This is a genomic window from Pandoraea pnomenusa (genome assembly GCF_040391475.1).
GTDB lineage: Bacteria > Pseudomonadota > Gammaproteobacteria > Burkholderiales > Burkholderiaceae > Pandoraea > Pandoraea pnomenusa_C.
On sequence record NZ_JBEBXS010000006.1, the window covers coordinates 115,344 to 173,014 of the forward strand.

A 57,671-nucleotide genomic window follows, 5' to 3' on the forward strand; every position below is an offset into this window, starting at 1 on the left:
CAGCGTCGGACGAATCGTTTGGACGGGCATGGCGGCCAGCATGCCGAAGTCGAACGCATACGCGGCGTCGAACTTCACCAACTGCTTGTGGAACAACTGGTCGAGCGCCGGATCGACGGGACCGCGATTGTGTCGTTCGACGGCGCCGCTGATCGTGACCAACGGTGTGGTGACGGGCGCACCCGCGGGGGGCACATTGCCGGGCTTGGCAAGCAGCGGAGCCGCGGCGCCAAGCGCGACGGCCCCCGTCAGGAATTCACGTTTTTTCATGGCAGCGACCGAACTAGGTGGCCCGAGCATACCACTGAAGCTACCCCGCTCGATCTCGTTCGCGAGGTCTCTCGTACGCTACGCCGGCCACCGTCAGCCGACCCGAAACCATGAACAAAATTAATGCTCATAGGAAATAAAATCATTTTTACTCATTGATTGAAGTCTCTATGATCGATGTCACTGTTCACCACACAGGCGGCAAGCGTCGTTAGCGATCATGGCAAAGACACACAATCTGGGATTCCCGCGCGTTGGCGCAAAGCGTGAGCTGAAGTTCGGTCTTGAAGCGTACTGGAAGGGGCAATCGTCGCTCGACGACCTCAAGGCGCTCGGCGCCTCGCTGCGTCGGCGTCACTGGCAAGACCAGGCGAGCCTCGATCTGGCGCCCGTCGGCGATTTCGCTTTCTACGATCAGGTGCTCGACATGAGCTTCACGCTGGGCAATCTGCCCGAGCGCGTGCAAGGCTTTCATGGCGACGCGCTGGACAATTACTTTCGCGTGGCACGCGGGCGCTCGGCGCAGAGCGCCGAAGACCACGCCGCTTGCTGTGGCGGTGTCGCCGCCGGGGAAATGACGAAGTGGTTCGACACGAACTATCACTACATCGTCCCGGAATTCTCGGCCGCAACGACGTTCTCGCTTGACGCCTCGCGTCTTGTCGAACAACTGACCGAAGCCCGTGCTGCAGGCGTGAAAGCGAAGCCGGTCATCATCGGCCCGGTCACCTATCTGTGGCTCGGCAAGGCCAAGGACGACAGCGACAAGCTCGCGCTGTTGCCGCGCCTGCTGCCTGTCTACGCGAAGCTGCTCGAAACGCTTGCCGCCCAAGGCGTGGCGTGGGTGCAGATCGACGAACCGATCCTCGTTACCGAACTGAGCGCCGAATGGCAGAAAGCCTTCGAGACGGCCTACGCCGCGCTCGCCGACGCCCCGCTCAAACGTTTGCTCGCCACGTACTTTGGTGAGCTCCAGGACAACCTGCCGCTCGCCTGCCGTCTGCCGGTGGACGGCCTGCATCTGGACGCCGTGAACGCGCAGAGCGAAGTCGACAAGGTCATCTCTGCCGTGCCCGCCGATAAAATCGTGTCGCTGGGCGTGGTCAACGGCCGCAACATCTGGAAGGCGGATCTCGCCGCCACGCTCGACTGGCTGGAGCCGGTCGCCAAGACGTTGGGCGAGCGTCTCTGGATCGCCCCGTCATGCTCGCTACTGCACGTACCGGTCGATCTGGCCAGCGAGCAGAAGCTCGACGCCGAGATCCGGTCATGGCTCGCCTTCGCGACGCAGAAGCTGGCCGAAGTGAACGTGCTGGCTCGCGCCATCAATGCAGGCCGCGATGCCGTTGCCACCGAGTTGTCGGCCAACGCGACGGCCATCGCGAGCCGTCGGGCGTCACCGCGCGTGCACAACCCGGCCGTGAAGGCTGCGGTCGCGAAGATCGAAGCGTCGCTGGGGCAACGCAAGACCCCGTATGCCGAGCGCGCACCGAAGCAGGCCGCCAGGCTCAACCTGCCGCGTTACCCGACCACGACCATCGGCTCGTTCCCGCAAACCTCCGAAATCCGTAGCGCTCGCAGTCAGTTCAAGGCCGGAGAACTGGATCAGGCCGGCTACGTCGCCGCGATGCAAGCCGAAATCGCACGCAGCGTGCGCGAACAGGAAGCGCTCGGGCTGGACGTGCTCGTGCACGGCGAAGCCGAGCGCAACGACATGGTCGAATACTTCGGCGAACAGCTCGAAGGTTACGCGTTCAGCCAGTTCGGCTGGGTGCAGTCCTACGGTTCGCGATGCGTGAAACCGCCCATCATGTTTGGCGACATCAGCCGCCCGAAGCCCATGACGGTCGAGTGGATCAAGTACGCACAGTCGCTGACCGACAAGCCGATGAAGGGCATGCTGACCGGCCCCGTCACGATCCTGAACTGGTCGTTCGTGCGTGACGATCAACCGCGTTCGGTGTCTTGTTTCCAACTGGCGCTGGCCATGCGCGAGGAAGTGCTGGATCTGGAACGCGCCGGCGTGCGCGTGATCCAGATCGACGAAGCCGCCTTGCGCGAAGGCCTGCCGCTGCGCCGCGCGCAATGGCAGACCTATCTGGACTGGGCGATCGAATCGTTCCGGATCACGGCCAATGGCGTGCAGGACGATACGCAGATCCACACGCACATGTGCTACTCGGAATTCAACGACATCATCGCGGCGATTGCCGACATGGATGCCGACGTGATCACCATCGAGACCTCGCGCTCGGACATGGAGCTGCTCGACGCGTTCGACTCGTTCAAGTACCCGAACGAGATCGGTCCGGGCGTGTACGACATCCATTCGCCGAACATCCCGACGCAGGCGCACATCGTCTCGCTCATGAGAAAGGCGGCGGAGCGCATTCCGGCCACACGACTGTGGGTCAACCCGGACTGCGGCCTGAAGACGCGTCAGTGGGCCGAAGTCATCCCGGCGCTGCAAAACATGGTGGCCGCCGCGAAGATATTGCGCGCGCAGTAAGACGTGACGACCTCGGAGGTTCGGAGTCCGTCATCAGAGCCAATGAAGTGACACTCACGGGCCGGCCATCGCCGGCCCGTCGTCTTTTGCATGAAATATCCTTGCTAAGTCGTTGTTTAAAAGTGCATTTGCATGGCATAGTCGCGCGGGCGTACGCTAGCGAAAGCTAAGTGTCTCCTAAGTTTCGCGCGCTATCTTGCGCCGGTGCCGTCCTGTGTGACGGCCAGGATTACGTGTGCGCCGTTTCGGCTGCACGGTACAGCGTTCGGAAAACCATGCGGATATTGCTCGTAGAAGACGACACCATGATCGGTGAGGCCATGATGCAGGCGCTCAAGGACGCCTCGTATGCGGCCGACTGGTGCCGCGACGGCGACGCCGCGCTGGCGGCACTCGCCGCGCATACCTACGACCTCATGCTGCTCGACCTCGGCCTGCCCGGTCGCGACGGCTGGGAAGTGCTGCGCGCGCACCGCGGCGAAGGCGGACGCACGCCGATCATCGTCGTGACGGCGCGCGACGGTGCCGAAGACATCATTCAGGGGCTCGACCTCGGGGCTGACGACTTCGTCGTGAAGCCCTTCGAAGTGGGTGAGCTGCTCGCACGCATGCGTGCGGTGATCCGACGCCAGGCGGGCGTCGCGGTGCCGGTATTGACCAATGGCGCCCTTGCGCTCGACCCCGCGACGCATCAGGCCACCTATGGCGAGAACAGCTGCGTGCTCTCCGCCAAGGAATACGCACTGCTGCACGCGTTGATGTTGCGTCCCGGCACGATCCTCTCGCGCGACGCGCTGGAGCATCGCCTCTACGGCTGGGGGGAAGAGATCGAGAGCAACATGATCGACTTCCTGATCCATTCGATTCGCAAGAAGCTCGGACCGGACGTGATCCGAAACATCCGCGGCGCGGGCTGGCTGGTGCCCAAGGCATGATGCGTTCGCTGCAGTCGCGCCTGGTGGTCACGCTCTCGGCCTGTGCGCTGGGACTGGCCATTGTCGCGGGTTTCGTCTCCTATGGCGCGGCCTTTCGCGAGGCCTATCGCTTTCAGGACGACCAGTTGCTGCAACTCGCCGCCCTCGTCGATACCCGCAACCTGACGGCGGCCGACAATGCCATGCATGGCCTGCCGATCCAGGACCACGACTACCGGCTCACCGTCCAGCGCCTTGGCGGCACCTTTCCCGTCACGCTGGCCGACGGCTTTCACACCGTAAACACCGGCGACCACACGTGGCGCGCCTTCGTGCGCACCATCGGGCCGGAAATGCGCATCGTCGTTGCCCAGCCAACAGAGGGCCGTAACGAGATCGCCCGCAACAGCGGGCTGCGTACCGCGCTGCCGTTTGTCGTGCTCGTGCCGCTGCTCATCTGCGCCATCGTGTGGACCGTGCGTCGCGCCTGGCGACCCGTGCAGCGGCTGGCCGACGAAGTGGACACCCGGCGCGATACCGATTTGCGCGCACTCGACACGCACGGCACCCCAACGGAGATCGAACCGTTCGTGGTGTCGATCAACCGCTTGCTGGCCCGACTCGCCAAGGCGCTCGACGAGCAACGCCGCTTCGTTGCCGACGCCGCCCACGAACTGCGCTCGCCGGTCACGGCGCTGGTGATCCAGTCGGAAAACCTCGACCGGGCGCTGGCGCCGACATCGCTCGACGCCGAGACGAAAAACCGTCTGACCAAGCTCAAGAGCGGTTTGCAGCGCACGCGCACGCTGCTGGAACAGTTGCTGACGCTGGCGCGCGCGCAAAGCGCACCGACCGCACCCGCCACCCCGCTGGCGCTGCTGCCCGCCGTGCACGAAGCCCTCGAAGATGTCTTCGTGCTGGCCGACCGCAAGCAGATCAGTCTTAATCTGGTCGGCGCTACGCTGGGGGTGCCCGGACGCGCCAACTTGCGCGTGATCGGCGCCAAGCGCGATATCGTCACGCTGCTCGGCAATCTGGTCGGCAACGCCGTACGATATACGCCCGCGGGCGGCACGGTTTCCGTGCGACTTTCGGCCACCGGCGCTGACGTGGTCATCGACGTGATCGACTCGGGCCCGGGTATCGACGCCGACAAACGCGAGCGCGTTTTTGATGCGTTCTACCGGGCGACCGAACAACGCGAGTCCGGCGAGCCCGGCGGCGAAGGTACCGGACTGGGCCTTGCCATCGTGCGCGCGATCGTGGATCGTCTCGGCGGACGGGTCATCCTGAAGGACGCCAGCCCGACGCCCCCTCGCGGACTTCACGTTCGCGTGACGCTGCCCAATCCGGACGTCCCGCAACCGCCGAAACGATGACGACCAGGCACGTACCGCAAGACACCCGTAACGTTTTTCACCCCATCGTCACCTACCTCCTCCTTTATCAAGACCGGAAGCCTCGCATTCATGTCAACACGCCCTCAACGTGACGCCGGGTTGGAACCCTGGCCGATCTCTCCCGCCGCGCTGCTGTGGCTCCTCGCGATGTTCGCGCTGGTCTGGTTCGGCGTACTGAATCTGCGCCACCTGATTCCCAGCGACGAAGGCCGCTACGCCGAAATGGCGCGCGAAATGCTGGCCACCGGCGACTGGGTCACCCCGCGCTACAACGGCTATCTGTACTTCGAAAAACCGCCCCTCCAGACCTGGATGAACGCGCTGACGTTCATGATCTTCGGTCTCGGCGACTGGCAGGCCCGGCTGTGGACGGCGCTGACCGGCTTCGGCGGCGTACTGCTCGTGGGGTACACCGGCCGGCGCGTCTTCAGCGCGCGTGCGGGCTTCTTTGCCGCGCTCACGCTGGCCAGCGCCCCGCTGTGGGCCCTGCTCGGCCACTTCAACGTGCTCGACATGGGCCTGTCGTTCATGATGACGCTGGTGCTGTGCGCACTGCTGCTCGCGCAACGCCCCGGACTGACCGACACGCAGGTCCGTTACTGGATGTGGCTGTGCTGGTTCGCCATGGGCCTGTCGATCCTGAGCAAGGGGTTGATCGGCGTGGTGCTGCCGGGCGCCGTGCTCGTGATCTATACGCTGATTTCGCGTGACTGGGCGCTGTGGAAACGTCTGCACATCGCGAGCGGCCTGATCGTGCTGCTTGCCGTGACGGTGCCGTGGTTCGCCGCCGTGATGGCGCGCAACCCGTCCTTCTTCGACTTCTTCTTCATCAACGAGCACTTCAACCGCTTCCTGAAGCCGGACCACCACCGTCCGGGTGCGCTCTGGTATTTCGTGCCGGTGCTGATCGTGGGCTTCCTGCCGTGGCTGTCGATGATCCCGCGCACGGTGTCGGCCTCGCGCGCCGTGCCGCGTCAGGCCAACGGCTTCCGGCCGGTGCTGATGATCACGGTCTGGACCGCCTTCATCTTCTGCTTCTTCTCGGCCTCGCATTCGAAACTCATTTCGTACGTGCTGCCGATTGCGCCGTCCATTGCCATGCTGTTCGGGCTGGGGCTGGCCGGTATCTCGCGCGAGTCGCTGCGCAAGCACCTGATCGTGTCCGCCGTGTTGTTCGTGGCGACGATCGTGACGTGTCTGGTGTTCCTGTCGCATCACTCGGACAGCCGCAATCCGGTCGAGGCATACCGCCTGTTCTCGTACTACCTGTACGCGGCGAGTTTCGTGGGCCTGATCGGTCTGGGCATTACCCGCTGGCTCAGCGCGCGCAGCGCGAAGCAGGCGCTGATTGCCTTTGCCGCGACATGGCTGGCCTTCACGATGATCGGCGGCTCGGGGCACGAGGCATTCGGCCGTGCCAGCTCGGGCATCGATCTGGTGCCCGCAGTGCGTGCGGAGATGGATCGACTGGGGCCGGACACGCCGTTCTATTCGGTAGGCACGCTCGACCACACGATGCCGTATTACCTGCGTCAGCCGATGATCATGGTGGCCGTGCAGGACGAACTCGAATTCGGCATCTCGCAGGCCCCGGACAGCTGGATTCCGACGCTCGACAAGTTCGCCGACGTCTGGATGGCAGCCCCTAAGGCACTTGCACTGGTCGACCCGGACAAGTTCACGGTGCTCGAGACGCTCGGCCTGCCGATGAAGGTCATCGCTCGCGATAGTCGCCGCGTGATCATCGAGAAGCCGATGACGGCCGACGCGCCGGCTCCGGCGTCTGCCCCTGCGGCCCAATGATCGCCGCGCGACACGCATGAAAAAACGGCTGAAAGCGGATATCGCTTTCAGCCGTTTTTCTTTTCTTGTCAGTCACTTGCACGACTGACTTCGACCATTACTTGGACTTCTTCTTTGCGCCCACCGGCTTGGTTGCGCCAATCGACACACCGGCTTCGGCCGTCAGCATCAGGAACGTAAACGTTTCTTCCAGATACAGGCGAACGGTCGTGGCCGTGTGGTCGAGGTAGCCGATCGACACGTCCTGGCCGATATGCATCTCGTAGTCGCCGCCGCGCGTCGAGACGATGCAGCCGCCGTCGATGGCCGGCGCCCAGATGATCTCGCCGCTCACGATGTGACCGATGTGCTCGAGCACCGGGTAGCCCTGATCGTTCGCTTCGGCCACGGCCGTGTACGCGTCGGCGCCCAGCAGCACGCTGTAGGGACCATCGACCCCTTCCAGACGCAGTTGCTCCAGCGCCTTGGCGATTACGGTCGGGTAGTCGACGATGCTGTCCGGCAGCGGCAGCACCGGATTCGAGGTGCCCTCACGCACGCCCGTGATGCGGGCAGCCTGATAGCCGTCGAAAATCGCGCGGTCTTCCGCGTAGGCCAGTTTGATGGCCGCGTCCTTCGCCGGTTGCCAGTCCGAATCGTTTGCGCCGCGCTCGACATCGTCGATGGCTTCACGCGAGAGTTCGAACGGCACGCGCAGTGCCACGAGCGGCATCACTTCGCGCTGACGCGCGCCCACGCCGTCGAGCGGCGCGTCGATGGGGTTCTGGTGACCGGTGCCAACGCCCGCGAGCGACAGACCGCCCGGGCCCTTGACGTCGACGACACGACGGCCGGCGACGGTCCGCTTGAACGTGCGTGCCACCTCTTCTTCGATCTGCGCCCATGCGGCGCTCGAAATGGGGGCCAGTTCGCGATGCAGGTTATTCATGCCTGAGAAACTCCTTTGAGCGATCCGATTTGCAGCGAGCCGTCCGCGGGCGCGGCGTTCGCTGAGGTAAGCGACGATGTCTTGGCGTCGACCACGGGAGTGGCCGTCGACGCCGCATCGATCAGGGTCTTGATGGCCTCCGAAGCCGCTTCGGTCGACGGCGCCTCACGCTCGGCGAGCGCTTCGAGCAACGGTGCCGACGGTACGAAGAACAGCCCGCCGGTCACGGCGGTGCTGAAGTCGAGAAGGCGGTCGTAATTGCCCGGCGGACGGCCGACGAACATGTTCTCCAGCATCTGTTCGATGGGTGCCGGCGAGCGGGCGTAGCCGATGAAGTACGTGCCGAACTCGCCCGATCCCGGGCGCCCGAACGGCATGTTGTCGCGCAGGATCTTGATTTCCTTGCCGTCTTCCTCGAGCACGGTCAGCGCACTGTGCGACCAGCTCGGCTTCTCGGCTTCGTCGAGTTCGACATCGTTGAGTTTCTTTCGGCCGATGATGCGCTCCTGCGCTTCGACCGGCAGCGCGTTCCAGCCCGTCATGTCGTGAAGATACTTCTGCACGAGCACGTAGCTGCCGCCTGCGAATTCGGGGTCTTCGTCGCCCATGACCGTGAAGTCGAGTGCTTCCTGACCTTCCGGATTCTCGGTGCCGTCGACAAAACCGATCATGGCGCGCATATCGAAGTAGCGGAAACCGTGCACCTCGTCGACCACCTTCACCGCATCGCCCAGCTTGTCGAGCATGAGCGTGGCGAGATCGAAGCACAGGTCCATCTGATCGGCCCGAATGTGCAGCAGCAGATCGCCCGGCGTGGCCGGCGCGTGACGCTTGCCGCCACCGAACTCGCGGAACGGATGCAGCTCGGCCGGACGCGGGTCACCGAACAGGCGGTCCCAGGCGTTATCGCTGAAACCGACCACGCATGACAGGTTGCCGCCGGGCACGCGCTTGCCCACGGAGCGGACATAGGCGCCAACGTCGGCACACCACCCGCGCACGTCGGCGTGAGCGGCTGGATCGTCGCGCACGGTGGCGACAAGAAAGATAGCGCTGCGGGTGACGGTGCCGGAAACCGGCTGCGGTTCCGGAGGGGAAGTCGGGCGTTCGGTCATTGCTTTCCTGCGTGGGGCTTGAGTTCTCTACGCCTGCAACCGCAGCTTCGGATCGAACGGCGACCTTTAGCTATCGGGCGGCGACTTTCAGTGTGTCAACTTTATCACGCAACACGCCGTAATATGCCACTCTCGTCGACATATCCTCGTGCGAAGCCTTACGCAACAAGGCTTTGCGGCAGCGCGCGGCAATTCTGTCAATTTCGCCATTTTCGCGCCATTTTGGCGTTGGGACCGCGACCATAACATGGCGGCGTTCCCTTCCGGTACCGGTGCGGCGCCTTGTCGCGCGCGCCGGACGGCCCTTGTCCGTACGCCTGTGACTGCGCTCGAGCGCGTCTGAACCATGTGGATTGTCAACGTTGCGCTCAAACGGCCATACACGTTCATCGTGATGGCCATTCTGATTTTGCTGGCCACACCGCTGGCGCTCATGCGCACGCCGGTCGACGTGCTGCCCGAAATCAATATCCCGGTCATCAGTATCATCTGGACCTACAACGGCCTGTCAGCACAGGACATCTCCGACCGGATGATCTCCGGCAACGAGCGCGGGCTGACGACCACCGTCAATAACATCGAGCACATCGAGTCGCAATCGCTGCCCGGGATCGGCATCATCAAGATCTTCCTGCAGCCGACGGCGAACATCCAGACTGCCATCGCACAGGTCGTCGCCGTCGAGCAGGCGCAGGTCAAGCAGATGCCGCCGGGCGCGACCCCGCCACTCGTCATCAGCTACTCGGCCTCGTCGATTCCGGTGATGCAACTGGGGCTGTCGAGCCCGAGCCTGTCGGAGCCGGCACTCAACGACACCGCGCTGAACTTCCTGCGACCGCAGCTGGTGACCATTCCCGGTGCGGCGGTGCCATACCCGTATGGCGGCAAGACACGCCTGATCTCGGTGGACATCGACACGCGGGCGCTGCTCGCCAAGGGCCTGACCGCGCAGGACGTCGTGGCCGCCGTCAACGCGCAGAACCTGATCCTGCCGACCGGCACGGCGAAGATCGGACCACGCGAGTACACCGTCGACATGAACGGCTCGCCGCCAACGGTCGAAGGGCTCAACAACATTCCGGTACGCACGGTCAACGGCGCCACCACCTATCTGCGCGAAGTCGCCCACGTGCGCACCGGCTTCTCGCCGCAGACGAACATCGTGCGCCAGAACGGCCAGCGTGGCGTTCTGATCTCGGTCATGAAGACCGGCGACGCTTCCACGCTCTCCGTCGTCGACTCGCTCAAGGCGCTGCTGCCCGAGGCCCGCGCTGCCCTGCCCGAGGATCTGCATATCTCGGCGCTGTTCGACCAGTCGGTCTTCGTGAAGGCCGCCGTGCAAGGCGTGATCCACGAGGCCCTGATCGCCGCAGCACTCACGGCGGCCATGATCCTGCTGTTCCTCGGCAACTGGCGCAGCACCTGCATCATCGCCGTCTCGATTCCGCTGTCGATCTTCGCGTCGGTGCTCGCCCTGCATGCGCTCGGGCAAACGATCAACATCATGACGCTGGGTGGGCTGGCGCTCGCGGTGGGTATTCTGGTCGACGATGCAACCGTGACCATCGAGAACATCGAGCGCCATCTGCACATGGGCACGCCGCTGCATGACGCGATTCTGGAGGGGGCCGGAGAAATCGCAGTGCCCGCGCTCGTCTCCACGCTGTGTATCTGTATCGTGTTCGTGCCGATGTTCTTCCTGACGGGCGTGGCGCGCTATCTGTTCGTGCCACTCGCCGAGGCGGTGGTGTTCGCGATGCTGGCGTCGTACATCCTGTCGCGCACGCTGGTGCCGACGCTGGCCATGCTGCTGATGGGCCATGCCCACAAGGCCGATCCGAACGCGAAGCCCGGCGCCTTCCGTCGCATCTACCTGCGCTTCGATGCCGCCTTCGAGCGCATGCGCGGCGCCTATATCGTGGTGCTCTCGACCCTGCTGGTGCGCCGCCGGGCGTTCGCCACCGGGTTCCTCGCGTTCTGCATCCTGTCGATGGGACTGGTCTTTGTACTTGGCTCGGACTTCTTCCCGTCGGTCGACGCGGGCAACATCCGCATGCACATGCGCGCGCCCACCGGTACCCGTATCGAAGAAACCGCGCGTCTGGCCGACGAGGTCGAGAAAGTGGTGCGCGAAGTCGTGCCGGCCAAGGAGCTCGAGACGATTCTGGACAACCTTGGGCTGCCGTACAGCGGTATCAACCTGTCGTACAGCAATGCCGGCACCATTGGCACGCTGGACGGCGAAATCCAGATCGCGCTGACGCCGGATCACCATCCGAGTGCGACCTACATCGACAAACTGCGCACGCTCCTGCCGGAACGCTTCCCGGGCGTGGAGTTCTTCTTCCAGCCGGCCGATATCGTCACGCAAATCCTCAACTTCGGTCTGCCCGCCGCGATCGACATCCAGATCAGCGGCAACCAGCAACTCGCCAACTTCGATGCCGCGACGAAGCTGCTCAAGCAGGTGCGTCTGGTGCCGGGTACGGTCGACACGCATATCCAGCAGCGGGTGAGCTCGCCCACGCTGCATCTGGACATGGACCGCACGCGCTTGCAGCAGTTGAACCTGAACGCGAACGCCGTCGCGCAGAACGTGCTGATTTCGCTCTCGGGCAGTTCGCAGACCTCGCCGGGCTTCTGGTTCAACAACCAGAACGGCGTCGAGTACAGCCTGTCGGTGCAGTCGCCGCAGTACCGCATCAGTTCCATCGACGACCTGCTGCGCCTGCCCGTGGCGGGCACGAGCAACAACGGCCAGCCGCAACTCCTCGCGAACTTCGTGAAGGTCGAACCCACGCAACGCTTTGCCGTGGTCAGCCACTACAACATCCGGCCGGTGATCGACATCTTCGTGAGCGTGGAAGGCCGGGATCTGGGCAGCGTCGCGCGCGACATCGACAAGCTCGTGAACGACGCCCGCAAGGACCTGCCGCGCGGCAGCCAGATCGTGGTGCGCGGCCAGGTCAGCACGATGCAGAGCTCGTACCTGGGGCTGGGCGTCGGTGTGGCGATGGCCATCGTGCTCGTCTACCTGCTGATCGTGGTGAATTTCCAGTCGTGGGTCGACCCGCTCATCATCGTGAGCGCCCTGCCCGCGGCCCTCGCAGGCATTGTCTGGATGCTCTTCCTCACCGGCACTCGCCTGTCGGTGCCCGCGCTCACCGGGGCCATCATGACGATGGGCGTGGCGACCGCGAACAGTATTCTCGTGGTCGCCTTCGCCCGGCAGCGCATGGAGACCGGCATGGCGCCGCTCAAGGCCGCACTGGAAGCCGGTGCGAGCCGGATTCGCCCGGTGCTGATGACCGCCCTGGCCATGATCATCGGCATGGTGCCGATGGCGCTCGGACTGGGCGAAGGGGCCGAACAGAACGCGCCGCTGGGCCGCGCGGTGATCGGCGGCCTGCTGTTCGCCACGGTCTCGACACTCTTTTTCGTTCCGCTGGTCTTTGCGGGCGTGCATACGCGACTGGCGCGCCGCAAGGCCCGCCGTGCGCAAGCCGACCATTCGTCGACGACGGTCGAGCCGAAGCGCAATGACCGCGATGGCAGTGTGAACAACGACAACGCAGGAGACGGCAGCGATGGCAAGGCCTGAACGGGGCCGCCACGACGCGCCGCATGCCCACCAGATATCGAAGCTTTGACGGGTTGAATGACATGACCGAGAAACATCACGCCGAACTGGCTATTCCAGAGCACGACCCTGCCGACGGCCGGCAGCTTCCCCCGCGTCACGGTGAGTTCCGTCGCGCGAAGATCGTGCTCATCATCGTGGCCTTGTTGCTCGTGGCCGGCGCCGCGCGCACGACCATCTCCAATGTGTTGCAACGCCGCGCCGTGGCCAGTGCCACGACCGAAAACGCCCGACAGTTCGTCAGCGTCGTGACCCCGCAGACGACGAGCGCGAGCGAGACACTGCTGCCCGCCACGCTTCGCGGCGCCGTCGAGTCGCCGATCTACGCGCGTGCGACGGGTTATCTGCTGCGCCGGTATGTCGACATTGGCGCCCGGGTGAAGCAAGGCCAGTTGCTCGCGGACCTGGACACGCCGGAAATCGATCAGGAACTCGCGCAGGCGATCGCCCAGCGCAACCAGATCAACGCCAGCCTCGGACTCGCCAGGTCGTCGCTCGACCGGTGGCAGCAGTTGCGCCAGCGCGATGCCGTCTCCCAGCAGGAACTCGACGAGCGTCAGAGCACGTACACGCAAGGCGTCGCCAATCTGGCTGCCGCCGATGCCAACGTAAAACGCCTGCAGCAACTCGAATCGTTCAAGCGGATCGTCGCGCCGTTCGACGGGGTGATTACCCAGCGCAATGTCGACGTCGGCGACCTCATCGACGCCGGCAGCGGCAACAGCCGCGCCCTGTTCTCGCTCGCGCAAACGGACCCGCTGCGTGTGTACGTGCAGGTGCCGCAGGCCTATGCGCAAGGTGTGGCGGTCGGCCAGCCGGTCGTCGTCACGCAGGCCGAACTGCCGGGGCAACACTTCCAGGGCAAGGTCACGCATGTCTCCGGCGCCATCGATGTGGCGACCCGTTCGCTGCAAATTGAAGCCGCCCTGCCGAACCCCGACGGCAAGCTGCGCCCTGGCGCGTACGTCCAGCTCGCGTTGCCGAATGCCACGCAGGCGCATCTGAGCGTGCCCGCCAACGCCTTGCTGTTCCGCGCCGAAGGCCCGCGCGTGGCGGTGGTGGACGATCAGGGTGTGGTCCATCTGCACAAGATCGTGATCGCGCAAGATCTCGGCCAGTCGCTGGAACTGGCCGACGGGGTCTCGGCGACCGATCGCGTCATCGTCAACCCGAGCGACTCCATCGACGACGGCGATCACGTGCAGGCCAAAGCGCTGGCAGTGAAAACGCCCGCCGGCGGCAAGGCGGGAAGCAAGCCGCAGGGAGACGAATCGTGAGCCTGCCTGTACACCGCTCGCGCTACCTGTCCGGCATTCGCCTCGGCACGACGGCGCTTGCCGTCGCCGCCTTGCTCGGCGCCTGCGCGGTCGGCCCCGATTACCATCGACCCGAGGTGTCGTCGCCGCCCGACTGGAAGACCGACGGCTACTGGCGCCTGGCCCAGCCGTCGCATGCGCCGATTGAGCCCGACTGGTGGAAGGCCTTCAACGAACCCTCGCTCGACGCACTCGAAACGCAGGCGCTCGCCCAGAACCAGACGCTCGCCGCCGCCGTGGCGCATTACGATCAGGCGCAGGCCACGCTGTCCGGTATTGCCGCGCAGCGGCTGCCGGAAGTCGACGCCTCGTTCGGACTCGCGCGCCAGCGCGTCTCGGCGAACCGGCCGGTCACGAGCTATTCGACGGCAAGCATGTCGACCGTGCAGAACAACGTGCAGCTCGGCCTCGGCGTGAACTACGACACCGATCTGTTCGGTCGTATCCGGCGTCAGGTGGAAGGCGCGCGCGCGTCCGCCGAACAAGCGGGCGACGATCTTGCGAACGCACGTCTGGTACTCACGACGCAGCTCGCCACCGCCTACTTCCAGCTGCGGGCAATCGACGCCGAGATTCACGTGCTCGACGAATCCGTCGCCCTCCAACAGCGCGCCCTCGACTACGTGAGTGCGCAGCACGACCTGGGCGCGGTATCGGGGCTGGATGTCCTCCAGCAGAAATCAGAACTCGACGCCACCCGGGTGCAGGCGCGCCTCATGCATCAACAGCGCGATCAGTACGAGCATGCGATTGCCGCGCTGGTCGGGGTGCCCGCCCCCGCGTTTTCGGTGCCCGTCGGGACACTGCCCGATTCGTTGCCGCCGATACCGCTCGGCGTGCCCAGCGACATCCTGCAACGACGCCCCGATGTGGCCTCGGCCGAACGCAGCATGGCCGCCGCCAACGCGCAGATCGGCGTGGCGAAGGCCGCGTTCTTCCCCAGCCTGATGCTGAATCCGGCCATCGGCTGGCAAAGCACGGAGTTCGCCAACCTGCTCTCGGCACCGAGCCTGCTATGGACATTGGGCACGATGGCCACGCAGGTGATCTTCGACGGCGGCCGTCGTCAGGCCAATGTCGACTACGCGAGCGCGGGTTACCGGTCCGTGGAGGCGAATTACCGCCAGACCGTGCTCACCGCCTTCCAGCAAGTGCAGGACGGCGTGAGCGGCCTGTCGGTGCTCGACGCCGCCTCGCACGAATCGGGGGCCGCCGTCGTCGACGCCCAGCGACTGCTCACGCTGGCGAACGACCGTTACTCGGGCGGCCTCACTGCCTATCTGAGCGTGATCACGGCGCAGCAGGGGCTCCTCGCGAGCGAACGCCAGCATGTGCAGATTCGCGGGCAGCAACTGGTCCTGTCAGTGGCGCTGGTCAAGGCGCTCGGCGGCGGATGGCAACCTTCGGACACATCCTCTGACTCGTATAATGCGCAAAGATGAGGTGGCGAGATGAAAGTACTGATCGTTGAAGACGAACACAAAGTGGTGGACTACCTGCGCTCGGGACTGACCGAGCAGGGTTGGGTCGTCGACGTGGCGCTGGACGGCGAGGAAGGTACGCATCTGGCGCTTGAGTTCGACTACGACGTGATCGTGCTCGACGTCATGCTGCCCAAGCGCGACGGCTTCGCCGTGCTCGGCTCGTTGCGCGAACGCAAGTCCACACCCGTCATCATGCTCACGGCCCGCGACCACGTGAACGATCGCGTGCGCGGTCTGCGCGAAGGGGCCGACGACTATCTCACCAAGCCATTCTCGTTCATCGAACTGGTCGAGCGTCTGCATGCCCTCGCCCGCCGCACGCGGGTGCAGGAGTCGACGCTGATCTCGGTGGGCGACCTGTACGTCGATCTGATCGGCCGCCGTGCCACGCGCGACGGCCAGCGGCTCGACCTCACGGCCAAGGAATTCCAGTTGCTCTCGGTGCTGGCGCGCCGTCAGGGCGATATTCTGTCGAAGACGGCCATCACCGAACTGGTGTGGGACGTCAACTTCGACAGCCACACGAATGTGGTCGAAACCGCCATCAAGCGGCTGCGCGCCAAGCTCGACGGGCCCTTCCAGACCAAGCTGCTGCACACGGTGCGCGGCATGGGCTATGTGCTGGAAGTGCGCGAGGCCTGAGTTGCCGCCGCCCTTCGCGAACGTCCCATGGTGAAAAACTCGATCTCCCGCCGCCTCGCCGCCATGTTCGCCGTGGTGGCGTTGTCGGTGTTCGCACTCGTGGGCGCCGCCCTGTATGTGATGCTGCGCGTGCAGCTGGAGCGGCACTTGCGCGAATCGCTCGACGATCGCGCCCAGATCGCGCACATCATCGTCTATCACGGGGGCACGCCGGAAAAGTGGCAACTGGTGCGAGAGAAGCTGAGCGACATGACGCCGCGCGACGGCACCACGACCTATGCGGTCAGCAGCGACGACCCCAGGTACACCTACGGCACGCCGGTCAATGGCATGTTCGTCAAGCGCCTGTCCAACGGTTACGTGCGCATCCGGCCGGACGGCGATGGCGACGACGTGCTGACGACACGCGAAATTCTGCCGCCCTATGGCACGCGACCGGCCGTCACGCTCCAGGTCGCGGCCAGTTACTCGCCGAACGAACGCACGCTGCGCGCCTTCGGGCTAGGCCTCGCGGCCCTGTCCGCGCTCGGCAGTCTGGGCGTGCTGATCCTGAGCTATTCGGTAACGCGGCTGGGCCTCGCGCCGCTGACCCGCCTCACGCGCGAGGCATCGGAAATCCGTCCGGACAACCGGTCGCAGCGACTCGACACGCGTTCGTTGCCGGTCGAACTCAACGACCTGGCGAATTCGTTCAACGGCGCGTTGGCGCGTCTCGAGAGCTCGTATGAGCGACTGGAGTCCTTCAATGCCGACGTCGCGCATGAGCTGCGCACCCCGGTCACGATCCTGATCGGGCAGACGGAAGTCGCGCTCACGCGGGACCGCCCGGTCGAAGATCTGCGCGTGCTGCTGCAGTCCAATCTGGAAGAACTCGGCCGCATGCGCACGATCATCAACGACATGTTGTTCCTGTCGCGCGCCGATCAGGGCGAACGGGCGACAGGTCTCACTGCGCTGTCGCTCGCCAGCGAAGCCGCGCACACACTGGAGTTTCTGGAGATCGCGCTGGAAGAGGCACAGGTCACTGCACGCCTGCACGGCAGCGCCTTTGCCCATGTGAACAAGGCATTGTTCGGACGCGCGCTGGCCAATCTGGTGATGAATGCCATGGAGCATTGCGTCGCCGGCGCCAACATCGACGTATATATCACCCCCGTGACGCCGATAACGCCTGCCACTGCCCACGAGGGGCGTCAGGTGCGCATCGAAGTGGTCAACCCCGGCGCACCGATTCCGCGCGATGTGCTGCGCCACCTGTTCGATCGCTTCTACCGGGCAGAGCCCTCACGCACGAACAGTCGTGAAAACCACGGTCTAGGATTGGCCATCGTCAAGGCGATCGCCGAAATGCACGGTGGTACGGTCTGGGCGCGCAGCGCAGACGGGCTCAACACCTTCGGCTTTTCGGTGTCTACCGGCCGCGAGGCCGGTGGGCCGCCGGTCGACGGCGCAACGTCGCAAGGCGTCGACGGCGCCAGAGCGCCGTCCGCCCTCGCCCGTCAGGCGTCCTGACGGCTCCGGCTGCCCGCGTGCAGGGCGTGCGGCGCAAATACCGTCAGCGTCTCGCCCAGCGCTTCGCGCGCGTAGGCAGCCGCCACCGTCATTTGCGCCAGTCGCGCGCGTAGCTCGAGATTTTCCCGCTCCAGATGCTGCACGCGCCGCATGGCATCGGCCACGTCGGTGACGGCATCGTTCGCGCGCGTGTGGCTTTCCGGCATGGCATCGAGCATGTTCATGGCTCGCGCCAGATTCTGCTCGAATTGCTGTGCCCAGACGGTCGGCGCGCCCGTGGGCATCGCGCCGAAGGCGGGGACTGCCGGCACTTCATAGGTGATGCGCGCCCGCACGATGGCCTTTTGCACCGTACCGGCGCTCGGGCGGCGTGTCACGCCCGCCTCGGCCATAAAGCGCAAATAGGTTTGTGCGCCGTAGATCCGGTGCGCAGCACGCCACGCGCCGGACAGAAACGCGTCGAGAAAGGCGGGATTGTTGTGAGGGTGTGCCGTGTCCGCGTCGCGCGCGGCGGCAAGCAGGGAAGCGTAAGTCCAATCGTCGAACTTCAAGGCGGAACGTGCCATGGCGATCTCCGGGGGGGCGCATGTCGCATCAAAAAGGCATCGAACGCCGGCGGGCCATCCCTGGCGACGCCGGTGGCGCGACGATCAAAGCGACTGCATTCGCGATTGCCGCGTGTGGGGGTACGCAGTCCCCCAACCAACATCAGGGCTTCGGTGCCGACGCCGGGCGCGGCGGGACACGCCTGCGCTTGGCGTCGTTGGCTGCGTTCGGATCCGGCGTGACGGCAACGGCCACAGCTTCGGTGTAGTTCACCGTCACCGAATCACCGACCTTCACGCCTTCGAGCAACTTCGGATCTTCGACGGCCACGTCCACGGTACGGTTCGGGCCGCGCACGGTAATGACATTGGCGGCACGATCAATACGCTGAACCGTTGCGACCACCTGCAGGTTGCGTGCGCCACCTGCCGCAGGACGCTCGCCCGGTGCGGCGCGCTCGGCACCTTCGGTTTCGATGCGGCTGCGGATGCCGTTACCCGGCGCAACGGAAATGGCAACGGAGCGTTGGTAGGCCACGACAATCTTGTCGCCCTTGCGCATTTGCTCGAAGTTCTTGACGTCCGGCCCGACCAGGAAAGTCACCGGCTTGCCCTGATCGTCGGCCACACGAATGGTGCGGTTCTTGACGTCAACGCCGAGAAGGGTCGTGCGGAACTCAATAACGCGGCCCGCGACGATCGGCGCCGGTCGCTGCGCGTCTTGCGCATAGGCCACCGTTCCCAACGACAACAGGCCGGCCAGAATCATGGCTTGCTTCAGCTTCATGGTGAGTCCTTTTGTTATCGATGTGTGCGATTCCCGCACCCGGGATCGCAACTTAGTTAATTGTCCAAAATAAAACCCCGGGACGCCACGACTACGCAAAAACCCGGACGTTTCCGTCGGATAGTAACAAAATAATTCAAAGCCGCAACGTAATTTTAAGTTGCATGCAAAATATCGACAGTGATTCCGATAATTAAAATTATTCACGAAGCCACGAAATATGCTCACAAAAAGCTGATTCCACTGAGAAATTGCATCGCAGTTTGATATAGATCAACTCATTCCCGTCACTACGAATGTATTCAAAGCGATTTTTCCGGGTAATTCAGATACAGCTTGTTACAAAGTTATTCTCAATATTCAAGTAATTCCTAATCCATTCGGATGATGGGCATCGGCTTGACAGTTTGCAATCCGAATCACTATTCTGAATCCACGTCTTCGTTCGCGCTTTGGCACTCGCATTGCTCTCCGGAGGTACGCTTTCCTGCGAAGTGTCGGCTCGCATCAGCGCTCTGGATTCGTCCGAAAGTCATGTTTGCGCGCCTGCCGGCGTCGCGTCTGCACGTGGTTGTCGTCCCGTTCAATTCCGATTTCCGAATGAGGTCACACTGTGCCAATTCCGTCATTCCGGCGTTTTCCCCGGCGAAAATCTCCCCACCGTGCCGCACTTGCCATTCTGACAAGTGCCCTGCTCGCGGCCACGCCAGTGCTGGCGCAGGCGCCGAATTCCGATAGTTCCCTGCCAGTACAGGGCATGCCGGAAATGCAGCAGGAGGCCGTCGACGCGCTCACCGCCATGAGCCGTTATCTGCGCTCGCTCAAGCGCTTTCGCGTGGAGGCCGACACAATTACCGACGCCGTATTGAGTACCGGTCAGAATGTCGGCTTTCTGCATCGCACCGAGCTTTCCGTTCAACGCCCCGACAAAGTGCGTGCCGTGGTAACCGGTCAGGCACGCAACCGTGGATTCGTCTACGACGGCAAAACGTTCACCCTGTACGAGGATTCGCAGGGCAAACGCTTTTACAGCCAGGCGAGTGCGCCGCCGACCATCGACGAGCTGGTGCGCGAAATCGACGCGAAGTACGGGATCGGCATGCCGTTGGCCGATCTTTTCTATTGGGGCATGGATCCCGACGATGCCTCCCAACTGCGCTCGGCGCTGTTCATCGGGCTCGATCGGGTGAATGGCGAGTGGTGCAACCATTACGCCTTCCAGCAGCCCGACGTCGATTGGGAGCTGTGGATTCGCGCCGGATCGCGGCCGCTGCCTTGCCGATTCGTGATTACCGATACGTCGCAACCGTCGCGACCGAGACATTCGGTGAACTATCGCTGGGATGTGAACCCGACCTTCCCCGCCGGCACGTTCAGCTATCGGGCACCGGCGGGCGCGCAGCGCATCGAGATGCGTCCGCCACGGGCGCAGCAGCCGAGTGACCCAGCGTCGACAGGAGGTCAGCAATGAAATCCGTGACCTCCCACGCTATCGGCGAGCCGCGTGCGCGATCCGCATTGACGCTTGTCGCAAGGGTGACCTGCGTCAGCATTGCTGCGGCGCTTGCACTGACGTCCACGGCCAGTTTCGGCTTTGGCTTCCACGGGGGCGCGCGCACCAGCCTGCACGGCGGTGGTGGCTTCCAGGGCGGTGGCGCACCGCACGGCGGCAACTTCAACGCGGGCGCTCCCCGAGGCGGCGAACCCATGCACGCCAACGCAGGCGGCCCGTCGGGTGGCCCGCCGCACGGCGGCGGACAGCCACCCGGCCCCGGGCCGCAGCCACAACCCGGACCACATCCCGGACCTGGACCCGGACCCGGACCTGGACCTGGACCTGGACCTGGACCTGGACCTGGACCTGGACCCGGACCTGGACCCGGACCTGGACCTGGACCTGGACCTGGACCTGGGCCCGGACCTGGACCTGGACCACATCCGCCGCCTCCGCCCCCTGGACCCGGGCCGGGCCCAGGGCCGCATCCACCGCCGCCTCCGCCGCCCCCACCGCCGCCGCCTCCCTACTGGGGCGGTGGATGGTATGACCCGGTGGCCGCGGCGGTCACCATCGGGGTGTCGGCCGCGATCATCGGCTCGACGGTGGCGAGCATTCCGCCCAGTTGTGTCAGTACCGTCGTCAACAACGTCGCTTACCAGCGCTGCGGGTCGACGTGGTACCAACCGGTCTATTCCGGACCCACGGTCCAGTTCGTGGTGGTCGCACCGCCGCACTGACCGGGCCACCTGTACAGCGGCATCTCCTGCACCCGGCGCCGGACGTTCGTTCCGGCGCCGCCCATCGGTCATGCTTGTGACCGACGCGGCGAGAACGTTATCCTAGCTTCATGAACCGTCGCATTCTCATCGCCCCCGAAGACGTCGAACTCACCGCCATGCGTGCTCAGGGCGCCGGTGGCCAGAACGTCAACAAAGTCTCCAGCGCCATTCACCTCCGCTTCGACGTGATGCGCTCGTCGCTGCCCGACGATGTCAAGTCGCGCCTGCTCTCCCGGTTGGATCAGCGCATCACGCAGGATGGCGTCATCATCATCAAGGCACAGCAGCATCGCTCGCAGGACCTCAATCGCGCCGACGCCATGGCGCGTCTGCAAGCGCTTGTCGACGCCGCCGCCGTCATCCCTCGCCGCCGGGTGGCGACCCGACCGACACTTGCGAGCCAGGTCCGGCGTCGCGACGCCAAACAGGTGCGCTCTCGTGTCAAGGCGTCCCGCGGCAAGATTCATACGGGTCACGACGATTAAGATAATCATTATTATCATTTTTTCATAAAAGCTTATTTCAATTATCTTTTATGAATGCCGCCTCGGAAAAATGCTAAGATAAAGCATCATTTTCCGAGAAATGCATACCATCATGAGCTTCATCGATCCGCTGATTGCCGCCCGCAAGGATGCCGATCTGACGCAGGCCGACCTGGCCGAGCGGGCTGGTCTGTCGCGCATGACCGTGCAGAAGGTGGAGTCCGGCGCATTCGATCCGCGTGTGTCTACGGTGCTGGAGATGGCGCGCGCCCTTGGCCTGGAACCCATGCTGGTGCCGGCCAACCTGCGACAGGAAGTCGAGGCGTTTCTGCGCTCGGGTGGCAAGTACCTTGCGCAGCCGAGCGGCATTGCCGCCCCACCCTCCATTGTCGAGACGCTCGCCGGCGGATCGGCGTCGGACCTTCGCCCATGAACATCAAATACCTGCGCGCCTATCTGCACATGCCCGACGGCTCGCGTCGCGCCATCGGCTACCTGTCGCAATACGGCGACATCCTGCGCATGTCGTTCGACGAGGACTACATCGCCGACGCACAACGCCCCGTACTCTCGCTCGCGTATCGCGGGGCCAGCGAAACCGCGACGCGGGAGATTCTCGCGTCGCCGCAGGACGCACGCCTCGTGCGCACCGACGGCCGCTGGCCCGTCTACTTCGAGAACCTGTTGCCCGAGGGTCACAATCGCGAGCGTCTCGCCGCCGAGCGTCGATGCAGCCCGGACGACGAATTCGAATTGCTCGCCGCCGCCGGGCACGACCTCATGGGTGCGCTGGAAGTCGAACCCGTGCCGGCGCGTGAAGGCGTACCCGACGTCGTGCACCGCTGGCATACGGCATTGGGACTCGAAATGGTGGAGCCGGGGTTTGTCGACACGCCGGTCGAGGACGCAGCATCACTGCCCGGTGTCGTAACCAAGTTCTCCGCCATTCGCGACGGCAGGCGTTACATCGTCAAACGCCACGGTCGCGCGGGCTCGGTCATCCTGAAATTACCGACAACGCGACATCCGGATCTCGTCGAAAACGAATACACCGGCTACCAGTTGTGCGAGGCGCTCGAACTCGACTGCGCCAAAGCCGAGATCATCTCGCGCAGCGATGCCGAGTTACCTGAACAGGTGCCGTTCGAGCATATCCTTGCCGTGCCGCGATTCGACCGCCTGCCCGACGGCCGTCGCGTGCACATGGAAGAATTCGCACAAGTGTTGCAATACCCGCCGCGCAGCAAGTACGGACGCGGACTCGGCATCGACTACACGACCATGCTGCGTGTGCTCGACCAACTCTCGGCACGCCCGGTGCAGGACGTGCGCGAATTCCTGCGACGCCTGATCGCCTTCATCCTGCTGGGCAACACCGACGCGCATCTCAAGAACTGGGCACTGACCTATCCCGATGCCCACACGCCGCAACTGGCCCCCGTGTACGACCCGGTGTGCGTTGCCGCCTTCTTCCACGATGTCCCTGAAACGCACTACGGCGTGAACCGCGCCATCGACAAGACACTGCGGGCGTTCGACTGGCAGGCGCTCGATGCACTGCTCAAAGGCGCCGGACTGTTGCGCGTGAGCCGTCTGACCGCCATCGCACGCGAGACGGTGCGTGACGCACAGGCAAAATGGCCGGCCCTTCTCGAGAACGCTCCGACCGCCGTGCGCGCCACGGTGCTTGAAAGACTGAATGGCGGCGTCGCGCTGACCGCCTGACCCACCCGTCGCCAGGACGCGACACACGTCAAAAAATATTACCCGGGTGATATTGCAATCCAAATAACACCCGGGTAATATTCGCCGGTATCGACACTACGTTGCCGGAGCCTGCCGTGCCAGCCACTTCTCTCGGATATACCGTCTTTCGCGACATGCGTCGCATTGCCTCGGGTTCGCTCGCCGATGCCGCCATCGCCTTTCAACAGGCGATGCTTGCCGACCCGAATGCCCGCGTCCTGATTTTCGACGACCACACCGGCGACACCCGCGACGTCGACGTTCGCGGGACTGCGGCCGACATTCGCGCGCGCTATCCGGCACCGGCCGCCGTACCGCTCACCCCGGACGAAGCGCCCGCCAAAGGGCGCGGACGGCCGAAGCTGGGCGTTGTCGCCCGCGAGGTGACCCTGTTGCCGCGTCACTGGGACTGGCTCGCGTCGCAACCCGGCGGCGCATCTGTCGCCCTGCGCAAACTCGTGGACGAAGCCCGCCGCAAGAACGTCGGACGCGATTTGCTGCGGCGCGCGCAGGAACGCACCTACCGCTTCATGTCCACCATGGCTGGCGACCTGCCGGAATTCGAAGAAGCGTCGCGCGCCCTCTTCGCGCACGACCTCGATGGATTCGGCGCGCGGATCGCGGGCTGGCCGGAGGATGTTCGTGCGCATCTGTTGCGGTTCACGTCGACCGACGATCTGATGGACGACGTGGCGTAGTCGCTCACGCGGCCGTGACGTTGTCTCCGCAGCCCACATCGTAGGGCGCCCTCCAGCGCCCGGATTCCCTGGTTTTCTCACGCTCACCGGACGGATCGCCGCCCGGTTGGGCCCCGCTTTGCCCATTCACCTTGCCCGACGTTTCCATCGAACAACGAGTCCCATGACACAACCGACGACAACGCCCCCGCCACGTCCACTGTGGCGCACCTGGCTGATGATTGCCGTGCCGATGATGATGACCAATGCCCTGCAATCGATTGCGGGCACGGTCGACGGCATCTATCTGGGTCACCTGATCGGCACCGAAGCCATCGCCGCCGTATCGGCCTTCTTTCCGGTGTTCTTCTTTCTGCTCGCGATCGTCATCGGCCTGTCCGCCGGTGCTACGGTCATGATCGGACAAGCCTGGGGTGCCCGCGACCTGGCGCGGGTCCGCAATGTCGCGGGCACCGCGCTGTTGATGATGCTCGCGGCAGGCGCGTGCGTCAGTGTGCTTGGCGGCTTGTTCGCTACCCCACTCATGCGCGCGCTCGGCACCCCCGCGAGCGTGTTCGATGCCGCCATCGGCAACGCTCGCTGGATGCTTGTCGGCATGCCGATCGTCTTCCTGCTGTGGTTGACGACCGCCATGAGCCGCGGCACCGGAGACGCCATCTCGCCGCTGTTCGCCCTGGTGGTCGCCACAGTGTTATCGCTGGGCCTCACCCCGGCATTCATCTTCGGCTGGGGACCGTTGCCCCGACTGGGGGTGACGAGCGCCGCCGCGTCGACCTTGCTCTCGTCGGCGATTGCGCTGATCTGGATGGCGATGCATTGGCGGCGCAAAGGGCACCCACTGGCGCCGGGTCACGGCCTCTGGCGCAACGTGAAATGGCACCCGACGCTTGCCCGCGGCATCCTGCGCATCGGCGTGCCCACGGCCATGCAAATGCTGACGATGGCCATCGCGGAAATGGCATTGCTCGGCATGATCAATCGTCATGGCGCGAACGCCACGGCGGCTTACGGCGCCGTCACGCAAGTACTGAGCTGGTTGCAGCTTCCCGTCATGACGCTGGGGATCACGGCATCGATCCTGTGTGCGCACGCCATCGGCGCCGGACGCCGCGAACGCATCGACGCGATCGTTCGCACCGGTCTGCTGTGCAACGCGGTACTGACGGGAAGTCTGATCGTGGTGGTCTGTCTGGCCGCGCCGCTCATCATGCGCGGATTCCTGACCGATCCGGAGGTGCTGGCGCTCGCCACCCGGCTGCTTTATACCGTGGCGTGGAGCGTGCTGATCATGGGGATGACGGCCATCATGACCGGCGCCATGCGCGCCAGTAGCAAGGTGTGGGTGCCGATGCTACTGGGCGCCGTGGGGCTGCTCGGCATCGAGGTACCGGCAGCCATCGTGTTCGAGCGGATCGCCGGCCTGCCCGGCATCTGGTGGGCGTATCCGCTCGCATTCGTCGCCACGTTCGCGATGCAGGGCCTGTGCTATCGCGCCTTCCTGCGAGCGTCGTGGCGTGCCCAGACGAACATGCCCATGCCCGCGCAGGAGAGCAAGGCGCCGACCCAGCCGGTCGACGTCCAGCCGTAGCCGGCCGAGATCGCCACGCCGCCGAGCCATGCGCCGGCGGCGTTGGCCATGTTGAAGGCCGAATGATTGAGCGCCGCCGCCAGCGTCTGGGCTTCGCCAGCCACATCCATCAACCGAATCTGCAAGGCCGGGCCGATGATGATGATCGTGCCGATGGCCAGCACGTTGACCCCGGCAAGCCAGGGATTCGACGACGTGAATGTGAAGGCCACGAGCAGCAGCGCCGACCAGATCAACGTGCCGCCGATGGCGCGCATCAACGACGCGGCCGCCACCAGGCGCGGCCCGATCACCGTGCCGCCGACCATACCGACACCGAACAGCGCGAGATAGAACGGCACCCAGCTTTCGGGGACACCGGCGACCTGCATGAGCGTCGGCTTGATGTAGCTGAAGACGGCGAACATGCCGCCGAAACCGATGGCGCCAATGCCCAGCGTGAGCCACACCTGCGAGCTGCGCAACGCACTGAGCTCGCGCAGCGGGCTAGCGCCATGCGGTGCCGGGGCGTTCGGCACCCAACGCCAGACCAGTACGGCCGTGAGCGCGCCGATGAGACCCACGAGGACAAACGCCGCCCGCCAGCCGAGCCACTGCCCGAGGCCTGCCGCCAGCGGCACACCGAACAGCGTGGCCAGCGTCAGGCCCAGCATCACCTGCCCCACGGCATGCACTCGCCGATGCGGCGGGACCAGCGAAGCGCCGACCAGCGCCGCCACGCCAAAGTAGGTGCCATGCGGCAAACCGCTCATGAAGCGCAACACGATGAGCGCGATGTAGTTCGGCGCCAGCGCACTGGCCAGATTGCCGGCGGCAAACATCGCCATGAGGGCAATCAGAAACGCGCGACGCGGCAAACGAACGCCCAGCACCGCCAACAGCGGTGCCCCGATGACGACACCCAAGGCATAGGTGCTGATCGCGTGCCCGGCCTGTGGAATCGAGATATCGAGGCCACGCGCGACATCGGGCAACAGGCCCATGATGACGAACTCGCCGGTTCCGATGGCGAATCCACCCATCGCAAGGGCGACGAATGACAGCCAGACAGGAATGGACGATGGCGGCAACGATTGCGCTGCCTCGGCGGGCAGGGATTGGGGGGCACTCATTGGGATTCGGTGAAGACGCCAGTGCAGCACTGGTCAAGCTGTCGGTAACGACAAGAAAAACGGCATCGGGAACGACTCGGCAGCACCCGGTCAAGGAAGGGAATTTTACGCGAACGCGCCCGGGTTTGCAGCGCATATGTCGCAACGCAGCATCATCAAAACTTCATGAATGAAAGGCACGTCCCTCAATTCGACACACATCACACCGCAACGCAACATGGCCACACAAAAAAACCGGCCCAGTGGGTGGGCCGGCAATCTACGGTTGCGCTCCGGTTGCGGGAACCGGATGCAATCGTATTGGGGGTCTGCGCGTCCTGCCGTCAGTGATGTCGCTTTGCGTGCCACTGACCGGATTTTTCGTCCTTTTCGTACGAGTGCTTCACGGCGGACCACGCGACTTTGTGCGCGGTTTCCTCGCGCGATTCGTGACCGCGCCGCTCGCCTGGCGCCTTGTATTCGTCCCAGGCCGAATTGAAGGCCTTCAGGTAAATCTCCTGTGCATGCGACGGCAAGTGATCCTTGACGCTCGCAGGCAGTTCTTGCGTCTGTCGATAAGGCATGGCGATATCTCCTTGCTACGCCCCCGACGCTACGCAGACGGCGCCGGGAGCTGAAGGTGACTTCGTTGGCGTCGGTTCACCGGTCAGATGTGTCCCATCAACACCAGCAAAACGACGATCAGCACGATCAGTCCGATACCCCCCGATGGGTAGTAGCCCCATCCCCGGCTATATGGCCAGGCGGGTACCGCACCAATCAACGCCAGAATCAAAACAATCAACAAGATAGTGCCAAGCATGACTTTCCTCCCTTGCCGGTCCGGCCTCTGCGGGTTCAGCCGCTACCGGCTCTCGACCACGGCGCACATGCAACATGTGCGACATCCGTGACGCCACGTACTTGCCGGGCGGCCGCGTCGGTGGCTCTTCGACCGGCGGGTCCAGCGGCCTGTCCGGCGGCGGCATCGGTGTCGGCTCGTCTTCGTCAGGCGGCGACTTCGGTGGTGGCGTCCCCGGCGGCTTGCCCGGATCGAAAGGTTCGGGCAGATGCGCATACCGACGAGACGCCAGCATCAGCCAGTGATGTTCGAATGGCCCAGGCATGAGCGGAATCTCGCTGCACTCAATGCCAGTACGGGTCGACGGTGTAATACGTATGCACCTGCTCGGCCCACTTGAGGTCGGCCATACTCGGCCAGTGATCTTTGTCGAACCCCGGGGCTTTCTTGAGCGCCTCCTTGTCGAGATTGAGAATGAAGCGCTTGTTTTCGATGTCGAGCTGCAACGCGTGCCACGGAATGGCGAACAACTTGTCCCCCATGCCCATGAAGCCGCCGAACGACAGCACCGCGTAGGCCACCGTGCCGCGTTGCACGTCGAGCATGATGTGTTTGACTTTGCCGAGGCTCTCGCCTGCGGGATTCACCACGTTCTCTGCGTCAAGCGAGTCGGCCGCCATGACCGAGGGGCCCGGGCCGTCGGGCAATTCGTGCGACGACCCTACGATGCGTGCGCCTGATTGGGGGGTTTGACCCTGTCCGGTTTGCATAACCATCATTTCCTCCTTCGTGGGGCGGAGCCGCGGCGCGCCAGCGCGCGCCCCGCAGACATGACGAGCGGGCGCGAGCGGGCGCGACCGCGCGGTTACTTGCTCATTACCTTGATGTCGTCCTTGACGTCGACGACGCCGTCAACGCCCTTGACCGTGTCGACCACCAGCGTCTTCTGCGCCGACTGCGGCACCGATCCGGTGAGGTGGACCACGCCATTGCGGGTCGTCACGTGAACCTTGGTCGAGGGCACATCCTTCTTCGCGAGCAACTCGGCCTTGACCTTGGCGGTGAGTGCCGAGTCATCGATCTTGCGGCCGGTATCGCTCATTGCGCCGCTGGCGGTCGCGCTGTCAGCGATCTTGATGATCCCGCCCTGATCGAGGGCATGCGCGGCAAGACCGGTCGTAGCGAGTGCACCAGCCAGAGCGAGCTTGAGCAGATTGGCGTGTTTCATTGTTGACCTCCCGAGTGAGTTATCAAAAAGCACATGCAATGTTGCCGACTTCAAATCTTGTGACCTTCCTGACTTTCGCCCGGGCGGCTCATGGCCTTCCCGCGGCGTTCGTGCAACTGGTTGTCCACGCCGGTGACACCCGGCACTTTGGACACGACCGTCTGCACCACGTGCTGCATCCATCGTTCCGGGACATGCCCCGTCAGGAGCACGAGGCCGGACGTTACGGTGACGTCGACATGCGAGGCATCGAGGTCGTGCGCGTCCCGTAGCGCCTGCCGGATCTCGTCGCGCACAGCAGCGTCACCGGGCGACGGGCCGCGCGAGCGGGCGTGTACCGAGCGATGCGCCGTCTGTTGCGGCTCGCCCGGAATGCCCACACTCGCGCGCCCTCGATCGTTGCCACCACCACCGTGGCCCCCACTCCCTGATGCCTGCCCGGCTTCGCCTGACGGACCCTGCGCCTGCTGGTTTCGACCGGCATCTGCGGGGGCCTCTTGCTGCGATGTCTGCGCACCCACCGTCCCTTCGGGCCACTCGACGCGCCGCGACGTCGACGGGCTTCGCGCCGACGGCACATGCCCCGTGGCATCACGCCCGGTGCCCGCGTAGTCATCATGCGGACCGTAACTGCTTTGTCGACCGAACCTCGGATGCGCCCCCGGCGCGGCGTCGGCCGGGCCGTAGCCGCTTTCCTTGCCGTGAGCGATCTCGGGGGCATAACCGTGCCCGCCCGCCGATGACTCGCCACCCTTCGACCCGCCGCGCTTCGGCGCTGACGCGCCCAGCCACGCGGGGTCTGACTGCTTCTGCGCCTGCGCAGTTTGTTCGTCTCGCGCCGCCGACTGACGGGCCTCGTGCGGGGGCGGAACATCCGCCTCGCCGGAAGCCGGCGCCTGAGCGCCATTCGTCTCGGCGTCACCGTCTTCATGCGTCAATGCGTGTTGCTCGTACTGTGTCCGTTCGTCCGCGTCAGCGGCCTTGTGCGGCATCGATGACTTGGGCAACGCTGGCGACGACGGCTTACGCTTCGCCATGACAATCTCCTCGGCGGCTATCCGCGCCTTCGCCCTGACTTCAGCAACCGGCTGCGAACTTGTTGAAATCGATTGTAGATAGCCGCTTTCCCGCAGCGAATCGGCGGAATCTGAAAGATGTGTAGGCGGACGCTGGCAAGGCCTGCCGCGCCACGAATCGACGATTCAACGACAACAAAAACAGTCGGTGAATCAATGGGTTGGGAAGATGTCCGAATGCAGAACGCGAGGACATAAAAATTGGCGGCAAGAACATCGCCGCCATCGGCAGGTCGCCTGATACCGGACGAATCCTACAGTGGCTCTGCCGTCGCCAGGACAACCTGATTACGCCCGCCGGACTTGGCCCGATACAGCGCGTCGTCGGCTGCCTTCACCAGGACGTCGACCGTTTCCTTGCCCTTCGGCGTGCCGCACGCCACACCGATGCTCACGGTCACGTGCCCGAAGTCGCTCGCCGCGTGCTCAAGATTGAGCTGCTCCACGGCACGCCGGATGCCCTGCGCAACACGCTCTGCGCCGGCCGCGTCCGTATCCGGCATGACGGCAATGAACTCCTCCCCGCCGTAGCGCCCCGCCGAGTCGGACGGGCGTTGCAGTGCCGCACCAATGGCGCCGGCCACTGCGGCGAGCGCGGCGTCGCCCGCCTGATGGCCGTGCGTATCGTTGTAGCGCTTGAACCAGTCGATGTCGATGAACGCCACGGCCATCGGCTGTCGGGCGCGCCGCGCACGGCGCCACTCGCTGGCGAGATTCCGGTCGAGCGAGCGCCGATTGGAAAGCCCGGTCAGACCGTCGGTGCGCGCGAGCAGCCGCAGCTCTCGCTCGGCCCGCAAGCGCCGCCGCAACTGAGCCGCCAGCAATACCGACGTGACGACAAAGCCGACATTGAGCAGCACGAACAGGCCACCGAACTCGATTACGCGCTTGTTCCACGGCGCGAGCGTTTCCTCGGCGGATGTCACGACGATCAGCGTTAGCGGCACGTTGCTCAGATGCCGTCGCGACATCAGGCTCGGACGACCGAGAAAACGGACATGGAAGATACGCTGGTCGTCCCGATCCGGCGGAAGCGCGTCGAAGCGCCCCGTCTGCGCCAACGCCATGCCGATGACGCTCGCGTCGTATGGCTTGCGCATCAGAATCACGCCACCCTTGTCGAGCAGCAGAATGGTGCCCTGACGACCGATCTCGATGTGATCGAACAGATACCGAAAGTACTTGACGTCCACCGCCAGAGACACCACGCCGCCGAACGAGCCGTCCGGGCGCGAGATGCGGCGGCTCAATACCATCGTCGGCGCCTCGCCACGCAGTCGCGACCGAATGAAGCCGCTCACGTAAAGCCCGGCGTGCGGATCGTCCCGGTGCACCTTGAAGTAATTGCGATCCGCGAAGTTGAACGGCCTCGGTGTTTCGCTTTCCGCGTCGATGACGATATTGCCTTCCGTATCGAGCACAAGCAGCGAGCCGATGTAGCGCGACGCCCCCGCTCGCTCGAACAGCACTTCGCGCCGCAACGCAGGCGTCATCGCCTGGATGTCGGGCCGCGCGAGCAGTACCACCACGGCGTCGAGCGACGCCTCATACAGCTGGAAGTTGAGCTCGAGATCGCGCTCGAGCACCTCGGCAATGTTGTGCTGATTGTCCGCTGCCCGTGCCAGCACGAGCAATCGCCCTTCGTAGAGCAGCGCCACCGCAACGGCCATGACCAGCACCGAAATGCCCACGCCGCTCCAGACGATCAGCGTGGGCGTGCGCGATACCCAGCGCACTGCCGCGCTGATGGCCAAAGCGACACGGACTCGCCAACGTAGCATCAACATGCGTCAAGACTCTCCTCGGTTCGGCGGTGCTCAGCATGACGAGCCTGCGCCTCGTGATGGTCGCTGCATGGCGGACCAAGCGGCAGTGTCGTCGCGGGACATCGATGGATCAGGCGGTGAAATCGGCAGCCATGTCGGCGTCGGTACGCGCCTCGAGCCGCCCGTCGCGGCAGGCCTTGCGGAACCGTTCGTAATCGCGCTCGACCTGATCGGCGTAGTCCGTCGAGTAGTGGATCAGCGCTTCACCGAAACGAATTCCCTTGCCCACGTAGCCGACCAACTCGGCAGCGCATCCGCCCGCCTTGGCGTGCGCGCGGGCGAGCACCCAACCGCACAGGCTCGCGTACTCGCGAAAACCATCGGCCCGGAACAGTTCGAATTGCGCCGAGATTTTCATGTCGCGCAATTGACGCCCGTAGATGCAGCGCCCGAATGGCCCACTCCCCCAGCCCAGAAAAGCGTCGGAGGCCGCCTGCATCAGGCGCTGGCCTTCGACGACACGCCGTCCGTCGTGTTTGGGCGTCGCGTTCTTGAAGAATCGCGAAACGACCGACTTCGACGCCTCCTTGAACTGCAGGAAGAGCGGCTGCTCGTGCGTATCCATCATGAGCAGCACCAGGCACCGCGTGCCCACGCTGCCGACCCCGACGACCTTGAACGCCAAGTCTTCCTGCGTATAGCCTGACAGCATGCGCGCACGATCCGGCGGCAGCGAGTTCACGTAGCTCTTGTACACGGGAGCGAACAGCGTGCGCCAATCGCCCAACCCGAGCCAGTCGTCTTCCTGACCGAACAGGGTCGTGGCGCCGTGCACATGGAACACGGTCGGCGGCGTATCGCGGATCTGCCAGTGGTCACCGACCTGATGCGCGAATTTTGGCAGCACATTCTCATGCGTACGCCCCGTCGCCCGGGCGATGCCACGCTTCACGCCTTCACGCACGCGCTCGGTCTGCGCAAGGTCGAGCATGCGATCGAACGTCACCTGCTCGTGCCACAGGGCAATCGTGGACATTCTCGCGTATTCGTCCAGACGCTTCGCGTAGCTGTCCACTGCCGCGCGCACCATCTCGACCCCAAGCGTGTCGCCGAAACCGAATTGCCGGGCGGCCAGCACCAGGCTGACACACAGGCGCTTCATGTCCCACTCCCACGGGCCGGGCGCGGTCTCGTCGAAGTCGTTCAGATCGAAGATCAGCGTGCGTTCCGGGGTCGCGAAACCGCCGAAGTTGGCCAAGTGGCAGTCGCCGCAGATCTGCATGGTGAGGCCGGTGTGCGGCGTACCCGCCAGATCGTGCGCCTGCACGATCGCGCTGCCCCGGTAGAAGGCGAACGGTGACGCCAGCATGCGGCCGTAGCGCAATGGCACAAGCGAGCCCACCCGCCCCTCGCTGCTCAGTTGCAGCAGCTCGACGGGGTCGCGGTCCGTGTTGCCCAGATGCGTATGCGCGCTGCGCGGCGTCTTCTCTCGCAACTTGCGCCCGGCGGCGACGCGCGCCTCAAACGGCACGACCAGCGCAGGCTGCACCGGTGCCGGCGCGCTGGCGGCGGGGGTGGCGACAGGGCTGGCAGGCGTGGCACCGCTGGCCGTAGGCAGAGATTTAGCGGGCATGGTCGGTTCCTTGTGCGGGTGAGACCGAGGGAGATGAAACGGTGGGCGACGTCGCCTGCGCTTGTGCGGGAGCGCGTGCCGGCGCCGGATACCATTGCGCCGGCGGAATCGTCAGCGGCGAATGCGGTTGCTCTTCGAAGTGCGGCGACATGATCTGCACGCCGTAACCATTGAAGACATCCTGGATGTTCTCGTGCAACGCCGAAATGGCGGCAAAGCGCGTCGACGGGTCGCGCAGCGTCGCAAAGACCTCGTACTCCACATAGAAGTCCGACAACGCCCGCTGAAGCACGTACGGCGCGGGCTGGGCCGCCACCTGAGGCGTCTTGCCCGCCGCTTCGACCAGCATGGCATGCACCTGCCGCCACGGTGTGTCGTATCCGATCGTCAGCGTGGTACTGATGGCGACACCATGACCGCGCCCCTGCGTCGAAAAATTGCGCACCGTCGACGCCACGACCACGGCGTTCGGGATCGTGAGTTCCTCTTTCGCCAGATTGAGGATCTTGACCGACAGGGCATCGACGCCGACCACCACGCCCGTTGCGTCACCAATCGACACGAGATCGCCCTTCTTCAGCGAGCGGCTGTAGATCACGACCATGCCGCTCATCAACTGATTGACGATCCCGCTCGACCCGAGGGTCACCATCAGACCCAACAATACGGACAGGCCCTTGAAGACGTCGCTCTGCGCGCCGGGCATGTACGGATAGGCGAACGTCAGCGCCAGCCCCCAGACCACGACCGACACCAGGCGCCGCGTGGCGCCCGCCGTCTCCGGATGCATGCCCGGAATGGACAGGCGGCCGCTTTGCACCGCATCGAACACATTGTTGATGAGACTTTGCAGCGCCCGGGTCAGCAAGAAGATAACGATGACCGTCATGATGCCGGGAATTGCGCCGGCCACACCCAACCCGAAGCGGTCGATGAGCACCCACAGGAAATCGGACAGTCGGGCGGCCAACGGCTGGCTCGCCGGGAACTGCATCAGCACGAAGATCAGATAGAGATAGGCGAACGCCAGCGCCAGACACACCGCGCCGATCTGCACGACCTGATGCACCAGATGTACCGCCGAGCCCGTCCAGTCAAAGCCGCGGGTCGTGCGTTGCAGGACACGCTTTTCGAAGGCGTCCTGCAATCGGGTCTCCAGCCGAGTGCGCATGCGTCCGACGCCGATCACCAGCAGCGCCAGAACGACGGCGCCCAGCGCGCTCAACGCCACGCCGCGCAGGATCGTCGGCCAGTGAAGCTGCTCGCGGCGCGCGGCAAAGGCAACGCGCAGGCGCTCCCGGGTATCGTCGGCGACGGCGTCGAGCGTACGCGGGTCACCCGGCGCCAGATCGTCCGCCGTCAAGGCAAACAGAATGCGGTCTTGAACCCGGAAGGCGACGCCGGAGACACCGCCAAGCGAGGCGCGCAACACATCGACGGGAGCATCGAAGTCTCGGCCGGGCAAGCTTTCGAGTACCGCCTGCGCTCTGGCGGCACGTACCGCTGGCGTCGCGCCGCCGAGTACGCCCCGGAATGTCACGACAGGACGGTCCATGAAGCGCAATTCGACGCCGTCCTGCATATCGGCCCCGGCGGCCGCCTGACTTGCCGTGACCGGTCCGACATCGCCGGACGCTGGCGCTTCGGAAGTTGCCGCATTGGCGGCAAAGCCCGGCACGACGGCCACCACACACACCACCAGCACTTGCAACAGCCCCATGCGAATGCGCATATCACGGCTCCTGCGGGCAAGTTGGCCACCAAGAATTGACGCAGTTTGAGGAAATCTCCCGGAAATCAGGCAAAATCGAGGGCTGCCATCCTCTGCCCCCGGCTGATCCCGAATCCGACTCCCGATTTGCGATCCCGACGGTTGCCACCGGAAGGTTGTGCGTGCAACGCGGTCGGCAAGCGCCGGCACTGTCGTCGCCGTCAATGTCGACCGGGGCGGGTATGGACGGATTATTCACCATGGCATCGGCACTGTCGAGCATCGACGCGGCACGCGCGGACATCGGCCGACGCTCCGATTCCCGCCTGGCAGGAACGTCGGAAAAATTCCGACACAAATTCTCAACTTTCGGCCATACCTGCCGATAACCGGTTAAGCGGGACTTTTCGGTTGGTTTTCATATGTCCAGTTCGTACAGTGGTTGGCTCGTAGCGTTATCGCTGGCAGTTGCCGTGTTGGCATCGTTTACGGCGCTCGACCTTTCGGGTCGCATCTATCTCATGACTCACCGCGGCATGCGCCACGCGTGGCTCGCCGTGGGCGCGACCGCCATGGGCATCGGCATCTGGTCGATGCACTTCATCGGCATGCTTGCCCTGTCGCTGTCGCCTTCGTGGTCGCCGTTGACCTCGCACGCCAACATTCCGCTCGGCTATGACCCGGCGCTCACGGCGGCGTCGCTGGGCATTGCCATTGCCATTTCCTGGGCCGCGCTGTGGATGATCGCCAGCGAGCCCTTCACCCGCTGGCGCGTGGGCTGTGCCGGTGTCACGCTTGGCATCGGCATCGCCGCCATGCACTACAGCGGTATGGCTGCCATGAAGATGGACCCGGCCATCGAGTACGATCCGGCGCTGTTCTCGGCATCGGTCGTGATCGCCATTGCCGCCGCAACCGCCGCCCTGTGGATCGCACGCACATTACGCGATGGCAGCCTGCGTTACGTCATGCCCAAGCGGATTGCGGCCGCCGTGGTCATGGGGATGGCCATCACGACCATGCACTACACCGGCATGGCCGCCGCGAACTTCGCGCCCGGCGCGGTCTGCGGCGCAGCTACGGGGGTGAGCTCGCCGTGGCTCGTGACGACCGTGAGCCTGTTCACGTTCCTCATTCTCGCGACCACCCTGCTTGTCTCCCGCCTGGACGCGCGCACCAGCTTTCTGGCCAATTCGGTCCTGCAACTGAACACCCAGATCGCCCGCATGGCGACCTACGACGCGCTGACCGACCTGCCCAACCGCCGCGCACTGCACGACGCTGCGGCGCGCATGCTCATCAACTCGCGCCGCGATCAGCGCCGGTTCGCGGTGCTGTTCATGGATCTGGACGGCTTCAAGACGATCAACGACTCGCTCGGCCACAACGTCGGCGACGATGTCCTGCGGGCCTTTGCCAAACGCCTTCGCAAGAATGTGAACGGCGACGACGTGGTCGCCCGACTCGGCGGCGACGAGTTCGTCGTGCTGCTCGGCGCGCTGTCGTCACCCGAAGTGGCGGGACGCGTGGCGCAACGCCTGCTCGACGACATGCGCGACGGCCTGCGCGTGGGCAACCAGTCGCTGCATGTGATGCCGAGCATCGGGGTGGCGCTGTTCCCGGACGACGGCGACAGCATCGACCTGCTCCTCAAGCACGCCGACACGGCGATGTACGAGGCCAAGCGCGCCGGACGCGGCATCTTCCGCTACTTCGAGCCGCGCATGAACGCCGCGGCGCAGCGCACCTGGGAGATCCAGCAGGCGCTGCACGACGCGGAACACGAGCAGTATTTCTCTCTGAATTTCCAGCCGAAGTACCGGGGCGACAACGAGGCGTTGGCCGGGGCCGAGGCGTTGCTGCGCCTGTCGCATCCGACTTTCGGCGAGCTGCAGCCGGTCGACTTCATCCCGGTTGCCGAGCGCACCGGCCAGATCGTACAGATTGGTTACTGGGTGGTGCGCGCGACGTGCCAGCACATCAAGGCCTGGGACGATGCCGGACTGCCGCCCGTGAAGGTCGCGATCAACCTCTCACCCCGCCAGTTGGCGCAATCGCAACTGGTGGAGAACATCCTGGAGATCGTGCACAACGCCGGCATCGCCCCCCATCGCCTGATGTTCGAGATCACGGAAACGGTGGCGATGTTCGACGCCCAGCACACGATCGACGTGATCCGTGCGTTTCAGGACCATGGTTTCGAAGTGGCTATCGACGATTTCGGCACTGGTTACTCCAGCCTTGCCTACCTGCAGCGCTTCCGCGTCAAGCAGTTGAAGATGGATCGCTTCTTCACGAACGGGCTCGACACGTGCGGCCGCGAAGGCAGCGCCGTCGTATCCGCGATCATCGCGCTGGCGCATTCGCTGGATATGGACGTGGTCGCCGAAGGGGTGGAGACAGCTTCGCAACGCGAGGCGCTCAAGACGCTCGATTGCGACGAGATGCAGGGCTTCCTGCTGGGCAAGCCGATCACGGGCGAGGCATTCGCCCGCTTGCTCGCGGCGCTGCCCCGTGTGCCGGACGCACCCGAGGCACCGGCGCTGGCCTGAGTCGCAACGCCGGGACAGCAGACGATCGCTTAGCGTCCCGCTGCCTCGATCGAGGCAGCGCCTTCCTCGATCAGCGCTGCGGCAGACGCATCGAGCGGTTGCCCTGACGCAAACGCTGCGGCGCGCGCAAGCCGAAGTTTCATGCCTTCGCTCGCTGCCGGCCCCGCCGCGGGCACATGACGCTGCGGATCCAGCCGTGCCCCCGTGACGGCATCGATCACGACCGGCTCCACGACTTGCCCCGTCTCACGGTCGACCAACTGCGCCGACACGCCCTCCGGCGCGAAATGCCGATTCCCCCACGCGAGCAAGGCCCAAAGCACCGGACGGAAATCGCGACCGGCATCCGTCAGCACATATTCGTAGCGCGGCGGGCGGTCACAGTACTGACGACGCTCGAGCAAGCCTTCCTCGACCAGCGCGCCCAGGCGTCGCGTCAGCATGTTCGGGGCAATGTCGAGCCGGCGCTGAAAATCGTCGAAACGGGTGGTTCCGTAGCCCGCCTCGCGCAAGATCAGAATGCTCCACCATTCCCCCACGCGCTCGAGGCTGCGGGCGATCGGACATTGCATGTCCCGAAAGGTCTTTCGTTGCATCAGCACTCCTTGCGCAAAGCGGCAGTCATCACAGGCAAACGCTGCCTATTACCATGCAAGTGAGGATAGGCGTCGCAGCCACATCAAGCAAGCACGCGCCTCACTCACATAGCGTCATCCTTGCGCAACCAACGCGAGCGCATCAATTTGCACTCATTTAAATCAGATACTTAGACATCATTCCTGACATCGATTATTTAAAGTGAATTCTCCTGCCGAGACGTCAACGCGCGTCCTGACTCGGCGCCTTGGGGGGTGCAACCGACCGCATGAGCGGCGTCGACTGGCAGACCGACTCCGGCACGACTACAGCCATCAGGACCGACGCGAGCGTCGCAGGACTGAAGTCGCCGATCCACTCACGCTGCCAACGCGCCGCTTGCGCCCTGCAAGGGCCGTCGATGTCGGCGGCACGGCCAGCATTGACTGATAAGTCGCCGCCAACGCCTCCTGCGTGATGACCTGCTCGCGCAAGCGCGCAATCACGGCGTCTTGCAGCGCCTTGGCTGAGCGCATTTCGTGTTGCGCCTCGGTCATGGCGGATAGCGTCGCCTCGGTGTCCTGCAACTGCCGCTGCGCTTGCTTTCGCTCCTGTTGCAGCGACTTGATGGACTCCCGAGCGGCATCCAGCTCGAGCATCAAGCGGCGCTCGTTGGCGTCGGCACGCTCGCCGAGCCTGGCGCGCTCGGCATCCCAGTGGGCACGATGCGCGACGTGCTCGTCTTGCAGGGCCTGCATCGCGTCTCGCGCGACCGATACAGCTTGCCGCGACGCCACGGCGTCCGCCTGCGCGTCGATCAGCAAGGCTTCCGCACGCCGTGCCTGTGCTTGCGCCTCATCCCTTGCCTGACGCGCATCGGCCGCCGACGTCTCCGCGGCCGCAATGCGTTCGTGCAGCACAGCACGCGCCTGCTCCAGCGCTTCGCGCTCCGAAGCAAGTTCCGCTTCTCGGGCGTCCAGAAGTGCACGTCGCGCAGCAGCCTCTTCCGCCAACGCCGCGCGCCCTTCCTGTATCGCCAGCGTCCACAGATCGAGCGCCGCACGGGCCACCGTTTCAGGCATTTCCACACCTTCCGGCAAGCCCGCCGACGCCGCCCCGCGCCCTTGCAGACGCACCCCCAATCCCGCAAACCATGCATCGAGATAAGGACTGACGGTGTTCGGTGACCCCCGACCGAGTTGCTGACGAATGCGCTCGATGGTCGGGCGCTGGCCTGCCATCAACAGCGCGTCGGCAGCCGTCCACACGTCTTGTTCGGAAATGCCCCGCCCGCCTTGCCGAGGCGACGGCGCAGTCATGGCAGATGTCGGTGTTTGGGTCGTGGTCGTCATTGCGCACTCCTTGATCTCGCTGGCATTGCCAAATAACCCACGATAATGGAAAATTATCGTGACTTATTTATCGCATATGTTCTATTTAATACATATTACATATGAAATCATATGTACGCCAAGAAAATTACACCTCGCTCCGCCAATTCACCTGAATCGAGTCACGATGGCGATGCGCTGACTGTCGCCCAGGCGCCGCTGCCCGCCCCGCTCAATCCGGCTTCGCTCGATGGCGATGCACGCGAAGCCGTGCGGGCGCTCGTTCAGGAAGGCGACTCCGCGAACACACGGCAAAGCTATCAATCGGCCATGCGCTACTGGCTCGGGTGGTATCGCCTGCGTTACGGGAAGTCGCTCGCCGCGCCGCTGTCGGACGCCGTAATCGTGCAGTTCGTGGTCGATCACGCCCTGCGGCAAGGCAAGCACGGGCTACAGACCGAGCTGCCCGATGCCCTCGACGCTGCACTCGTCTCGCAAGGCCTCAAGACACGCCTCGGGCCGCCAGCGCTTGCCACGCTGCTCCACCGGCTAAGCGTGATCGCCAAACTGCATACCTCGAGGGAATTGCCAAATCCCTGCGCCGAACCGGCGGTGCGGGAGTTACTCGGGAAAACGCGTCGCGCCTATGCCAAACGCGGGGTTCGGACGGCCAAGAAAGATGCACTCACGCGCGAGCCCTTGCGCGCGATGCTGGCGACCTGCGACGACTCACTGCGAGGCAAACGTGACCGTGCCTTGCTGCTGTTCGCATGGGCCAGCGGCGGACGCCGCCGCTCGGAAGTCGTACGCGCCACTTGCGAGAACGTTCGTCGCACGGCGCCGGATCGCTACGTCTACACGCTTGCGTGGTCGAAGACCAATCAGCAAGGCGCAGACCTGCCCGAGAACGAGAAACCGGTCACGGGCGCAGCGGCAATCGCCCTGACGGACTGGTTGACATCCGCCGGTATCACGGAAGGCCCGATCTTCCGTCGCGTACGACGCGGCGGCCACGTCGGCGAGGCGCTTTCCGAAGCGGCCGTGCGTGACATCGTCCGCGATCGATGCGTGTTGGCGGGGCTCGAAGGCGACTTCTCCGCCCATTCACTGAGAGCCGGTTTCGTTACGGAGGCTGCCCTGCAACAAGTACCGCTCGCCGAAACCATGACAATGACCGGACACACCAGCGTTGCCACCGTCATCGGCTATTTCCGTCGCGCGGACATGCAGCGCTCACGTGCCGCCGATTTGATGGGGGTCGCCGATTCGCCCAAGCCCGACTCGGCGCAGGAATAGCGGCCTGGCCGCGCCACGTTGCGGTTTTACTTGCCTCGGTACCCCTCCTACTTCCGAGGGCTGATGACATAAAGATGCATTCAAGTGGTATCTTTTATGGCGTCAGGCGTATGCCATAGTGGACCTACTGCCTGCGTTGACTGCCGCTGTTCCCCCCTTGAACACTCTAAGGTGCAGATCGTCATGCCCAGCACTTCCGCCACCCAATCCCGCAATCGCGCCCTCGTCGAACGCCTCGGACTGCAAGCCCCGATCATCCAGGCGCCGATGGCCGGCACCAGCACCCCCGCGCTGGCTGCCGCCGTTTCCAACGCAGGCGGGCTCGGCTCCCTCGGCATTGCCGCCGTGAATGCCGAAGCCGCCCGCAAAGCGATTCACGAGACCCGCGCGCTCACGCGCAAACCCTTCAACGTCAACGTCTTCTGTCATGCACCCGCCCGGCTCGACGCTTCGCGCGATGCGGCATGGCTGGCCTATCTCGCCCCCGAGTTCGCACAGTTCGAGGCCACGCCGCCCACCACATTGAGCGAAATCTACAAGAGCTTCGTGGCCGACGACGCCATGTTCGCGATGCTGCTCGAAGAGCGCCCGGCCGTCGTCAGCTTCCACTTCGGGCTGCCGTCGCAGGAGAAGATCGATGCCCTGCATGCCGCAGGCGTCACGCTGTTCGCCACGGCAACCAATCTCGACGAAGCCCGGGCCATCGAAGCCGCCGGAATCGATGCCATCGTCGCGCAGGGTTACGAAGCCGGCGGCCATCGGGGCCGTTTCGAAGATCTCGGCGACCGCGTGCCGAGCGACGACGAGCAACTGGGCACGCTGGCCCTCGTGCGCCTGATCGTGACACACACGTCGGTACCGGTGATTGCGGCCGGCGGCATCATGGACGGTGCAGGCATCGCCGCCGTACTGGCCCTCGGGGCACAGGCCGCGCAACTCGGCACGGCCTTCGTCGCTTGCCCGGAATCGTCGGCCGATGCAGCCTATCGCGAGCGTTTGACCAGCCAGCATCCGCCCCGTACCGCGCTGATCCGCGCCATTTCCGGGCGCCCGGCGCGCGGCTTCGTCAATCGGCTGTATGCGCTGGAACAGCAAGCCGCGCGCCCCGATCTGCCCGCTTACCCCGTGACTTACGACGCAGGCAAGGCGATCAACGCTGCAGCGAAAGCCAAGGGCAACAGCGATTACGCCGCCCAGTGGGCCGGCCAGGCCGCACCGCTCGCCCGCGCCATGCCCGCAGCCGAACTGGTGGGCGTGCTGCGCGCAGAGCTGCATGAGACGTTCGACGCGCTTCGCGAACTTGCTTCGACCCTTTGATTCGGTGCCCGCATGAACGCGACATCACGTATCACGCGCCGCCTCGGCATGTCGACACCGATCATTCAGGCACCGATGGCGGTGGCATCGACGCCCCCGCTGGTCGCTGCCGTCTCGAATGCGGGCGGATTGGGTTCGCTCGCCGTCGGCAATATGGACGCCACCGCCGCACGCGAGGTCATTCGTCAGACACGCGCGTTGACGACGCGCCCGTTCAATGTGAACGTCTTCACCCATACCCCGGCGCGTGCCGACGCCCCGCGCGAAGCCGCATGGCTCGACTATCTCGCGCCGGAATTCCAGCGCTTCGACACCCGACCGCCTGCCGCCTTGCGGGAGATCTATCTGAGCTTCGTCGAGGACGTGGCGATGTATGAGATGTTTCTCGCGGAGCGTCCCGCCGTCGTCAGCTTTCATTTCGGGCTGCCGTCCCAAGCCTGGATCGACGCGCTCAAAGCCTCGGGCATCGTGCTGTTCGCCTCTGCGACGAACGAAGACGAAGCCGCCGCCATCGAGGCCACTGGCATCGACGCCATCGTCGCGCAGGGCTGGGAAGCGGGCGGACACCGCGGGCGCTTCAACGACGAAGGCGATCGCCAACTGAGCGAAGACGAACAGTTGGGCACGTTCGCGCTGGTCCGACGACTGGTCGCTCGCACATCGCTACCGGTGATCGCCGCTGGCGGCATCATGGACGGCGCGGGCGTTGCCGCCGTGTTGGCCCTTGGCGCGCAGGCCGCACAGATGGGGACGGCGTTCGTGCCGTGCCCGGAGTCCGGCGCCGACACCGCCTATCGCGAAGCCTTGCTGCGCGGGCAACCGCCACGAACCGCCCTCATCCGCGCCATCTCCGGACGCCCGGCACGCGGACTCGCCAATCAGTTCTGGGCACTGGAGCAAGCCCCCGAACGCCCCGCCATTCCCGACTATCCGATCACCTACGACGCGGGCAAGGCGCTCAACGCTGCCGCGAAGGCACACGGCAACAGCGGCTATGCAGCACAATGGGCCGGACAGGCGGCACCGCTGGCGCGAGCCTTGCCCGCGGCCGAGCTCGTCGAGGTGCTGACGCGGGAAACCCGTGAGGCCATTGCGGCAATGCCCGCCTGACGCGCAAGCGCTCCTGGACGCTCGATTCCCCGCCGACATTCGCCCATAGCGCACAAAGCGGCGGCGCTCCAAAACAGATCTAGACGAAATATCCGCCGCCTGAACAAAGCGCTTACGTTGCGATGTCGGCCGCTATCGCGCGAACGACACTTGCCAGGGCAAGTTCGGCATTTTCGGGGCAGACGTCAAAACTGGCGCGCGTAATTGCGCCATCCATGGCGATGCAAAGTGTGAGTGCAAGTTGATGCCGCTGGGCGGAATCCGGAAGCAAGCTTTCGATCACCGCAGCGACATCGTTTTTGTGCGCCAGCGCGATGTTGCGCACTTCAGGCAAGACACCGCTCAACTCGCTGACGCTGTTCAGAAATGCGCAGCCGCGGAAGTCAGGCTGGCTGAACCATTCATGCATCGCTTTGGGTAGCGCATTCACATCGCTACCGTGACGAGCCACCGCCTCTTTGAACCAGGTCAGCCAACGTTCATGCCGATAGGCGAGAAAGGCTCGAATCAAATCATCCTTGCTTGGAAAGTGGCGATAGAAGGTGACCTTCGTCACGCCCGACTCGGCAATGATCTTGTCGATGCCCGTCGCCCGGACGCCGTCCATATAAAACAAATCGTGGGCAGTCAAAAGAATCCGTTCACGTGCCGGCAAATCTTGCTTGGATCTATCTGGATTTTTTTTCATGCATTGATTGTAGACAGGTCTGTCTATGTGCGCTACATTCGCAGGTAGACAGACCTGTCTACAAAAACCTTAAGGAGCTTTCATGGAAACCAGACCGCCGGTGCCGCCGTTCACTGCCGAAACCGCCGCACTCAAAGTCCGTGCAGGGGAAGATGCCTGGAATTCGCGCGATCCCGACCGTGTTTCGATGGTGTACACGCTTGATACCATCTGGCGCAATCGTATCGATTTCCCGGTGGGCCGCGAGCAGGCGCGTGAATTCTTGCGCCGCAAATGGGCGACTGAGCTGGATTACCGCCTCATCAAGGAGCTCTGGTCTTTCACCGACAACCGGATTGCGGTGCGCTTTGCCTACGAATGGCACGACGATTCGGGACAGTGGTATCGCTCTTACGGTAACGAGAACTGGGAATTCAATGAGCATGGCTTGATGGCGCGGCGCTTTGCCAACATCAACGATTTGCCAATCAAGGAAGCCGACCGCAAGTTCTTTTGGCCGCTGGGGCGCCGACCTGATGATCATCCGTCGTTGAGCGACTTGGGAATGTAAGGGGGCGCGTTCTCAACAAACATCAAGCTTGCGCCGACGCCGTCATCAAGGTCTTGGGCTCCAGATACGCACTGATGCCCCATTTCCCCATCTCGCGTCCAATTCCGGAATGCTTGAAGCCACCAAACGGCGCGCGCGGCTCGTGGGCAAGCGTGTTGACGAGCACGCGGCCCGCGTCGATCTGCCGAGCGATGCGTTCGCAGCGCTCGATGTCCTTGCCTAGCACGATCGCGCTCAGGCCATAGGGAGTGTCATTGGCGATGACAACCGCTTCGGCGTCGTCGGCGTAAGGGATGAGGGTGAGGACAGGCCCAAAGATCTCCTCGCGCGCAATGCGCATCTGGTTGCTCGCGTTCGTGAAAACGGTAGGCTTGACGAACCAGCCCTTGTGCAATCCATCGGGTCGTCCTGCGCCACCGGCCAGCAGCGCTGCGCCTTCCTCCATGCCGATGCGGATGTAGTTCTGCACCCGTTCCCATTGCCTGGCGCTCACCATCGGGCCGATGTCGGTGTCGGCTTCGCGTGGATCGCCGGATTTTACGTGCGACACCGCGTCCCTCGCGATCTGCTCAAACTCCGCAAGCCGATGGCGTGGCACCAGAATGCGGGTGCCGGCAATGCAGGCCTGGCCGCTGTTGAGGAAGCCCGCCTGGAGCACGAGCGGCATGATGCTGGCGAAGTCTGCGTCATCGAGCACTACCGTGGGTGACTTGCCGCCCAGCTCCAGCGTTACACGTTTCATGGTGACAGCCCCCGCGCTCGCCAGCCGCTTACCGACGGCAGAAGAGCCGGTGAACGAGATTTTGGCGATGCCGGGGTTGCGCACGATCTCTTCGCCAACCACGTCGCCGCGGCCATTGACGATGTTGAACACGCCGGGTGGCAGGTCGGCTTCGTGCAGCGCCTCGGCCACGATCTGCGTCTGCATTGCGCTCATCTCACTGGGCTTGATGACGGCGGTACATCCAGCGGCCAGCGCCGTAGCCAGCTTGTTGCAGATGAACCCGGCGTTGCTGTTCCAGGGCGTGATCAGGCCCGCGACGCCAACGGGCGTCATCACCACGCGTGCGGCGCCAGCGCGTTCCTCGAACGCAAACGATTCCAGCGCGTCGATGGCTTGCGCAATGGTCTGGGCTGGATACTGCGCCATCCAGCGCGAGCGCACGGATGGCGCACCATATTCAGTCACGATGGCCTGCAGCAGCACCTCCTCGCGCGCAGCGACGGCCCGGTGCATGCGCCGCAGCGCTGCAACGCGTTCCTCGCGCGTGGTGCGTGACCATACGGGGAATGCTGCCTGCGCCGCAGCGATGGCGCGTTGCGCGTCCGTCTCGTCGCCAAGTCGAACCTGGCCAATGATCTCTTCCGTGCTCGGGTTGTGCAGATCGAACCATTCCTGGCCGTGCGGCGTCACAAACTCGCCATTAACGTACATGTGCTCAATGCGTTGCATGTTGTTTCCTTTGGTATGACTTTCCGGCGTACGGGATCGAGGGGGAGACCTTCACATTGCGTCTGCGTACATGGAAGTCTAGGATTACGTTATTGTTTTGATAAGCCGCCTTATGGCAGATGTCATATCCCGAAAATCAGGACAATCTATGCACCGCACAGGAATGACCGAGCTTGAAGTGATTCTGGCCGTCGCGCGTCGCAGCAGTTTTCGTGGCGCGGCGCTGGAGCTTGGCATGTCGACCACGGCGGTGAGCAGCGCCGTTGCGGGCCTGGAGGCGCGATTGAAAGTGCGCCTTTTCAACCGATCGACGCGCAGCGTGGCCATGACCGATGCGGGTCAGCGCTACGTGAAGCGCATAGCGCCAGCGCTTGCCGAAATCCAACGGGCCAACGAACAGGCGGCAACCGAATCTGACGCGCCCAGCGGCACCTTGCGCATCAATGCACCACAGGGGGTCGCCCTCTTGTTGCTGGAGCCGCTTTTGCATCAGTACGCGCTGCGCTATCCCCAGGTATCCATCGACATCGTGAGCGAGTCACGTCTGATCGACGTGGTGGCCGAAGGCTTCGATGCAGGCATCCGTCTTGCCGAATTCGTGCCGCAGGACATGATCGCCGTGCCGCTTTCCCGTGACCTCCGCATGCTCATCGTGGCAACGCCCGACTACCTCAAGCGCAACGGTACGCCCAGGCATCCGCGCGATCTGCTCGAGCACCAGAGCATCGGCATGCGCATGTCCCACGGCGGCATCTATCAATGGGAGCTGGAGCACAAGCGCCAGAAGCTGCAGATGGATCTGCCCGTGCGCATGACCCTCTCCGAGATGCCGGCCATCAAGCAGGCGGTGCTGCTCGGGCTCGGCATCGGCTTCATCTCGGAATGGTTCATTGACGAAGAATTGAAATCCGGCGCCCTGGTCCCCGTGCTAGTTCCCTGGTGCCAGCCATTTGGCGGCCTCAGGCTTTACTACTCTGGCCACAGGTTCGTGCCGGTGCGGCTACGCGCCTTGATCGAACTGATCCATGAGCTACGGCTTGGTGAAGCTCGCTTGGCAGGAAATTAGGCGGCCTATAATGCTTCGGGATGCAAAGTGCCCCCTACCCTCCGACGTCCTCGATGCCGCATCCTTGGCCGCACCGCGCGCCTGGCAGGCAGGCGTTGGCTCGCGCGTAGCACAGGATTCGCTTAGGAGATTCCCGGTATGTTCAATGCGATTTTGCTGACCCAGTCCGACGGCAAGACCCACGCGGCAGTCACCGCGCTGGAAGACGATGCACTCCCGGCCGACGGCGACGTCCTGGTCGCGATCGACTACTCCACCATCAATTACAAGGACGGCCTCGCCATCACCGGAAAAGCGCCCGTCGTGCGTACATGGCCGATGGTGGCCGGCATCGATGGCGCCGGCACCGTGCTCGAATCGTCTCACCCGTCATGGCGCAAAGGCGACCGCGTCGTGCTCAACGGATATGGCGTCGGCGAGACGCATTGGGGCTGCCTCGCCCAGAAGGCGCGTCTGCGCGGCGACTGGCTGGTGCGCCTGCCCGAGCGCTTCACCCCGCGCGATGCGATGATCATCGGCACGGCAGGCTACACCGCCATGCTCTCGGTCATGGCGCTCGAGCGCAGCGGCGTGATGCCGCATCACGGCGACGTGCTCGTCACGGGGGCGTCGGGCGGCGTCGGTTCCGTCGCCATCGCCTTGTTGAGCTCGCTCGGCTACCGGGTGGTCGCGTCGACCGGCAAGCTTCATGAGGCCGACTACCTGCAAACGCTCGGGGCGGCCGAAGTCATCGACCGCAATCTGCTCTCCGAGCCCGGAAAACCGTTGCAAAAAGAACGCTGGGCCGCAGTCGTCGACTCGGTCGGCTCGCACACGCTGGTGAATGCCATCGCCCAGCTCCGATACGGCGGCGTGGCCACGGCGTGCGGACTTGCACAGGGGATGGATTTCCCGGCGAACATGGCGCCGTTCATTCTGCGCGGCGTCACACTGCACGGCATCGACAGCGTGATGGCGCCACGCGAGCTGCGCGAAGAGGCATGGCAGCGCCTCGCCCACGATCTCGAACCGCAGAAGCTCGGCGGGATCTCACACGACGTCGGTCTCGCCGAAGCGATTGCCGTTGGGCAGCGTATCGTCAAGGGCGAGATTCACGGCCGCGTCGTGGTCAACGTCAATCGCTGATCGCTTCGCCCGGCGCACATACGCACGCACCAATGACAACGGGCAGCCGCAAAGGCTGCCCGTTGTCGTTTCTACGCGCTGGAGGTCAGTGACTGCCGCCGAGATAGGCGGCACGCACCTTGTCGTCGTTGCGCAAACTTTCCGCCGGACCGTGCACGGAAATGCTGCCGTTCTCGAGCACATACCCATAATCGGCCACCGCCAGGGCGGCTGCCGCGAACTGCTCCACGAGCAGCATGGTCACGCCTTCCGCCTTGAGGTTGCCGATGATGCGAAACACTTCATCGACCAGAATCGGCGCCAGCCCCATCGACGGCTCGTCGAGCAGCACGATGTCCGGACGCAGCATGACGGCACGCGCCATCGCGAGCATTTGCTGCTCACCGCCCGAGAGCGTGCCCGCCAACTGGTTGCGCCGCTCCTTGAGACGCGGAAACAGATCCATCGCGCGGTCGAGATCCGCGGCCACGTCGCCGCGCGGGCGGCTGCCCGTCAGGCGCGGGAAAGCGCCGAGGCGCAGGTTGTCCGTCACCGACATGGTCGCGAAGACGCGACGGCCTTCGGGCGAGTGAGCCAGACCCAGCTTCGCGATGCGATGCGAGTCGAGTCCGTCGATACGCTTCTCGCCCAGCGTGATCTCGCCCGACGTGGGCCGGATCATGCCGGAGACAGCGCGCATGGTCGTCGTCTTGCCCGCGCCGTTCGAGCCGATGAGCGTGACGACCTGACCGCTCGGCACATCGATATCGATGCCGTGCAGCACTTGCACTTTGCCGTAGCCCGCTTGCAGATTACGAATGGAAAGCATAGGGGTTCCGTAGTTGTCGTCAGTGCGTCGTCGAGGCGCCGCCCAGATACGCTTCGATCACCTTCTCGTCGGCCTGGATCTGTGCCGGCAGGCCCTCGGCGATCTTCTGCCCGAAGTCCAGCACCGACACGGTCTGGCACGTGCTCATCACCACATCCATGTGGTGTTCGATGAGGATGACCGTGATGCCGTGATCGCGAATCTTGCGAATGATGGCCAGCAACTCGCGAATATCGGGTGCCGTCAGGCCGGCGGCCGGTTCGTCGAGCAGCAGCAGACGCGGATCGAGCGCCAGTGCGCGCGCAATCTCCAGCAAGCGCTGCTTGCCGTACGGCAGGTTGCGCGCCTCTTCGTCGGCGAGCAACGACAGCCCCACGAAGTCGAGCAGTCGCATGGCACGCGCGCGTGCCCCGTCCTCCTCGCGCTTGTAGCGCGGCAGGCGCAGCGAAACGTCGGCCAGCGTCGAATGGAACGTGTGGTGCAGACCGACCAGCACGTTCTCGAGCGCCGTCATTTCACCGAACAACTGCACGTTCTGGAACGTACGTGCCACGCCGGAGAGCGCGATGTCCGAAGACGTACGCCCGGCGATCGATTGCCCGGCGAACTCGATGCTGCCCGCCGTCGGCACGTAAATGCCGGTCAGCACGTTCATCATCGTGCTCTTGCCCGAGCCGTTCGGCCCGATCAGCCCGTGAATCGTGCCGCGCCTGACGATCAGGTCCACCTGGTTGAGTGCCTTCAGACCGTCGAACTGCATGAGCAGCTGGCGCACCTTGAGCAGCTCGTCCGGGCCGCTCGCGGCGGCCGTGAGCACCGGATCGCTGTGCTCGCTGGCGGATTCGTCCACTTGCGTGGCCGAGACGGTCAGCGTGCGGCGGCGATGCAGAATACGCGAGCGCAGGAAACCGATGATGCCGTCCGGCAGGTAGTACACGACGAACAGGATCATCAGACCGAAGATCGTCAGACGCCAGTCCGTGATGCTATCGCGCCACCAGGTCACCCCGGCCAGCGCAATCGTGCCGACGACCGGCACGGCGGCTTTCGCGAGTGTGGTGCGTCCCTTGGCGATGGCCGCCACGGCGACGACCGTCGTCACCGCCGCGATGATCGTGGCCACGACACGGAAGATGCTGATGTCGTCGAGCAACTGCGGCAGCAGCACGATGATCGCCGCGCCCAGCAGCGAGCCGCTGCGCGTCTTGCGGCCGCCCATGATCACGGCCAGCAGGAACAGGATCGTCAACTCGAAGTTGTACGTGTTGGGCGAAATGTACTGCTCCGAGTACGCGTAGAGGCTGCCCGCGAGACCGGCGAACCCGGCGCTGATCACGAACGCATAGACCTTGTAGCGATACACCGACACGCCCATACAGTCCGACGCCACCGGCGAATCGCGCAGCGCTTCGAAGGCGCGTCCGAGGTGCGACTTCAGGATCCGGTGCGCCACGAGCATGCTCACCAGCAGCAGCACGGCCACGATCCAGTAGTACTCGACTTCGTCGATCGGATGCCCGCCGATGATCGGCTTCGAGAGCTTGATCCCCATCGGTCCGGACGTCAGGAAGTCCATCTCGTTGATGAGAATCTGGATGATCGTGCCGAAGGCCAGCGTCACCATCGCCAGATACGGGCCGATCACGCGCAATGCCGGCAAGGCAAGCACCGCACCGAACGCCGCCGTCACCAGAATGGCCGCCGGCAACGCGAGCCAGAGCGTCAGTCCGAGCTTGGCGAAAAACACACCCGCCACGTAGGCACCAATGCCGAACAGGCCGGCATGGCCCAGCGACACCTGCCCGGTGTAACCCACGACGATGTCCAGCCCGAAGAGCAGGATCGCGTAGATCATGATCGTCTCGATCATGTGGATGTAGTACGGATTGCTGACGGCAACGGGGAAGCCGAACAACGCGACAATCGCCACGATCGCTGCGAGCTTCGTGGTCACGCGGATACTGCCGACGTTGCCGGTACCGCGCGCTTGAGTAGTCTGTGCGGTCATGGTTACACCTTCTTGATGGCGGTCTTGCCGAACAGGCCCGCCGGCTTCACGGCCAGCACAAGCAGCAGCAGTACGAGACCCGGCACGTCCTTGTAGCCGGTCGAGATGTAGAACGCCGTGGTCGTCTCGGCCACGCCGAGGATCACGCCGCCCACGAGCACGCCCATGCCGCTCGACAGACCGCCGATGATCGCGACCGCGAACGCCTTGAGGCCGAGCACGGCCCCCATCGTGGCGCCGGTCAGCGTCAGCGGCGCGACCAGCACGCCCGCAAAGGCGGCGGCCATCGACGACAACGCGTACGAGAACGTGATCACCAGACTCGTGTTGATGCCCATGAGACCCGCCGCATCGCGGTCGTTGGCCGTAGCCACCACCGCCTTGCCGTAGATCGATCGACGGTTGAAGAACTCGACGGCCGCCATCATGAGCAGTGCGCCCACGACCACGAGCAGCTCCATCGGCAGCACGTTCGCGCCCATCAACTGGATCGGCGATTCGGGCAGCGGCGACGGGAATTTGAGGTCGTCGCGTCCCCACAGGTTTTCCGCGACGTTTCGGAAGATGATGCCCAGCGCAATGGTGGACATGATCCAGCCGAACTCGGATTTGATGCGCAAGGCCGGTTTCACACCGATGCGCTCGACGAACGCGCCTTGCACGAGACCGAACAGGCAGACGATGGGGATCATCAGCCAGTAATTCAGCCCCAGGGTGTCGACGAGTGTCAGGCCGACCAGTGCGCCAAGCATCAGCGCTTCGCCCTGGCCGAAGTTCAGGGTGCCGGACGTCGCAAACGTCAGTTGGTAACCGAAGGCGATCACGGCGTAGATCATCCCCAGCGCGATACCGCTGTAGATGAGTTGAATCAGGATGGTCATGCGGTCCTCTCTCGCGAGTGCGAGCCTACGAGCGATGCACGGGAGGCATTCGATACGGATGCCGCGCGCCGGTCCCGCGTGCCGGCGTCTGGCCCGAGTGTGGCAACGGCGCGCGTGCTGCGCCCGGACGCCCCGTTGCCAGGGGCCCGGATCGCAGGCGGCGCGCGCCGTCGCTCACTCGTCATGGCTGCTCGTTCAACTTTGCAGCGCAGCCGGTGCGGCTTACTTGGAGGCCGTCTTCTCGCGGACCTTGCTGCCAGCCTTCAGGTCGGTGTCGTACGCGTACACCACACGGCCACCCTTCACTTCGCCGAACACCGGAATGTTGGCGGTGATGGCGTCGTGATCGTCGTGCGTGAACGGACGATCATAGGTCGTGACCACGCCTTCGACCGGTGCCTTCAGGTCTTCGAGGGCGGCGCGCACCTTCGGACCATCGGTCGTGCCGGCCTGCTTGATGGCCGCGGCCAGCAGGTAGATCGAGTCATAGCCCTGCGCTGCCGAAACCGCCGAGTCGATGCGATTGTTCTTCGGCTTGAACATGGCAAGGTAGGCGTCGATGAAGGCCTTGCGCTTGGGCGTGTTCGGCTCCTGGATGAACGTCTGCGGCATACGCGCGCCTTCGCCGTTTGCCCCCGAGTTGTCGATGTAGTTGGCCATCGCCAGCGTCCAGCTACCCACGATCGGCAGCTTCCAGCCCAGCTTGCCCATGCCGTTGGCGATCTGCGCCAGTTCCGGGCCGATACCGTACGTCAGGATCACGTCGGCGCCGGCTTGCTTGGCCTTGAGCAACTGGGCCGTCATGTCGACGTCCTTGATGTTGAACTTCTCGACGGCGACCGGCGTGATGCCCTTCGCCTTAAGCGCCTTCTCCAGATCCTCGCGACCGAGCTGACCGTAATTGGTCGAGTCGGCGAGAATGGCCGGCTTCTTGAAGCCACGGCGCGTAATCGCTTCTTCCACGATCATCGGCGCCTGGATGCTGTCCTTGGCGGCGTTGCGGAAGACGTAGTTATCGGGGTACTGGGGCGGCTTGAACTGGTCGGTAATGACCGTACCCGTTGCCACGTTGTTGAACACCGGAATCTTGGCGTCCTGATAGAAACGCTGCGAAGCGAGCGCCACACCGGTGTTGATGTAACCGACGGTCGCGACCACCTTTTCCTTGTTGATCAGTTCCTGCGCCACTTGCACGCCGCGCTCGTTCTTGGCTTCTTCGTCGCGCTCGACCAGCTGGATCTGACGGCCGAGCACACCGCCCGACTTGTTGATCTCGGCAGCCGCCAGCCGCACGCCGTCGCGCATGGACACGCCCATCGACGACGAGCCGCCGGTGAACGGGCCGGACACGCCGATCTTGATCGGGTCGGCCGCGATGGCAACCGTTGCGGACAAGGCGAACGCCACAGCGCCGGCCATGAGTTTGAATCGGAATTGCATAAGGGTCTCCTTCGGTGCGATGCGTTTCGGTATGACGCTTTTCTGTTGCGATTTCCTGATGTCGCAGGCCCTGCCGAGGATGCGCAATTCACGAGATGTCCTAGCCCCGCCGTACCGCCCCGGTTTTGCATTTTCGTGTCAGGGCGATACCGTAAATCACGCTTCGAACGACCAACCTAGCGCGCCGATTATGTGATCGCTGAGTTTCGCCCGCAAAGGCGGGAATACCCCTACCAAGACGCGGGTTTACGCGTCGCTATCGCCAATTGGCGCGGGTTTCCAAGCGATTTGGCGGCACGCGCCTTGTACGGCGCGTGTCTGGACATCGGCACGGAGTGCCAAAGAGTTCGACTCGTTCAGCGGGTCGTAAGGTAGATGTAAGCGATGGCGATTAGTCGCCCGGCGCGACGACTTCGCGCGCGCCGTTGCGGCCCATCGGCGTCACGAGACCGGCCGCTTCCATCTGCTCGATGAGACGGGCCGCGCGGTTGTAGCCGATACGCAGTTGACGCTGCACTGCGGAAATCGACGCACGCCGCGAGTTGAGCACGAAGGCGGCGGCTTCGTCGTACAGCGGATCGGCCTCGGCATCGCCCGACGCATCGCCGAACAGATCACCCGCAGCGCCCTCACCCGGATCGCCCGCAAGGATGGCTTCGTCGTAATCCGGCTCGCCGTACTGCTGCCAATGCTGCACCACACGATGCACTTCGTCGTCCGCCACAAACGCGCCATGCACGCGTTGCGGGTAACCCGTGCCCGGCGGCAGGAACAGCATGTCGCCCTGCCCGAGCAGCGATTCAGCGCCCATCTGGTCGAGAATCGTGCGCGAGTCGATCTTCGACGACACCTGGAACGCTACCCGCGTGGGAATGTTCGCCTTGATGAGACCGGTGATGACATCGACCGACGGACGTTGCGTCGCCAGGATCAGGTGAATGCCTGCGGCACGCGCCTTCTGCGCAAGACGCGCGATCAGTTCTTCGATCTTCTTGCCTGCCACCATCATCAGGTCGGCCAGCTCGTCGATGACCACGACGATGAACGGCAAGCGATCGAGCGGCTCCGGCGCGTCTGGCGTCAGCGAGAACGGGTTGCTGACCTTCTCGCCCGCCGCATGGGCAGCGTCGATCTTGTCGTTGTAGCCTGCGAGATTGCGAACGCCGAGCGCCGACATCAGGCGGTAGCGCTTCTCCATCTCCCCGACGCACCAGTTCAGGGCGTGGGCCGCCTGCTTCATGTCGGTCACGACCGGCGCGAGCAAATGCGGGATACCGCCGTAGACCGACAGCTCCAGCATCTTCGGATCGATCATGATGAGCCGCACGTCGTCCGGCGTCGCCTTGTAGAGCAACGACAGGATCATGGCGTTGACGGCCACCGACTTGCCCGAGCCGGTCGTGCCGGCCACCAGCAAATGCGGGGCACGCGCGAGATCGGCCACGACGGGTTCGCCCGTGATGTCCTTGCCCATCGCCAGCGCCAGATGCGATCGGTGCGCGTCGAACACCGGCGCCGTGAGAATCTCCGACAGACGAATCATCTGCCGCTGGGCATTCGGTAGCTCGAGCCCCATACAGGTCTTGCCGGGAATCGTCTCGACTACGCGGATCGAGGTAACGCCAAGTGCGCGCGCCAGGTCCTTCATCAGGCCCACGACCTGCGCACCGCGCACCCCGACCGCCGGCTCGACTTCGAAACGCGTGATGACCGGGCCCGCCGACGCGCCGACGACCGTCACCGGCACCTTGAATTCGGCCAGGCGCTGCTCGATCAACTGGCTCACAGCGGCCAGCGCGTCGTCGGAGACAACGTTGGCCACATCCTGCGCCGTGGCGGGCGACAACAGGTCGAGCGACGGCAGGTCGTAATCGATCGCAACGCGCGGGGGCGGCAGTTCGTAGGGCGTATCGGCCGTGAAGGCGGCCTGAACCGGTTCCGCTGCCGAAGCGGCAAACGAGGGAATGGACGGGATGGCCGTCGACGGCGTGAACGCCGGCATCGATAGTGCAGGCACCACGACGGGTGCCGGTGCGGCCAGTGAAGCCGGTGGCGCGATGCCGCTATCGAAGTCGTCGTGAGCAGACGACGCTTCGTCGGCGCGCGACCACGTTCCATCGGCGCGGATGACGTAATGCGGCTTCGACATCGCGTCCATCGCCATTGGCGCATCGGTTGCGTCAACGGCGTGCGCCCATTGCGCGACTTCGGCTGCGTCCGACATGTCCGAAACGCCAAGTACGTCAGACATGGTCGAAACGTCTGCCGGCTCCGGCAATTGCGGCGTTTGCGGTGCTTCCGTCAATGGAGACACGTCCGGAAGCACTTCCAAAGGCGTTTGCGTTGCCAGTGGCACGTCCGCAGTGTCAGCCAGCACCGGACTCGGCATCGGTATATGCGATTCGCTGGCGCGTACGTCGATGGCCTCGACAGCTTCGACGCTTCCCAACACATCCGCGAAAACAAATGGGCTCGGGGGGGACAGCGGCGCTGGCGCAGGTGCCGGTGCCGGTGCCGGTGCCGGTGCCGGTGCCGGTGCCGGTACCACCTGTGACGTCACCGCAATATTCGCCGGCGGTTCAATCGCCATTTCGGTGTGCACCACTTCGTCAAACGGCGTGTCGCCGATGCCGATGGCGGGAGCCAACTCGATCGACGTATCCAACGATTCGGGAACGCCCGCGGACGTCGCCGCCGAGGCATCGACAGGCTGTGTAGCATCGGACGACGTCCAGTCGCGCAAGTCGCGCAGCAACGCTTGCGCCTCTTCGCGCAACGCCGCCAAGGCCTTCGCCCGCGCCTGTTCCGCCAGTTCGGCAGCGCGCGCCGCTTCCTGTTGCGCCAACATTTCCGGCGTCGGTGCGGGCGGCAGGACGTCCATCTCGGCAGGCTTCACCGACAGATCGACGGGCGAAAACTCGGCAAAATCGGAAGACAGCGGTGTCGCCGCATCGGTTGCCGACCACATGGCGGCGCCGCGAATGGCCGACGAAGCGGCCCTGGCTGTCGTCGCATTCGACAATTCGGCTGTTGTGCGCGACGGCGCGACACCATCGGCGACGGCGGCAGGCGTTGACTGCCCATCGTCCAGACGCGGCGCCATGGGAGGGGCACCTCGCGGCGGCACATCCTCCAGGCCAAGCTGCGGCTTGCGGAACGGACTGTGAACGATCGTGCCGCGCAGGTGCGCGGGTGCCATGCCCACCGGGCGACGATAGCCCGTCGCACCGGGGATCGATGTCGAATGCAATGGGTCGGCAGTGGCCGTCGCATTGACGGCTGCGGGTGCCGGCGCGCTCGACGCCGACGGTGCGCTGCGAGGTGCAGCCGGCGGCACGCCCCTCGCCTCGCGCGGCGCCAGCCCCGGCTCGGCACGCACGAATTCGCTCATGCCCAATGCGTCACCACGGTGGCTGCCTGATGCGTAGGAACCTCGTGGCGACACGACACGCGCGCCGAGGGCATTCGTGGTTGCGGCGCCAGCGGACGCAGCCACTGCCGCTGCGGCCACCGCAGCGCCGTTGCGTCCAACGGAAGTCCCCTTGCCTGCCGGACGTGCGCCCAGACCGTTGGAACCGTTCGGACCGTGACTTGCCGGCGTGAAGGACGGCTCGGCACGCGGCGCGCCGCGCGTCGTCAGTGGCGGCGGCTGCATGGCGTCGAGCCGGGCGCGTTCTTCATCGGACAACTTCCAGCGCGGTTGCGCTGCCAGTCCGCGACGGCGCGGGACGGGCTCTTCGGTGAGACTGCCGACGTTGTGATGCCCTTGTCCGAGGGTCGGTGTGAATCGTTCACCGCGTTCACCGCGTTCGGCGCGTTCACTCGTATCGAAGGACATTTGCGACAAACCACGCGCGGGCTCGCGGCGACTGCTGTCGAAGCGCGGCGTATGCGACGATGCTTCCGCATCGTCATCCGCTGGGCGGGTGCGCGTGAACATGCCCCACCAGGTGGTGCCGAAGACCAATGGCAGCGAGAAGAGAAGGACGAACCCTGCAACGCCCATCGCGAGCGTGCCGCCCAGTGAGACGCTCAAGCCGTGGGAAAGGGATTGGCCGACGCTGCCGCCTGCAGCGGTGCTGTCGCCGCCCGTGAGCGCGGCGAGCGTCGCGCTCGAGACGACAGCGAGGGGCACGCCAAGCAGCATACGGAGGGTGCCGGGGCCGAAGATACGTATCTCACCGCCAAGCAGACCCCGTACGCCAGGCCAGCACAGTGCCAGCAACCAAAACGTCGACAGTCCGAACCAGCCAAACCCCATAATCGCTCATGCTTCAGGAAAACCCGGAGTGCGATTGTAGCAGGTCGACCACCGCTGGAGGCCCTATTGGTAAGGTCTTTGCGTGCTTGGCAACGCCCTTGAGGGCACCGGCGGGCGCCGGTGCCGGACACCGTCGTGTCGAGAGACGATTTCTCGCGACGGAATTCGCCGCGATCCGTCGTCAGGCGTGACCGTGGGTGCCGGTCGGGCGCAGCACTGGCGACGCCTCGGTGCCGGCATGTC

46 protein-coding genes (2 of these 46 cut by a window edge) are annotated in these 57,671 nt (G+C 64.4%); 22 read left to right on the forward strand and 24 right to left on the reverse strand.

What is annotated here, in order from left to right:
• A protein-coding gene (locus tag ABWO90_RS08815; RefSeq protein WP_353190835.1) for a putative pterin-binding protein crosses the window boundary here: on the reverse strand, nt 1–270 show its 5' portion. Its footprint begins 330 nt before the window's first position; the window shows 270 of its 600 coding nt (coding positions 1–270); its start codon is at nt 268–270; its stop codon lies off the left edge, out of view.
• A gap of 220 nt (nt 271–490) precedes the next feature.
• Here ABWO90_RS08815 and metE point away from each other — a divergent pair, with 220 nt between their 5' ends.
• From metE to ABWO90_RS08835, 4 genes are all read left to right on the forward strand, one after another.
• Entirely contained in the window at nt 491–2,779 is a 2,289-nt protein-coding gene (gene metE / locus ABWO90_RS08820; RefSeq protein ID WP_353190836.1) for a 5-methyltetrahydropteroyltriglutamate--homocysteine S-methyltransferase, read from the forward strand.
• A 275-nt stretch (nt 2,780–3,054) separates the two neighbouring features.
• Nucleotides 3,055–3,714, forward strand: a complete 660-nt coding sequence (locus ABWO90_RS08825; RefSeq protein ID WP_353190837.1) for a response regulator transcription factor — start codon at nt 3,055–3,057, stop codon at nt 3,712–3,714.
• Nucleotides 3,711–5,072 carry a sensor histidine kinase gene (locus ABWO90_RS08830; RefSeq protein WP_353190838.1) on the forward strand — a complete coding sequence of 454 codons (1,362 nt, stop codon included), beginning with the start codon at nt 3,711–3,713 and terminating at the stop codon, nt 5,070–5,072. Before ABWO90_RS08825 ends, ABWO90_RS08830 begins: the two co-directional genes overlap by 4 nt.
• Nucleotides 5,073–5,162: 90 nt before the next feature.
• Nucleotides 5,163–6,896, forward strand: a complete 1,734-nt coding sequence (locus ABWO90_RS08835) for a glycosyltransferase family 39 protein (protein WP_353190839.1) — start codon at nt 5,163–5,165, stop codon at nt 6,894–6,896.
• 97 nt (nt 6,897–6,993) lie between these two features.
• Here ABWO90_RS08835 and ABWO90_RS08840 read toward each other — a convergent pair whose 3' ends face one another.
• Nucleotides 6,994–7,824 carry a family 1 encapsulin nanocompartment shell protein gene (locus ABWO90_RS08840; RefSeq protein WP_353190840.1) on the reverse strand — a complete coding sequence of 277 codons (831 nt, stop codon included), beginning with the start codon at nt 7,822–7,824 and terminating at the stop codon, nt 6,994–6,996.
• Nucleotides 7,821–8,939 (reverse strand): Dyp-type peroxidase, encoded by a 1,119-nt coding sequence (locus tag ABWO90_RS08845; protein ID WP_353190841.1) that lies wholly within the window; start codon nt 8,937–8,939, stop codon nt 7,821–7,823. The genes ABWO90_RS08840 and ABWO90_RS08845 overlap by 4 nt, the downstream gene beginning before the upstream one ends.
• Before the next feature lie 346 nt (nt 8,940–9,285).
• Between ABWO90_RS08845 and ABWO90_RS08850 the strand changes: the two genes are divergently transcribed.
• The 5 genes from ABWO90_RS08850 to ABWO90_RS08870 all read left to right on the forward strand — a co-directional run bounded on the left by ABWO90_RS08850 (nt 9,286) and on the right by ABWO90_RS08870 (nt 17,533).
• The gene (locus tag ABWO90_RS08850; RefSeq protein ID WP_353190842.1) at nt 9,286–12,540 is read left to right on the forward strand and encodes an efflux RND transporter permease subunit; all 3,255 of its coding nucleotides are present in this window, start codon (nt 9,286–9,288) and stop codon (nt 12,538–12,540) included.
• Between the two features lie 62 nt (nt 12,541–12,602).
• The gene (locus tag ABWO90_RS08855) at nt 12,603–13,856 is read left to right on the forward strand and encodes an efflux RND transporter periplasmic adaptor subunit (RefSeq protein WP_353190843.1); all 1,254 of its coding nucleotides are present in this window, start codon (nt 12,603–12,605) and stop codon (nt 13,854–13,856) included.
• Nucleotides 13,853–15,337 carry an efflux transporter outer membrane subunit gene (locus ABWO90_RS08860; RefSeq protein ID WP_353190844.1) on the forward strand — a complete coding sequence of 495 codons (1,485 nt, stop codon included), beginning with the start codon at nt 13,853–13,855 and terminating at the stop codon, nt 15,335–15,337. The genes ABWO90_RS08855 and ABWO90_RS08860 overlap by 4 nt, the downstream gene beginning before the upstream one ends.
• Before the next feature lie 9 nt (nt 15,338–15,346).
• A complete protein-coding gene (locus tag ABWO90_RS08865) occupies nt 15,347–16,021 on the forward strand; it encodes a heavy metal response regulator transcription factor (protein WP_042115882.1) in 675 nt (224 codons plus the stop codon).
• Nucleotides 16,022–16,051: 30 nt separating this feature from the next.
• Complete coding sequence (locus ABWO90_RS08870; RefSeq protein ID WP_353190950.1) at nt 16,052–17,533, forward strand: heavy metal sensor histidine kinase; 1,482 nt, start codon at nt 16,052–16,054, stop codon at nt 17,531–17,533.
• Here ABWO90_RS08870 and ABWO90_RS08875 read toward each other — a convergent pair.
• Both ABWO90_RS08875 and ABWO90_RS08880 read right to left on the reverse strand, forming a co-directional pair.
• Entirely contained in the window at nt 17,521–18,099 is a 579-nt protein-coding gene (locus ABWO90_RS08875) for a hypothetical protein (RefSeq protein WP_353190845.1), read from the reverse strand. The two genes, ABWO90_RS08870 and ABWO90_RS08875, sit on opposite strands and share 13 nt — an antisense overlap.
• Before the next feature lie 142 nt (nt 18,100–18,241).
• The gene (locus tag ABWO90_RS08880) at nt 18,242–18,865 is read right to left on the reverse strand and encodes a hypothetical protein (RefSeq protein ID WP_353190846.1); all 624 of its coding nucleotides are present in this window, start codon (nt 18,863–18,865) and stop codon (nt 18,242–18,244) included.
• A gap of 757 nt (nt 18,866–19,622) precedes the next feature.
• Between ABWO90_RS08880 and ABWO90_RS08885 the strand changes: the two genes are divergently transcribed.
• The 6 genes from ABWO90_RS08885 (at nt 19,623) to ABWO90_RS08910 (ending at nt 25,659) form a co-directional block, all read left to right on the forward strand.
• Complete coding sequence (locus ABWO90_RS08885; RefSeq protein ID WP_353190847.1) at nt 19,623–20,336, forward strand: DUF2092 domain-containing protein; 714 nt, start codon at nt 19,623–19,625, stop codon at nt 20,334–20,336.
• Between the two features lie 874 nt (nt 20,337–21,210).
• The gene (gene arfB, locus ABWO90_RS08890) at nt 21,211–21,627 is read left to right on the forward strand and encodes an alternative ribosome rescue aminoacyl-tRNA hydrolase ArfB (protein ID WP_353190848.1); all 417 of its coding nucleotides are present in this window, start codon (nt 21,211–21,213) and stop codon (nt 21,625–21,627) included.
• A 112-nt stretch (nt 21,628–21,739) separates the two neighbouring features.
• Entirely contained in the window at nt 21,740–22,060 is a 321-nt protein-coding gene (locus tag ABWO90_RS08895; protein ID WP_353190849.1) for a helix-turn-helix transcriptional regulator, read from the forward strand.
• On the forward strand, nt 22,057–23,352 hold the full coding sequence (locus ABWO90_RS08900) for a type II toxin-antitoxin system HipA family toxin (protein ID WP_353190850.1): 1,296 nt from the start codon (nt 22,057–22,059) through the stop codon (nt 23,350–23,352). The genes ABWO90_RS08895 and ABWO90_RS08900 overlap by 4 nt, the downstream gene beginning before the upstream one ends.
• Nucleotides 23,353–23,468: 116 nt before the next feature.
• Nucleotides 23,469–24,071, forward strand: a complete 603-nt coding sequence (locus ABWO90_RS08905) for a DUF2239 family protein (protein WP_353190851.1) — start codon at nt 23,469–23,471, stop codon at nt 24,069–24,071.
• Nucleotides 24,072–24,234: 163 nt separating this feature from the next.
• Entirely contained in the window at nt 24,235–25,659 is a 1,425-nt protein-coding gene (locus ABWO90_RS08910; protein ID WP_353190852.1) for an MATE family efflux transporter, read from the forward strand.
• Here ABWO90_RS08910 and ABWO90_RS08915 read toward each other — a convergent pair.
• The 9 genes from ABWO90_RS08915 to ABWO90_RS08955 all read right to left on the reverse strand — a co-directional run bounded on the left by ABWO90_RS08915 (nt 25,557) and on the right by ABWO90_RS08955 (nt 34,987).
• The gene (locus ABWO90_RS08915) at nt 25,557–26,771 is read right to left on the reverse strand and encodes an MFS transporter (RefSeq protein ID WP_353190853.1); all 1,215 of its coding nucleotides are present in this window, start codon (nt 26,769–26,771) and stop codon (nt 25,557–25,559) included. The two genes, ABWO90_RS08910 and ABWO90_RS08915, sit on opposite strands and share 103 nt — an antisense overlap.
• Before the next feature lie 323 nt (nt 26,772–27,094).
• Nucleotides 27,095–27,334, reverse strand: coding sequence for a ChaB family protein (locus tag ABWO90_RS08920; RefSeq protein WP_353190854.1), 240 nt, complete (start codon nt 27,332–27,334; stop codon nt 27,095–27,097).
• A gap of 83 nt (nt 27,335–27,417) precedes the next feature.
• Nucleotides 27,418–27,573 (reverse strand): DUF3309 family protein, encoded by a 156-nt coding sequence (locus ABWO90_RS08925; protein WP_023596102.1) that lies wholly within the window; start codon nt 27,571–27,573, stop codon nt 27,418–27,420.
• Nucleotides 27,574–27,896: 323 nt separating this feature from the next.
• Nucleotides 27,897–28,328 carry a PRC-barrel domain-containing protein gene (locus tag ABWO90_RS08930; protein ID WP_353190951.1) on the reverse strand — a complete coding sequence of 144 codons (432 nt, stop codon included), beginning with the start codon at nt 28,326–28,328 and terminating at the stop codon, nt 27,897–27,899.
• A gap of 89 nt (nt 28,329–28,417) precedes the next feature.
• Complete coding sequence (locus ABWO90_RS08935; protein ID WP_353190855.1) at nt 28,418–28,780, reverse strand: BON domain-containing protein; 363 nt, start codon at nt 28,778–28,780, stop codon at nt 28,418–28,420.
• A 50-nt stretch (nt 28,781–28,830) separates the two neighbouring features.
• Nucleotides 28,831–29,817, reverse strand: a complete 987-nt coding sequence (locus ABWO90_RS08940) for a BON domain-containing protein (RefSeq protein WP_353190856.1) — start codon at nt 29,815–29,817, stop codon at nt 28,831–28,833.
• A 293-nt stretch (nt 29,818–30,110) separates the two neighbouring features.
• Entirely contained in the window at nt 30,111–31,643 is a 1,533-nt protein-coding gene (locus ABWO90_RS08945) for a GGDEF domain-containing protein (protein ID WP_353190857.1), read from the reverse strand.
• Between the two features lie 109 nt (nt 31,644–31,752).
• Nucleotides 31,753–33,255, reverse strand: coding sequence for a DUF2252 domain-containing protein (locus tag ABWO90_RS08950; RefSeq protein ID WP_353190858.1), 1,503 nt, complete (start codon nt 33,253–33,255; stop codon nt 31,753–31,755).
• Complete coding sequence (locus ABWO90_RS08955; RefSeq protein WP_353190859.1) at nt 33,245–34,987, reverse strand: mechanosensitive ion channel family protein; 1,743 nt, start codon at nt 34,985–34,987, stop codon at nt 33,245–33,247. The genes ABWO90_RS08950 and ABWO90_RS08955 overlap by 11 nt, the downstream gene beginning before the upstream one ends.
• A gap of 401 nt (nt 34,988–35,388) precedes the next feature.
• Between ABWO90_RS08955 and ABWO90_RS08960 the strand changes: the two genes are divergently transcribed.
• Nucleotides 35,389–37,518: a putative bifunctional diguanylate cyclase/phosphodiesterase gene (locus ABWO90_RS08960; RefSeq protein ID WP_353190860.1), complete on the forward strand. Its 2,130-nt coding sequence runs from the start codon at nt 35,389–35,391 to the stop codon at nt 37,516–37,518.
• 29 nt (nt 37,519–37,547) lie between these two features.
• On the opposite strand, the gene ABWO90_RS08965 is transcribed toward ABWO90_RS08960, so the two are convergent.
• On the reverse strand, nt 37,548–38,114 hold the full coding sequence (locus tag ABWO90_RS08965; RefSeq protein ID WP_353190861.1) for a winged helix-turn-helix transcriptional regulator: 567 nt from the start codon (nt 38,112–38,114) through the stop codon (nt 37,548–37,550).
• Nucleotides 38,115–38,429: 315 nt separating this feature from the next.
• Complete coding sequence (locus ABWO90_RS08970; protein ID WP_353190862.1) at nt 38,430–39,446, reverse strand: DNA-binding protein; 1,017 nt, start codon at nt 39,444–39,446, stop codon at nt 38,430–38,432.
• Nucleotides 39,447–39,557: 111 nt separating this feature from the next.
• Between ABWO90_RS08970 and ABWO90_RS08975 the strand changes: the two genes are divergently transcribed.
• The 3 genes from ABWO90_RS08975 (at nt 39,558) to ABWO90_RS08985 (ending at nt 43,148) form a co-directional block, all read left to right on the forward strand.
• Nucleotides 39,558–40,721, forward strand: a complete 1,164-nt coding sequence (locus tag ABWO90_RS08975; RefSeq protein WP_353190863.1) for a site-specific integrase — start codon at nt 39,558–39,560, stop codon at nt 40,719–40,721.
• A 183-nt stretch (nt 40,722–40,904) separates the two neighbouring features.
• Nucleotides 40,905–42,038, forward strand: a complete 1,134-nt coding sequence (locus ABWO90_RS08980; protein WP_353190864.1) for an NAD(P)H-dependent flavin oxidoreductase — start codon at nt 40,905–40,907, stop codon at nt 42,036–42,038.
• A 12-nt stretch (nt 42,039–42,050) separates the two neighbouring features.
• Nucleotides 42,051–43,148 carry an NAD(P)H-dependent flavin oxidoreductase gene (locus ABWO90_RS08985; protein WP_353190865.1) on the forward strand — a complete coding sequence of 366 codons (1,098 nt, stop codon included), beginning with the start codon at nt 42,051–42,053 and terminating at the stop codon, nt 43,146–43,148.
• A gap of 112 nt (nt 43,149–43,260) precedes the next feature.
• Here ABWO90_RS08985 and ABWO90_RS08990 read toward each other — a convergent pair whose 3' ends face one another.
• Nucleotides 43,261–43,836, reverse strand: coding sequence for a TetR/AcrR family transcriptional regulator (locus ABWO90_RS08990; RefSeq protein WP_353190866.1), 576 nt, complete (start codon nt 43,834–43,836; stop codon nt 43,261–43,263).
• Between the two features lie 82 nt (nt 43,837–43,918).
• Between ABWO90_RS08990 and ABWO90_RS08995 the strand changes: the two genes are divergently transcribed.
• A complete protein-coding gene (locus tag ABWO90_RS08995; RefSeq protein WP_353190867.1) occupies nt 43,919–44,386 on the forward strand; it encodes a nuclear transport factor 2 family protein in 468 nt (155 codons plus the stop codon).
• Nucleotides 44,387–44,408: 22 nt separating this feature from the next.
• On the opposite strand, the gene ABWO90_RS09000 is transcribed toward ABWO90_RS08995, so the two are convergent.
• Nucleotides 44,409–45,839 carry an aldehyde dehydrogenase family protein gene (locus ABWO90_RS09000; RefSeq protein WP_353190868.1) on the reverse strand — a complete coding sequence of 477 codons (1,431 nt, stop codon included), beginning with the start codon at nt 45,837–45,839 and terminating at the stop codon, nt 44,409–44,411.
• A gap of 163 nt (nt 45,840–46,002) precedes the next feature.
• On the opposite strand from ABWO90_RS09000, the gene ABWO90_RS09005 reads away from it, so the two are divergent.
• The gene (locus ABWO90_RS09005) at nt 46,003–46,905 is read left to right on the forward strand and encodes a LysR family transcriptional regulator (protein WP_353190869.1); all 903 of its coding nucleotides are present in this window, start codon (nt 46,003–46,005) and stop codon (nt 46,903–46,905) included.
• A gap of 138 nt (nt 46,906–47,043) precedes the next feature.
• Entirely contained in the window at nt 47,044–48,030 is a 987-nt protein-coding gene (gene acuI, locus ABWO90_RS09010) for an acrylyl-CoA reductase (NADPH) (protein ID WP_353190870.1), read from the forward strand.
• Between the two features lie 85 nt (nt 48,031–48,115).
• Here acuI and ABWO90_RS09015 read toward each other — a convergent pair whose 3' ends face one another.
• The 6 genes from ABWO90_RS09015 to ABWO90_RS09040 form a co-directional block, all read right to left on the reverse strand.
• Nucleotides 48,116–48,838 carry an ABC transporter ATP-binding protein gene (locus ABWO90_RS09015; RefSeq protein WP_353190871.1) on the reverse strand — a complete coding sequence of 241 codons (723 nt, stop codon included), beginning with the start codon at nt 48,836–48,838 and terminating at the stop codon, nt 48,116–48,118.
• Between the two features lie 19 nt (nt 48,839–48,857).
• The gene (locus ABWO90_RS09020; RefSeq protein WP_353190872.1) at nt 48,858–50,846 is read right to left on the reverse strand and encodes a branched-chain amino acid ABC transporter ATP-binding protein/permease; all 1,989 of its coding nucleotides are present in this window, start codon (nt 50,844–50,846) and stop codon (nt 48,858–48,860) included.
• Nucleotides 50,847–50,848: 2 nt separating this feature from the next.
• Nucleotides 50,849–51,727: a branched-chain amino acid ABC transporter permease gene (locus tag ABWO90_RS09025; RefSeq protein WP_353190873.1), complete on the reverse strand. Its 879-nt coding sequence runs from the start codon at nt 51,725–51,727 to the stop codon at nt 50,849–50,851.
• Between the two features lie 222 nt (nt 51,728–51,949).
• Nucleotides 51,950–53,167: an ABC transporter substrate-binding protein gene (locus tag ABWO90_RS09030; RefSeq protein ID WP_353190874.1), complete on the reverse strand. Its 1,218-nt coding sequence runs from the start codon at nt 53,165–53,167 to the stop codon at nt 51,950–51,952.
• Nucleotides 53,168–53,558: 391 nt separating this feature from the next.
• The gene (locus ABWO90_RS09035) at nt 53,559–57,302 is read right to left on the reverse strand and encodes an FtsK/SpoIIIE family DNA translocase (protein ID WP_502922577.1); all 3,744 of its coding nucleotides are present in this window, start codon (nt 57,300–57,302) and stop codon (nt 53,559–53,561) included.
• Between the two features lie 307 nt (nt 57,303–57,609).
• Nucleotides 57,610–57,671: the final stretch of a hypothetical protein gene (locus tag ABWO90_RS09040; protein ID WP_353190876.1), read on the reverse strand. It continues 961 nt past the right edge of the window; the window shows 62 of its 1,023 coding nt (coding positions 962–1,023); its start codon lies off the right edge, out of view; the stop codon is at nt 57,610–57,612.

Coding starts and splice junctions, on each gene's coding strand:
- ABWO90_RS08910 (WP_353190852.1), top strand. CDS start 24,235: ATGACACAACCGACGACAACGCCCCCGCCACGTCCACTGTGGCGCACC.
- ABWO90_RS08925 (WP_023596102.1), bottom strand. CDS start 27,573: ATGCTTGGCACTATCTTGTTGATTGTTTTGATTCTGGCGTTGATTGGT.
- ABWO90_RS08995 (WP_353190867.1), top strand. CDS start 43,919: ATGGAAACCAGACCGCCGGTGCCGCCGTTCACTGCCGAAACCGCCGCA.
- ABWO90_RS09015 (WP_353190871.1), bottom strand. CDS start 48,838: ATGCTTTCCATTCGTAATCTGCAAGCGGGCTACGGCAAAGTGCAAGTG.
- ABWO90_RS08855 (WP_353190843.1), top strand. CDS start 12,603: ATGACCGAGAAACATCACGCCGAACTGGCTATTCCAGAGCACGACCCT.
- ABWO90_RS08900 (WP_353190850.1), top strand. CDS start 22,057: ATGAACATCAAATACCTGCGCGCCTATCTGCACATGCCCGACGGCTCG.
- ABWO90_RS08955 (WP_353190859.1), bottom strand. CDS start 34,987: ATGCGCATTCGCATGGGGCTGTTGCAAGTGCTGGTGGTGTGTGTGGTG.
- acuI (WP_353190870.1), top strand. CDS start 47,044: ATGTTCAATGCGATTTTGCTGACCCAGTCCGACGGCAAGACCCACGCG.
- ABWO90_RS08960 (WP_353190860.1), top strand. CDS start 35,389: ATGTCCAGTTCGTACAGTGGTTGGCTCGTAGCGTTATCGCTGGCAGTT.
- metE (WP_353190836.1), top strand. CDS start 491: ATGGCAAAGACACACAATCTGGGATTCCCGCGCGTTGGCGCAAAGCGT.
- ABWO90_RS08935 (WP_353190855.1), bottom strand. CDS start 28,780: ATGAAACACGCCAATCTGCTCAAGCTCGCTCTGGCTGGTGCACTCGCT.
- ABWO90_RS08850 (WP_353190842.1), top strand. CDS start 9,286: ATGTGGATTGTCAACGTTGCGCTCAAACGGCCATACACGTTCATCGTG.
- ABWO90_RS08835 (WP_353190839.1), top strand. CDS start 5,163: ATGTCAACACGCCCTCAACGTGACGCCGGGTTGGAACCCTGGCCGATC.
- ABWO90_RS08950 (WP_353190858.1), bottom strand. CDS start 33,255: ATGCCCGCTAAATCTCTGCCTACGGCCAGCGGTGCCACGCCTGCCAGC.
- ABWO90_RS09000 (WP_353190868.1), bottom strand. CDS start 45,839: ATGCAACGCATTGAGCACATGTACGTTAATGGCGAGTTTGTGACGCCG.
- arfB (WP_353190848.1), top strand. CDS start 21,211: ATGAACCGTCGCATTCTCATCGCCCCCGAAGACGTCGAACTCACCGCC.
- ABWO90_RS09005 (WP_353190869.1), top strand. CDS start 46,003: ATGACCGAGCTTGAAGTGATTCTGGCCGTCGCGCGTCGCAGCAGTTTT.
- ABWO90_RS08865 (WP_042115882.1), top strand. CDS start 15,347: ATGAAAGTACTGATCGTTGAAGACGAACACAAAGTGGTGGACTACCTG.
- ABWO90_RS08920 (WP_353190854.1), bottom strand. CDS start 27,334: ATGCCTTATCGACAGACGCAAGAACTGCCTGCGAGCGTCAAGGATCAC.
- ABWO90_RS08990 (WP_353190866.1), bottom strand. CDS start 43,836: ATGAAAAAAAATCCAGATAGATCCAAGCAAGATTTGCCGGCACGTGAA.
- ABWO90_RS08880 (WP_353190846.1), bottom strand. CDS start 18,865: ATGAAGCTGAAGCAAGCCATGATTCTGGCCGGCCTGTTGTCGTTGGGA.
- ABWO90_RS08980 (WP_353190864.1), top strand. CDS start 40,905: ATGCCCAGCACTTCCGCCACCCAATCCCGCAATCGCGCCCTCGTCGAA.
- ABWO90_RS09025 (WP_353190873.1), bottom strand. CDS start 51,727: ATGACCATCCTGATTCAACTCATCTACAGCGGTATCGCGCTGGGGATG.
- ABWO90_RS08940 (WP_353190856.1), bottom strand. CDS start 29,817: ATGGCGAAGCGTAAGCCGTCGTCGCCAGCGTTGCCCAAGTCATCGATG.
- ABWO90_RS08970 (WP_353190862.1), bottom strand. CDS start 39,446: ATGACGACCACGACCCAAACACCGACATCTGCCATGACTGCGCCGTCG.
- ABWO90_RS08945 (WP_353190857.1), bottom strand. CDS start 31,643: ATGTTGATGCTACGTTGGCGAGTCCGTGTCGCTTTGGCCATCAGCGCG.
- ABWO90_RS08915 (WP_353190853.1), bottom strand. CDS start 26,771: ATGAGTGCCCCCCAATCCCTGCCCGCCGAGGCAGCGCAATCGTTGCCG.
- ABWO90_RS08975 (WP_353190863.1), top strand. CDS start 39,558: ATGTACGCCAAGAAAATTACACCTCGCTCCGCCAATTCACCTGAATCG.
- ABWO90_RS08985 (WP_353190865.1), top strand. CDS start 42,051: ATGAACGCGACATCACGTATCACGCGCCGCCTCGGCATGTCGACACCG.
- ABWO90_RS08830 (WP_353190838.1), top strand. CDS start 3,711: ATGATGCGTTCGCTGCAGTCGCGCCTGGTGGTCACGCTCTCGGCCTGT.
- ABWO90_RS08875 (WP_353190845.1), bottom strand. CDS start 18,099: ATGGCACGTTCCGCCTTGAAGTTCGACGATTGGACTTACGCTTCCCTG.
- ABWO90_RS08885 (WP_353190847.1), top strand. CDS start 19,623: ATGCCGGAAATGCAGCAGGAGGCCGTCGACGCGCTCACCGCCATGAGC.
- ABWO90_RS08895 (WP_353190849.1), top strand. CDS start 21,740: ATGAGCTTCATCGATCCGCTGATTGCCGCCCGCAAGGATGCCGATCTG.
- ABWO90_RS08930 (WP_353190951.1), bottom strand. CDS start 28,328: ATGGTTATGCAAACCGGACAGGGTCAAACCCCCCAATCAGGCGCACGC.
- ABWO90_RS08845 (WP_353190841.1), bottom strand. CDS start 8,939: ATGACCGAACGCCCGACTTCCCCTCCGGAACCGCAGCCGGTTTCCGGC.
- ABWO90_RS09030 (WP_353190874.1), bottom strand. CDS start 53,167: ATGCAATTCCGATTCAAACTCATGGCCGGCGCTGTGGCGTTCGCCTTG.
- ABWO90_RS08965 (WP_353190861.1), bottom strand. CDS start 38,114: ATGCAACGAAAGACCTTTCGGGACATGCAATGTCCGATCGCCCGCAGC.
- ABWO90_RS09020 (WP_353190872.1), bottom strand. CDS start 50,846: ATGACCGCACAGACTACTCAAGCGCGCGGTACCGGCAACGTCGGCAGT.
- ABWO90_RS08840 (WP_353190840.1), bottom strand. CDS start 7,824: ATGAATAACCTGCATCGCGAACTGGCCCCCATTTCGAGCGCCGCATGG.
- ABWO90_RS08825 (WP_353190837.1), top strand. CDS start 3,055: ATGCGGATATTGCTCGTAGAAGACGACACCATGATCGGTGAGGCCATG.